The organism is Streptomyces sp. NPDC029164 (assembly GCF_055563995.1).
Genome location: NZ_JBVHWW010000029.1, coordinates 56,581 through 112,205, shown reverse-complemented (window position 1 = coordinate 112,205; position 55,625 = coordinate 56,581). Strand labels below are relative to the sequence as shown.

Annotated in this window: 51 protein-coding genes, 1 tRNA gene and 1 pseudogene (2 of these 53 only partly in view); 24 read left to right on the top strand and 29 right to left on the bottom strand. The window is 73.1% G+C overall.

What is annotated here, in order from left to right; genetic code table 11:
- Both ACZ4VT_RS26490 and ACZ4VT_RS26485 read left to right on the top strand, forming a co-directional pair.
- Positions 1-1,001 carry the 3' portion of a glycerol-3-phosphate dehydrogenase/oxidase gene (locus ACZ4VT_RS26490; protein WP_467953244.1) on the top strand. The gene continues 607 nt to the left of window position 1, outside the view, so 1,001 of the gene's 1,608 nt are visible here — the last part of the coding sequence; its start codon lies off the left edge, out of view; the stop codon is at positions 999-1,001.
- A 127-nt stretch (positions 1,002-1,128) separates the two neighbouring features.
- A complete protein-coding gene (locus tag ACZ4VT_RS26485; protein WP_052876318.1) occupies positions 1,129-2,124 on the top strand; it encodes a PAC2 family protein in 996 nt (331 codons plus the stop codon).
- 231 nt (positions 2,125-2,355) lie between these two features.
- Here the strand turns inward: ACZ4VT_RS26485 and mshC are convergent, their stop codons facing one another.
- The 4 genes from mshC to ACZ4VT_RS26465 all read right to left on the bottom strand — a co-directional run bounded on the left by mshC (position 2,356) and on the right by ACZ4VT_RS26465 (position 5,891).
- Entirely contained in the window at positions 2,356-3,585 is a 1,230-nt protein-coding gene (mshC, locus tag ACZ4VT_RS26480; RefSeq protein ID WP_467953242.1) for a cysteine--1-D-myo-inosityl 2-amino-2-deoxy-alpha-D-glucopyranoside ligase, read from the bottom strand.
- A gap of 110 nt (positions 3,586-3,695) precedes the next feature.
- Positions 3,696-4,544: an SCO1664 family protein gene (locus ACZ4VT_RS26475; protein ID WP_467953241.1), complete on the bottom strand. Its 849-nt coding sequence runs from the start codon at positions 4,542-4,544 to the stop codon at positions 3,696-3,698.
- Positions 4,508-5,098: a DUF3090 domain-containing protein gene (locus ACZ4VT_RS26470; protein ID WP_030720371.1), complete on the bottom strand. Its 591-nt coding sequence runs from the start codon at positions 5,096-5,098 to the stop codon at positions 4,508-4,510. The genes ACZ4VT_RS26475 and ACZ4VT_RS26470 overlap by 37 nt, the downstream gene beginning before the upstream one ends.
- A 73-nt stretch (positions 5,099-5,171) precedes the next feature.
- Entirely contained in the window at positions 5,172-5,891 is a 720-nt protein-coding gene (locus ACZ4VT_RS26465; protein WP_362806454.1) for a histidine phosphatase family protein, read from the bottom strand.
- A gap of 62 nt (positions 5,892-5,953) precedes the next feature.
- Here ACZ4VT_RS26465 and corA point away from each other — a divergent pair, with 62 nt between their 5' ends.
- The gene (corA, locus tag ACZ4VT_RS26460; RefSeq protein WP_467953239.1) at positions 5,954-6,937 is read left to right on the top strand and encodes a magnesium/cobalt transporter CorA; all 984 of its coding nucleotides are present in this window, start codon (positions 5,954-5,956) and stop codon (positions 6,935-6,937) included.
- A 27-nt stretch (positions 6,938-6,964) separates the two neighbouring features.
- On the opposite strand, the gene ACZ4VT_RS26455 is transcribed toward corA, so the two are convergent.
- Together ACZ4VT_RS26455 and ACZ4VT_RS26450 are read right to left on the bottom strand one after the other, a co-directional pair.
- Positions 6,965-7,753 carry a ferritin-like domain-containing protein gene (locus tag ACZ4VT_RS26455; RefSeq protein ID WP_467953238.1) on the bottom strand — a complete coding sequence of 263 codons (789 nt, stop codon included), beginning with the start codon at positions 7,751-7,753 and terminating at the stop codon, positions 6,965-6,967.
- Between the two features lie 198 nt (positions 7,754-7,951).
- The gene (locus ACZ4VT_RS26450; protein WP_467953236.1) at positions 7,952-9,001 is read right to left on the bottom strand and encodes an LLM class F420-dependent oxidoreductase; all 1,050 of its coding nucleotides are present in this window, start codon (positions 8,999-9,001) and stop codon (positions 7,952-7,954) included.
- A gap of 98 nt (positions 9,002-9,099) precedes the next feature.
- Here ACZ4VT_RS26450 and ACZ4VT_RS26445 point away from each other — a divergent pair, with 98 nt between their 5' ends.
- Positions 9,100-10,083 carry an aldo/keto reductase gene (locus ACZ4VT_RS26445; RefSeq protein WP_467953234.1) on the top strand — a complete coding sequence of 328 codons (984 nt, stop codon included), beginning with the start codon at positions 9,100-9,102 and terminating at the stop codon, positions 10,081-10,083.
- The gene (locus tag ACZ4VT_RS26440) at positions 10,068-12,194 is read left to right on the top strand and encodes an ATP-dependent DNA helicase (protein WP_467953261.1); all 2,127 of its coding nucleotides are present in this window, start codon (positions 10,068-10,070) and stop codon (positions 12,192-12,194) included. Before ACZ4VT_RS26445 ends, ACZ4VT_RS26440 begins: the two co-directional genes overlap by 16 nt.
- A gap of 64 nt (positions 12,195-12,258) precedes the next feature.
- Here the strand turns inward: ACZ4VT_RS26440 and ACZ4VT_RS26435 are convergent, their stop codons facing one another.
- Entirely contained in the window at positions 12,259-12,924 is a 666-nt protein-coding gene (locus tag ACZ4VT_RS26435; protein ID WP_467953233.1) for a hypothetical protein, read from the bottom strand.
- 47 nt (positions 12,925-12,971) lie between these two features.
- Between ACZ4VT_RS26435 and ACZ4VT_RS26430 the strand changes: the two genes are divergently transcribed.
- Positions 12,972-13,160, top strand: coding sequence for a DUF5703 family protein (locus ACZ4VT_RS26430; RefSeq protein ID WP_030388705.1), 189 nt, complete (start codon positions 12,972-12,974; stop codon positions 13,158-13,160).
- Positions 13,161-13,199: 39 nt separating this feature from the next.
- On the opposite strand, the gene ACZ4VT_RS26425 is transcribed toward ACZ4VT_RS26430, so the two are convergent.
- From ACZ4VT_RS26425 to ACZ4VT_RS26415, 3 genes are all read right to left on the bottom strand, one after another.
- Positions 13,200-14,072: a chaplin gene (locus ACZ4VT_RS26425; protein ID WP_467953231.1), complete on the bottom strand. Its 873-nt coding sequence runs from the start codon at positions 14,070-14,072 to the stop codon at positions 13,200-13,202.
- Positions 14,073-14,228: 156 nt separating this feature from the next.
- Complete coding sequence (gene chpH / locus ACZ4VT_RS26420; protein ID WP_030720343.1) at positions 14,229-14,462, bottom strand: chaplin ChpH; 234 nt, start codon at positions 14,460-14,462, stop codon at positions 14,229-14,231.
- Between the two features lie 129 nt (positions 14,463-14,591).
- Entirely contained in the window at positions 14,592-15,917 is a 1,326-nt protein-coding gene (locus ACZ4VT_RS26415; protein ID WP_030720340.1) for a M20/M25/M40 family metallo-hydrolase, read from the bottom strand.
- Between the two features lie 167 nt (positions 15,918-16,084).
- On the opposite strand from ACZ4VT_RS26415, the gene ACZ4VT_RS26410 reads away from it, so the two are divergent.
- Positions 16,085-16,172, top strand: a tRNA-Leu gene (locus tag ACZ4VT_RS26410).
- A 113-nt stretch (positions 16,173-16,285) separates the two neighbouring features.
- Here ACZ4VT_RS26410 and ACZ4VT_RS26405 read toward each other — a convergent pair.
- From ACZ4VT_RS26405 to ACZ4VT_RS26395, 3 genes are all read right to left on the bottom strand, one after another.
- Positions 16,286-17,725, bottom strand: a complete 1,440-nt coding sequence (locus ACZ4VT_RS26405) for an amino acid permease (RefSeq protein ID WP_467953259.1) — start codon at positions 17,723-17,725, stop codon at positions 16,286-16,288.
- A 220-nt stretch (positions 17,726-17,945) separates the two neighbouring features.
- The gene (locus tag ACZ4VT_RS26400; RefSeq protein WP_467953229.1) at positions 17,946-19,490 is read right to left on the bottom strand and encodes an APC family permease; all 1,545 of its coding nucleotides are present in this window, start codon (positions 19,488-19,490) and stop codon (positions 17,946-17,948) included.
- A gap of 115 nt (positions 19,491-19,605) precedes the next feature.
- Complete coding sequence (locus tag ACZ4VT_RS26395; protein WP_467953227.1) at positions 19,606-20,553, bottom strand: hypothetical protein; 948 nt, start codon at positions 20,551-20,553, stop codon at positions 19,606-19,608.
- A gap of 265 nt (positions 20,554-20,818) precedes the next feature.
- Between ACZ4VT_RS26395 and ACZ4VT_RS26390 the strand changes: the two genes are divergently transcribed.
- Positions 20,819-21,244, top strand: a complete 426-nt coding sequence (locus ACZ4VT_RS26390; protein WP_467953225.1) for an ASCH domain-containing protein — start codon at positions 20,819-20,821, stop codon at positions 21,242-21,244.
- A 49-nt stretch (positions 21,245-21,293) separates the two neighbouring features.
- On the opposite strand, the gene ACZ4VT_RS26385 is transcribed toward ACZ4VT_RS26390, so the two are convergent.
- Positions 21,294-22,949: an FAD-binding dehydrogenase gene (locus ACZ4VT_RS26385; protein WP_467953223.1), complete on the bottom strand. Its 1,656-nt coding sequence runs from the start codon at positions 22,947-22,949 to the stop codon at positions 21,294-21,296.
- 85 nt (positions 22,950-23,034) lie between these two features.
- Here ACZ4VT_RS26385 and ACZ4VT_RS26380 point away from each other — a divergent pair, with 85 nt between their 5' ends.
- The 7 genes from ACZ4VT_RS26380 to ACZ4VT_RS26350 all read left to right on the top strand — a co-directional run bounded on the left by ACZ4VT_RS26380 (position 23,035) and on the right by ACZ4VT_RS26350 (position 28,292).
- Complete coding sequence (locus tag ACZ4VT_RS26380; protein WP_467953221.1) at positions 23,035-23,556, top strand: NUDIX hydrolase; 522 nt, start codon at positions 23,035-23,037, stop codon at positions 23,554-23,556.
- A gap of 89 nt (positions 23,557-23,645) precedes the next feature.
- Positions 23,646-24,044, top strand: a complete 399-nt coding sequence (locus tag ACZ4VT_RS26375; RefSeq protein WP_467953219.1) for a YidH family protein — start codon at positions 23,646-23,648, stop codon at positions 24,042-24,044.
- Positions 24,041-24,358: a DUF202 domain-containing protein gene (locus tag ACZ4VT_RS26370; protein WP_467953217.1), complete on the top strand. Its 318-nt coding sequence runs from the start codon at positions 24,041-24,043 to the stop codon at positions 24,356-24,358. Before ACZ4VT_RS26375 ends, ACZ4VT_RS26370 begins: the two co-directional genes overlap by 4 nt.
- Positions 24,359-24,568: 210 nt before the next feature.
- Positions 24,569-24,865 (top strand): hypothetical protein, encoded by a 297-nt coding sequence (locus ACZ4VT_RS26365; RefSeq protein ID WP_362806491.1) that lies wholly within the window; start codon positions 24,569-24,571, stop codon positions 24,863-24,865.
- Between the two features lie 119 nt (positions 24,866-24,984).
- Positions 24,985-25,896, top strand: coding sequence for an MBL fold metallo-hydrolase (locus ACZ4VT_RS26360; protein ID WP_467953215.1), 912 nt, complete (start codon positions 24,985-24,987; stop codon positions 25,894-25,896).
- Positions 25,897-26,007: 111 nt separating this feature from the next.
- Complete coding sequence (locus ACZ4VT_RS26355; RefSeq protein WP_467953213.1) at positions 26,008-27,048, top strand: phosphotransferase family protein; 1,041 nt, start codon at positions 26,008-26,010, stop codon at positions 27,046-27,048.
- An 11-nt stretch (positions 27,049-27,059) separates the two neighbouring features.
- On the top strand, positions 27,060-28,292 hold the full coding sequence (locus tag ACZ4VT_RS26350) for an acyl-CoA dehydrogenase family protein (RefSeq protein WP_467953211.1): 1,233 nt from the start codon (positions 27,060-27,062) through the stop codon (positions 28,290-28,292).
- A gap of 315 nt (positions 28,293-28,607) precedes the next feature.
- On the opposite strand, the gene ACZ4VT_RS26345 is transcribed toward ACZ4VT_RS26350, so the two are convergent.
- From ACZ4VT_RS26345 to ACZ4VT_RS26335, 3 genes and pseudogenes are all read right to left on the bottom strand, one after another.
- A complete protein-coding gene (locus ACZ4VT_RS26345; protein WP_189973680.1) occupies positions 28,608-29,213 on the bottom strand; it encodes a TetR/AcrR family transcriptional regulator in 606 nt (201 codons plus the stop codon).
- A gap of 68 nt (positions 29,214-29,281) precedes the next feature.
- Positions 29,282-30,990 (bottom strand): annotated as a pseudogene (locus ACZ4VT_RS26340) (class I adenylate-forming enzyme family protein).
- Entirely contained in the window at positions 30,975-31,748 is a 774-nt protein-coding gene (locus tag ACZ4VT_RS26335; protein ID WP_467953209.1) for an SDR family oxidoreductase, read from the bottom strand. The pseudogene ACZ4VT_RS26340 and the gene ACZ4VT_RS26335 overlap by 16 nt, the downstream one beginning before the upstream one ends.
- A gap of 119 nt (positions 31,749-31,867) precedes the next feature.
- Here ACZ4VT_RS26335 and ACZ4VT_RS26330 point away from each other — a divergent pair, with 119 nt between their 5' ends.
- From ACZ4VT_RS26330 to ACZ4VT_RS26315, 4 genes are all read left to right on the top strand, one after another.
- Positions 31,868-33,169 carry an exo-beta-N-acetylmuramidase NamZ family protein gene (locus tag ACZ4VT_RS26330; RefSeq protein ID WP_467953208.1) on the top strand — a complete coding sequence of 434 codons (1,302 nt, stop codon included), beginning with the start codon at positions 31,868-31,870 and terminating at the stop codon, positions 33,167-33,169.
- An 83-nt stretch (positions 33,170-33,252) separates the two neighbouring features.
- Positions 33,253-34,620, top strand: coding sequence for a serine-threonine protein kinase (locus ACZ4VT_RS26325; RefSeq protein WP_467953206.1), 1,368 nt, complete (start codon positions 33,253-33,255; stop codon positions 34,618-34,620).
- A gap of 95 nt (positions 34,621-34,715) precedes the next feature.
- Complete coding sequence (locus tag ACZ4VT_RS26320; RefSeq protein ID WP_467953204.1) at positions 34,716-35,297, top strand: hypothetical protein; 582 nt, start codon at positions 34,716-34,718, stop codon at positions 35,295-35,297.
- The gene (locus ACZ4VT_RS26315) at positions 35,297-36,046 is read left to right on the top strand and encodes a 3-keto-5-aminohexanoate cleavage protein (protein WP_467953202.1); all 750 of its coding nucleotides are present in this window, start codon (positions 35,297-35,299) and stop codon (positions 36,044-36,046) included. Before ACZ4VT_RS26320 ends, ACZ4VT_RS26315 begins: the two co-directional genes overlap by 1 nt.
- Here the strand turns inward: ACZ4VT_RS26315 and soxR are convergent.
- Positions 36,027-36,470, bottom strand: a complete 444-nt coding sequence (gene soxR / locus ACZ4VT_RS26310) for a redox-sensitive transcriptional activator SoxR (protein ID WP_351296635.1) — start codon at positions 36,468-36,470, stop codon at positions 36,027-36,029. The two genes, ACZ4VT_RS26315 and soxR, sit on opposite strands and share 20 nt — an antisense overlap.
- A gap of 170 nt (positions 36,471-36,640) precedes the next feature.
- Here soxR and ACZ4VT_RS26305 point away from each other — a divergent pair, with 170 nt between their 5' ends.
- Entirely contained in the window at positions 36,641-37,102 is a 462-nt protein-coding gene (locus ACZ4VT_RS26305; RefSeq protein WP_467953200.1) for a MaoC family dehydratase, read from the top strand.
- Positions 37,103-37,145: 43 nt separating this feature from the next.
- On the opposite strand, the gene ACZ4VT_RS26300 is transcribed toward ACZ4VT_RS26305, so the two are convergent.
- From ACZ4VT_RS26300 to ACZ4VT_RS26290, 3 genes are all read right to left on the bottom strand, one after another.
- Complete coding sequence (locus ACZ4VT_RS26300; protein ID WP_467953198.1) at positions 37,146-37,781, bottom strand: TetR/AcrR family transcriptional regulator; 636 nt, start codon at positions 37,779-37,781, stop codon at positions 37,146-37,148.
- An 87-nt stretch (positions 37,782-37,868) separates the two neighbouring features.
- Positions 37,869-38,156: a YiaA/YiaB family inner membrane protein gene (locus ACZ4VT_RS26295; protein WP_362806521.1), complete on the bottom strand. Its 288-nt coding sequence runs from the start codon at positions 38,154-38,156 to the stop codon at positions 37,869-37,871.
- 92 nt (positions 38,157-38,248) lie between these two features.
- On the bottom strand, positions 38,249-39,400 hold the full coding sequence (locus ACZ4VT_RS26290; protein WP_467953196.1) for an acyl-CoA dehydrogenase family protein: 1,152 nt from the start codon (positions 39,398-39,400) through the stop codon (positions 38,249-38,251).
- Positions 39,401-39,479: 79 nt separating this feature from the next.
- Between ACZ4VT_RS26290 and ACZ4VT_RS26285 the strand changes: the two genes are divergently transcribed.
- Together ACZ4VT_RS26285 and ACZ4VT_RS26280 are read left to right on the top strand one after the other, a co-directional pair.
- Positions 39,480-40,121, top strand: a complete 642-nt coding sequence (locus tag ACZ4VT_RS26285; protein WP_467953194.1) for a TetR/AcrR family transcriptional regulator — start codon at positions 39,480-39,482, stop codon at positions 40,119-40,121.
- Positions 40,118-41,434 carry a HEAT repeat domain-containing protein gene (locus tag ACZ4VT_RS26280; protein ID WP_467953193.1) on the top strand — a complete coding sequence of 439 codons (1,317 nt, stop codon included), beginning with the start codon at positions 40,118-40,120 and terminating at the stop codon, positions 41,432-41,434. The genes ACZ4VT_RS26285 and ACZ4VT_RS26280 overlap by 4 nt, the downstream gene beginning before the upstream one ends.
- 63 nt (positions 41,435-41,497) lie before the next feature.
- Here the strand turns inward: ACZ4VT_RS26280 and ACZ4VT_RS26275 are convergent, their stop codons facing one another.
- The 8 genes from ACZ4VT_RS26275 to ACZ4VT_RS26240 all read right to left on the bottom strand — a co-directional run bounded on the left by ACZ4VT_RS26275 (position 41,498) and on the right by ACZ4VT_RS26240 (position 53,423).
- Positions 41,498-42,577: a Zn-dependent alcohol dehydrogenase gene (locus ACZ4VT_RS26275; protein ID WP_467953191.1), complete on the bottom strand. Its 1,080-nt coding sequence runs from the start codon at positions 42,575-42,577 to the stop codon at positions 41,498-41,500.
- A 67-nt stretch (positions 42,578-42,644) separates the two neighbouring features.
- Positions 42,645-44,057, bottom strand: a complete 1,413-nt coding sequence (locus ACZ4VT_RS26270) for an aldehyde dehydrogenase family protein (protein WP_467953189.1) — start codon at positions 44,055-44,057, stop codon at positions 42,645-42,647.
- A 102-nt stretch (positions 44,058-44,159) separates the two neighbouring features.
- The gene (locus ACZ4VT_RS26265; protein ID WP_467953188.1) at positions 44,160-45,668 is read right to left on the bottom strand and encodes a CitMHS family transporter; all 1,509 of its coding nucleotides are present in this window, start codon (positions 45,666-45,668) and stop codon (positions 44,160-44,162) included.
- Between the two features lie 73 nt (positions 45,669-45,741).
- Entirely contained in the window at positions 45,742-47,973 is a 2,232-nt protein-coding gene (locus ACZ4VT_RS26260) for a molybdopterin-dependent oxidoreductase (RefSeq protein WP_467953186.1), read from the bottom strand.
- 160 nt (positions 47,974-48,133) lie between these two features.
- Entirely contained in the window at positions 48,134-48,754 is a 621-nt protein-coding gene (locus ACZ4VT_RS26255) for a TetR/AcrR family transcriptional regulator (protein ID WP_351589176.1), read from the bottom strand.
- Positions 48,755-48,789: 35 nt separating this feature from the next.
- Positions 48,790-50,091, bottom strand: a complete 1,302-nt coding sequence (locus tag ACZ4VT_RS26250) for a hypothetical protein (RefSeq protein WP_467953258.1) — start codon at positions 50,089-50,091, stop codon at positions 48,790-48,792.
- Between the two features lie 166 nt (positions 50,092-50,257).
- Entirely contained in the window at positions 50,258-51,073 is an 816-nt protein-coding gene (locus ACZ4VT_RS26245) for a cupredoxin domain-containing protein (protein ID WP_467953257.1), read from the bottom strand.
- A gap of 142 nt (positions 51,074-51,215) precedes the next feature.
- Entirely contained in the window at positions 51,216-53,423 is a 2,208-nt protein-coding gene (locus ACZ4VT_RS26240) for a right-handed parallel beta-helix repeat-containing protein (protein ID WP_467953184.1), read from the bottom strand.
- A gap of 181 nt (positions 53,424-53,604) precedes the next feature.
- Between ACZ4VT_RS26240 and hmgA the strand changes: the two genes are divergently transcribed.
- Positions 53,605-54,933, top strand: coding sequence for a homogentisate 1,2-dioxygenase (hmgA, locus tag ACZ4VT_RS26235; protein WP_467953182.1), 1,329 nt, complete (start codon positions 53,605-53,607; stop codon positions 54,931-54,933).
- A gap of 79 nt (positions 54,934-55,012) precedes the next feature.
- Positions 55,013-55,625 carry the 5' portion of a GntR family transcriptional regulator gene (locus tag ACZ4VT_RS26230; protein ID WP_467953255.1) on the top strand. Its footprint extends 137 nt past the window's final position, so the window shows 613 of its 750 coding nt (coding positions 1-613); the start codon lies at positions 55,013-55,015; its stop codon lies off the right edge, out of view.

Here is a 55,625-nt window from a genome sequence, read left to right as displayed (position 1 = left end):
TGAACCACGCCGAGGTCACCGGGCTCCGCAAGACGCGGGGCCGGGTCACCGGCGCCGAGCTGAAGGACCGTCTCGACGGCACCGAGTTCGGGGTCGACGCGCGCGTCGTGCTCAACGCCACCGGCCCGTGGGTGGACCACCTGCGGCGCATGGAAGACAAGCACTCGATGCCGTCGATCCGCCTCTCCAAGGGCGCTCACATCGTCATGAAGCGGAAGTCGCCGTGGAAGGCCGCCATGGCCACCCCGATCGACAAGTACCGCATCACCTTCGCCCTCCCCTGGGAGGACCAGCTGCTGCTCGGCACCACCGACGAGGTGTACGAGGGCGACCCGGCGGACGTGCGCGCCACCGAGTCCGACATCGCGCAGATCCTGGACGAGGCGGCCTTCTCGGTGAAGGACGCGGACCTCGACCGCTCGCTGATGACGTACGCCTTCGCGGGCCTGCGGGTGCTGCCCGGCGGTCCCGGCGGCGTGGAGAAGGCCAAGCGTGAGACGGTCGTCTCCGAGGGCGCCGGCGGCATGCTGTCGGTGGCCGGCGGCAAGTGGACGACGTACCGCCACATCGGCCGCGTGGTCATGGACAAGCTGTCGAAGCTCCCGGGCAGCCCGCTGACCGAGGACATGGAGCCGGTGAAGTCGCTGGTGCGCCGGATCGCGCTGCCCGGTGTCGCCAACCCGAACGCGGTCGCGCACCGGCTGCTGGTGGACCGTGAGCCGGGCACCCGGATGGACCCGCTCACCGCCCGCCACCTGGCCTCGCACTACGGCTCGCTGGCCTTCGACATCGCGCGCCTCGCGAACGAGGACCCGGCGCTGGCCGAGCGCATCCACCCGGACGGTCCGGAGATCTGGGCGCAGGTCGCCTACGCCCGTGACAACGAGTGGGCCGAGACGGTCGACGACGTGCTGCGCCGCCGTACGACGGTGACGATCCGCGGCCTGGACGACGAGGCCGTTCGGGCCCGCGTCGAGGAGATGCTGGGCCACAAGGCATAGCTCTCACGCAGGTGGGGAAGAGGGGCGGTTCCGAGGGGAACCGCCCCTCTGTCGTGGGCTGTGGCCGGTGCCTCATCAAGGCTTAGGCTGACCCACGTACGCAAGGGAACTTCGGAAGGAGACCTGGGTGATCGAGCTTGAGGGCGTGCCCGAGCTGATCGACCCGGTCATGGTGGCCGCGTTCGAGGGCTGGAACGACGCGGGTGACGCGGCCTCCGGTGCGGTCGCACACCTGGACCGGGAGTGGAAGGGCGAGGTCTTCGCGGCTCTGGACGCCGAGGACTACTACGACTTCCAGGTCAACCGGCCGACGGTGTGGCTGGACAACGGGGTACGGAAGATCACGTGGCCGACGACTCGGCTGTCGGTGGTCCGGATCGGCGGGGCGAAGCCGCGCGACCTGGTGCTGGTCCGGGGGATCGAACCGTCCATGCGGTGGCGGTCGTTCTGCAACGAGATCCTGGGCTTCGCCCACGAGCTGGGCGTGGAGATGGTGGTCATCCTGGGGGCGCTGCTCGGGGACACGCCGCACACCCGGCCGGTGCCGGTGAGCGGGGTCACCTCGGACGCGGACCTGGCGCGGACGATGGACCTGGAGGAGACGAAGTACGAGGGCCCGACGGGCATCGTGGGCATCCTGCAGGAGGCCTGTACGCACGCGGGTGTGCCGGCGGTGTCGCTGTGGGCGGCGGTGCCGCACTACGTGTCGCAGCCGCCGAACCCGAAGGCGACGCTGGCGCTGCTGAACCGGCTGGAGGACCTGATCGACATCCGGATCCCGCTGGGCGAACTGCCGGAGGACGCGCGGGCGTGGCAGCTGGGCGTGGACCAACTGGCCGCGGAGGACAGCGAGGTGGCGGAGTACGTCCAGACGCTGGAGGAGGCGCGGGACACGGCGGACCTGCCGGAGGCCTCGGGCGACGCGATCGCCCGGGAGTTCGAGCGGTACCTGCGCCGGCGCGACCCTGCGGCCCCCTCGGCCGAGCCGGGCGACGGCTCGTACCTCCGCGACACCTCGGGGGGCCTCCCCCGCCCCCCGAAACGCAAGCCGGACCCCTCCGGGGAGGATCCGGAACCGCCGACCGCCCCGTCCCCCGGCGAGGACGACACCCCGGGCGCGTAGCCGCAGGCGGGCGGGTGGGGGGTGGGGGGGCGCCGCTGCGCGGTGCCGTCCCCATCCCGCCCTCTCGCCGTCTCCCGGGCTTCCGCCCCGGCCCCCGCGCCACAAACGCGGACGAGGCCGAACTTGCAGCCCGTCCGGTTTGAGGACCGGGTCCGGGCAGCGCCCGGTGCCCACGGAAAGCGCGATGCCCCCGGGCCGGGTGGCCAGGGGGCATCGGCAGGACTGCGCAGGCTAGAGGGCCACGCCCAGCAGGGCGTCCACCGTGCGGGAGACCAGGCCGGGGGCCGACTCGTCGTCGCCGTCGGAGGCGTTCTGGGCGTCGGCCCAGCGGTCCACCGCGGCGAGCGCCGCGGGGGCGTCGAGGTCGTTCGCCAGGGCCTCGCGGACCTCCTCGACCAGCGCGTCCGCCGGCAGCCCGTCCGGCCGGGACACGGCCGCGCGCCAGCGCTCCAGCCGGGCCACCGCCTCGGCGAGGACGTCGTCGGTCCACTCCCAGTCGGCCCGGTAGTGGTGCGACAGCAGTGCGAGGCGGATGGCCGCCGGGTCCACCCCGGCGCGCCGCAGGGCGGAGACGAAGACGAGGTTGCCCTTCGACTTCGACATCTTCTGGCCGTGCAGGGCGACCATGCCCGCGTGCACGTACGCCTTGGCCATCGGGAACTCGCCCGTCAGCACCTGGGCGTGCGAGGCGCCCATCTCGTGGTGCGGGAAGGCCAGGTCGGAGCCGCCGCCCTGGATGTCGAAGCCCATGCCCAGGTGGTCCAGGGCGATGGCGACGCACTCGATGTGCCAGCCCGGCCGGCCGCGGCCCAGCGAGCCGCCGTCCCAGCTCGGCTCGCCCGGACGCGCGGCCATCCACAGCATCGGGTCCAGCGGGTTCTTCTTCCCGGGCCGGTCGGGGTCGCCGCCCCGCTCCGCCGAGAGCAGCCGCATCGCCTCGACGTCGAGGTTCGAGACCCCGCCGAAGTGCGTGTCGGACTCGACCGAGAAGTAGACGTCCCCGTCGAGCTCGTACGCCGCGCCCGCGTCCCGCAGCCGCTCGACCAGCGGCACGATGCCGGGTATGGCCTCGACGGCTCCGATGTAGTGCTGCGGCGGCAGCATCCGCAGGGCGGTCATGTCCTCGCGGAAGAGCGCGGTCTCGCGCTCGGCCAGCTCGGTCCAGTCGTGGCCGTCGCGCAGCGCCCGCTCCAGGAGCGGGTCGTCGACGTCGGTGACGTTCTGGACGTAGTGGACCTGCCGCTTGGTGTCGAGCCACACGCGCTGCACGAGGTCGAACGCGTTGTAGGTCGCCGCGTGACCGATGTGGGTCGCGTCGTACGGGGTGATGCCGCAGACGTAGATACGGGCGACGGGACCGGGGGCGAGGGTGATCGTCCCCTGGGTCGCGGTGTCGTGGATCTGGAGGTCGCGGCCCTTGCCAGGAAGGGCGGGGACCTCAGAAGCGGGCCAGGCATGCATGTCTCGAGCCTAACCGGACGCATGTTCCGGAAACGAACCGGACCTGCACTGTTGTCTTGATCGACACTCTTGCGGTCTGGCCGAATCTGTGCGTACGGCGGACGGCCGGTTCAGACCGGTGGCCAGGGGATCGACGGCCACTGTCCGGACGGCTGCGGGTGGGTTCCGGTGCGCAGCAGGTGCGCCACCCGGGCCCGTACGGCGGCCAGCTCGACGTCGGTGATCAGTTCGGCCAGGCGGGTGGCGAGCGGGGCTCCCTCGGCCAGCTCGGCGGCCAGCCCGGTCAGCACCTCGCGCGCCTCGTCGGTCAGCGGCTCCCCCGCCCAGCCCCACAGCAGGGTGCGCAGTTTGTCCTCGGCGTGGAAGGTCACGCCGTGGTCGATGCCGTAGAGGCGGCCGTCGGGTGCGGGCAGCAGGTGGCCGCCCTTGCGGTCGCCGTTGTTGATCACGGCGTCGAGTACGGAGAGCCGGCGCAGCCGCGGGTCGTCGGCGTGGACGAGGAGCGCGGTGCGGCCCTCCCCGACCTCGGCCAGGGCGACGGGCTTCCAGCCCTCCCCCGCCTCCTCGCCGTCGACGAGCGCGAGGAGCCCGCCGGTCGCGGATTCCCCTTCCGGTTCCGTGGATTCGATCCACCGCTGGACCATGCCCTCGCCGTACGGTCCGTCGCGCAGCACGGTGGCGGGCACCAGGCCCCATCCGGTGGCTTCGGAGACCAGGTAGGCGGCGACCTCGCGCTGGGCGAGGCTTCCGTCGGGGAAGTCCCAGAGCGGCCGCTCGCCCTTGACGGGCTTGTACACGCAGTCGGCGCTGGCGCCCTCGTGCGTGACGGTGCACAGCAGGACGGCGTTGGACGCCTCGCGGATCCGGCCGATGACGGTCAGCTCGCCCTTGGCGAGCAGTTCCTCGATCTCCCCCGTGTCGGTCACGCCTGGCGCCGGTAGCCGTTCTGGCGCGGGCACACGTGCCCCTCCGGGTCCAGCGGCAGACTGCACAGCGGGCACGGCGGGCGGCCGGCGTTGACCACGTCCAGGGCCCGTTTGGCGAACGCCCGGGCCTGGGCGCCGGTGAGGCGGACCCGCAGCATGGGCGGCCCGTTCTCCTCGTCCTGGAGCAGCCGCTCCTCCGCCTCGGCGAGGTCCTCGTCGGAGTCGGCGTCGAGTTCCACCAGGGCCTGGGCCTCGACGATCATCCGCTGCTCCTCGCCGTCCCAGGCCAGGGCCATGGTGCCGACGCGGAACTCCTCCTCGACGGGAACGTCGAGGGGTGCGGTGTCGGCGGCCTCGGCGGGGGCGACGGCCGGCACCGGGGCGTTGCCGCCGGTGCGCCGCACGACCTCGTCCAGCAGCTCGTCCATCCGCTCGGCGAGCGCCGCGACCTGTGTCTTCTCCAGGGAGACGCTGGTGACGCGGGGGCCGGAGGAGGCCTGCAGGAAGAACGTACGGCGTCCCGGCAGACCGACCGTGCCGGCCACGAAGCGGTCCGGGGGGTCGTAGAGGAACACCTGACGGGGCACGTCCAGTCTCCAAGTCTCAGCGGCAGGGGCAGGTCTGCGCCCTGTGGCCCGTCCACCCTACTGCGCCGTCCGATCACGCCGCGCCCGCGCCGCCTCCCACGACCGCGTTCCCCGTGTCTTCGGCGTCTTTGTCCGAAGCGACCGCTTCCGGTGCGGCCGGACGCTTCACGAGCGGGCCGAAGTCCCCCGTGTCGCCCAGCCGGAACACGAACGGCCGGGTCGGCGTGTACCGGACGGCGGTCACCGAGCAGGGGTCGACGTGGATGCGCTGGAAGAGGTCCAGGTGCATCCCGAGGGCGTCCGCGACAAGGGACTTGATGATGTCGCCGTGGGAGCACATCAGGAAGACGGCGTCGCTCCCGTGCTCGTCCTCGACCCGCGCGTTCCACTCCCGTACGGCGTCCACGGCGCGCGCCTGCATGGCGCGCATGGACTCGCCGCCGGGGAAGGCGGCGGCCGAGGGGTGCTGCTGGACGATCTTCATCAGCGGTTCGTCGGCGAGCTCGGAGAGCTTGCGGCCGGACCAGTCGCCGTAGTGGCACTCGCCGATCCGCTCGTCGGTGTGCACTTCCAGCTCGGGCCTTGCGGCCAGCAGGGGTGCGAGGGTCTCCCGGCAGCGTTGCAGCGGGCTGGTGACGACCGCGGCGAGCGGCACGCCCGCCAGCCGTCCGGGAAGCGCGGCGGCCTGCTCGGCGCCGCGCTCGTCGAGGCCGACTCCCGGGGTCCATCCGGCGAGCAGCCCTGCGGTGTTGGCGGTGGACCGCCCGTGTCGTACGAGGATCAGCGTGGCCATGGGGGCAGCCTATGTGGTGGGGCCGTAGTGCGGGCCGGCGGTGGTCGAGGGACAATGCCCGCGTGATTGTGGACTGCGCGATCTATCAGAACGGCTGCCGCACCGAGGGACCCGAGGACCTCTCGGACGCACTCGACGCGGCGCGGGCGAGCGGGGACGCCTTCCTGTGGATCGGCGTGTACGAGCCGACGGAGCAGGAGTTCGAGCACGTCAGCCGCGAGTTCGGCCTGCACAAGCTGGCGGTGGAGGACGCGCTGACCGCGCACCAGCGCCCGAAGCTGGAGGTGTACGACGACTCGCTGTTCGTCGTCCTCAAGCCGGTGATGTACGACGAGGCGTCCGACACGGTGACCACGGGCGAGTTGATGCTGTTCATCGGCGACTCCTTCGTGGTCACGGTCCGGCACGGCGAGGGCGCCGCGCTGGCCGCCGTGCGCCGTCGGCTGGAGCACGAGCCGGAGGTCCTCAAACACGGTCCGACGGCCGTGCTGTACGCGGTGTCCGACGCGGTGGTGGACCACTACATCGAGGTGGCGGCCGAGCTCCAGGCGGATCTGGAGGAGCTGGAGGCCGAGGTCTTCTCCCCGAACCCCTCGGACTCGAAGAACACCGCCGCCCGGATCTACGGCTTCAAGCGGCAGGTGCTGGAGTTCCGGCGGGCGACGAACCCGCTGCTCCAGCCGATGGAGCGGCTCGCCTTCGGCGAGGTCCCCTTCGTCCACGAGCACGCCCAGCCCTTCTTCCGCGACGTCGCCGACCACCTGACCAAGGCGAGCGAGTACATCGACGGGCTCGACCGGCTGCTGTCGGACGCGCTGGCCGCGCATCTGGCCCAGATGGGGGTGCGCCAGAACGACGACGTGCGCAAGATCTCGGCCTGGGCGGCGATGGCGGCCGTCCCCACGATGGTGGCCGGGATCTACGGGATGAACTTCGAGCACATGCCGGAGCTCAAGCAGGTCTGGGGCTATCCGGTGGTGGTGGCGGTCATGGTGGGCGTCTGTCTGGGCCTGCACCGCATGTTCAAGCGCCGGGGCTGGCTGTAGCCGGGGGCGGCGTGGCGCACGGCAGCGCTAGGCGAACTCGGGGGCGGTGACCGGTGCGCCGCCCAGTGCGTCGCGGCGCTGGGGCATCCGCAGGCTGACCATCCGGTGCCAGCCGCTGAACCGCTCGTACGCGTACGTGGCGCGGATGCCGGCGGCGAGCACGGCCGCCTTCGGGGCGGACCAGTGCAGCAGCCGTCCCATGTGGTCCATGACGGCGAGGCTGACGTCCCGGTAGACGCCGATCTCCACGAGCGCGCTCTCGCGGAGCACCCGCTGGATGGTACGGCCGTGCCCCGCGCGGGCGAGGCGCAGCAGTTCCTCGTGGCAGTAGGCGAGGTGGTTGGCCTCGTCGTTGCTGATCATGTGGATGGCCTTGCCGACCTCGGGGTGGTCGCCGAAGTACCTGACGAGCATGTCCATCTGGTCGGCGGCGCGCTGTTCCGTGACGCGGCTGTGGGCGAGATAGACGACGATGTCCTCCTCGCCCAGCGCCTTCTCGCGGCGCAGCTTGTCGTGGGCGAGGCCGATGCCGCGGCGCTCCAGCAGCATCGTGTAGTCGGTCTCGGGCGGGACGGGGACCGGCGGGAGGCCGCGCTTGCGCAGCAGCGCGTTGAAGATCCGGCCGTGCTTGTCCTCGTCGGCGCCGTGCCGGGTGATCTTGGGCGCGAGGTCGCGCATGGCGTCGGGCACCAGGGCCGCGATGCGGGCGTTCTCCCAGCCGCCCTGGGTCTCCCCGCTGGCGGCGATGGAGCAGAACAGCTGGAAGGTGTCGTCGTTGTCGACGATCTCCTGGAACAGGCTGCGGGCAGAGAGCATGAACCGAGTCAAACGCCGGGCGTGGGGACCGGCAACCGATAGGTCGCACTACTCGTCCGAATGAACGAAACGCGGGGATGGACCGCCGCGCGTAACCCCGCGGGCGTCCGGGGCGTTGTTGGCTGTGTCGGCCGTGGCGGGGAAGACCCCCCGAGCCCCCACCACGGCCGCAGACTTCTCCTCTCCGACGCCGCGAGGTCAGGCGAGGCCGGCGAGCTCCATGGCCTCGGTGCCGGCCCGCAGGGCGGCGATCCGCTCGTCCAGGGTGAATCCGGCCGGCGCCAGCGTGAGGGTGGTGACCCCGGCCTCCGCGTAGGCCCGCATCCCGTCCGCGATGCGGGCGACGGGGCCGAGCAGCGTGGTCGAGTCGATCAGCGAGTGCGGGACGGCCTCGGCCGCGCCGGTCTTGTCGCCCGCCAGGTACTTGTCCTGGATCTCGGCGGCTTCCTTCTCGTAGCCCATGCGCTGGGCCAGCTGGTTGTAGAAGTTCTGCTTCCGGCTGCCCATGCCGCCGACGTACAGGGCGGTGTACGGGCGGAACATGTCCGCGAGCGCGGTCACGTCCTCGCCGAGGGCCAGCGGCACGGTCGGGCAGACGTCGAAGCCGTCCATGGTCAGCCCGGCCTTCTCGCGGCCCGCCCGGATGTGGGTGAGCGCGGTGGCCTCCAGGTGCTCGGCGGCCGGGAAGATCAGCAGGGCGCCGTCGGCGATCTCGCCGGTCTGCTCCAGGTTCTTCGGACCGATGGCGGCGATGTACAGCGGGATGTGCTCGCGCTCGGGGTGCACGGTCAGCTTGATCGGCTTGCCCGGGCCGCCCGGCAGCGGCAGGGTCCAGTGCTCGCCCGCGTAGGTGAGGCGCTCGCGGCTCATGGCCTTGCGGACGATCTCCACGTACTCCCGGGTCCGCGCGAGCGGCTTGTCGAACGTGACGCCGTACCAGCCCTCGGAGACCTGCGGGCCGGAGACGCCGAGGCCGAGCCGGAAGCGGCCCTTGGTGAGCGAGTCGAGGGTGGCCGCCGTCATGGCGGTCATCGCGGGCTGCCGGGCCGGGATCTGCATGATCGCCGAGCCGACGTCGATGCGCTCGGTCTGGGCGGCGACCCAGGCGAGCACGGTCGGGGCGTCGGACCCGTAGGCCTCGGCGGCCCAGCAGACGTCGTAGCCCAGGCGGTCGGCCTCCTGGGCGACGGCGAGGTTGTCGGCGTCCATGCCCGCACCCCAGTAACCGAGATTGATGCCGAGCCGCATGTGTCGTCCCCTTACCGGTTTACCGATCAGTAACGTTGGTGCGGGGACTGTAGCGCGCCAGGGCGCTGCGCGTCAGCGCCCCAGTAGTCTCAGCGCTCATGGAGCAGAGGCATCTCGGCCGCACCGGACTGCGCGTTTCCCGGATCGGCCTCGGCACCCTCACCTGGGGCCGCGACACCGGCGAGGAAGCCGCCGCCGAGCAGGTGAAGACCTTCTGGGAGGCGGGCGGCACGCTCGTCGACACGGCCGACGTGTACGGGGGCGGTGAGGCGGAGTACCTCCTCGGGCGGCTGGTGGGCGGACTCGTACCGCGCCGGGACCTGGTGATCGCCACCAAGGCGGGCAGCGTGCCGGACCCGGACCGGCGGTTCGACGGCTCGCGCGGGCACCTGCTCGACGCGCTGGACGCCTCGCTGGACCGGCTCGGCACCGACTACGTCGACCTCTGGCAGGTGCACGCCTTCGATCCGGCGACGCCGCTGGAGGAGACCCTCCAGGCGCTGGACCTGGCGGTGAGCAGCGGCCGCGCCCGGTACGCAGGGGTGTCCAACTACTGCGGCTGGCAGCTGGCGAAGGCGGCGACCTGGCAGCTCGCGGCGCCCGGGGTGCGGACCCGGCTCGCCTCGACGCAGATGGAGTACTCGCTGCTGCAGCGCGGCGTGGAACGGGAGGTGCTGCCGGCCGCGCTGGACCTCGGGGTCGGCCTGCTGCCCTCGTCCCCGCTGGGGCGCGGGGTGCTGACGGGCAAGTACCGGGACGGCGTGCCGGCGGACTCCCGGGGTGCCTCGGACTCCATGGCCGCCTTCGTGGACCCGTACCTCGACGAGGCGGCGGGCCGGATCGTGGACGCGGTGGCGACGGCGGCCCGGGGGCTGGCCGTGACCCCGCTCGAGGTGGCCCTGGCGTGGGTCCGGGACCGGCCGGGGGTGGTCGCGCCGATCGTGGGCGCACGGACGTCGGCGCAGCTCGCGGCGGCACTGTCGGTGGAGGCCCTTAGTCTTCCCGAGGAGATCTGCCGGGCGCTGGACGATGTTTCGGCCCCGGTGCACCGCTACCCCGATCAGGACTGGAGCACGCTGTGAGTACGGACCCTCAGGCCGATACCGCTGCCGCGGAGGACCCGGCCGCCCCGGAGGCCGAGCCGTCCGCAGCGGCGGAAGGCGCGCACGAACCCGGGTCGGGCGAAGCCGAAGCCGAAGCCGACGCGGCGCAATCCGCCGAGCCGGCCGCCGAGGCCCCGGCGGCGCCCGAGCTCAGCGAGGCGCAGGCCGAGTTGGCCGCGCAGAAGGTCGAGCGGGAGCGGATCGCCCGGCGCAAGGCGGAGCGGGAGGCGCCCGTCGAGGCCGGGGCCAAGCTCAGCGGGAAGGCCGCCGATCTGCTGGCCGCCGTACGGGCCGTGGAGAGCGGGGAGAACCCGGCCGTGTACTTCGACGAGGCCCCGGCCGCGCCCCGCAGGCCGGCCCCCGCACCCGCCGAGCCGCGCCCGGCCGCCCCGGCACCGGTGACCGCGGCGGCGCCCTCCGCCGACGCCGTCGAGGGCGTACGGGCCGTCCTGGCCCGCGGTGGCGCCCCCGAGGCCCTGGCCGGGCCCGCCGCGGCGGCCCTCGGCGAGGGAGCCGCCGAGCAGCTCGCCGGGAACCCCTGGCGGCTGCTGTCGGTCGCCTCCGTGCGCCCGACCCAGGCGGACGGCTTCGCCCGGTCCCTGCTGGGCTCCGGGGCCGGTCCCGGGGACGAGCGCCGCACCACCGTCCTGGTGGGCTGGCTGCTGGCCCAGGCCGGGCTGAAGGGGCACACCGCGCTGGAGGCGCCGGTGCTGGAGAAGGCCCTGGCCCAGTACGGCGTACCGGATCCGGCCGAAGCGCTGGAACAGGCCATCGCGGACGGCTCGGTGCTGGTCTTCCACGAGCCCCTCGGGCCGCCGGTCGAGGAGGGCGAGGAGCAGCCCGTACGGCTCCTCGTGGGCCTGGAGGGTGCCGCCATGGCCGAGGAGAGCCTGGCCGACGGCCTGGCCCGGCTGGCCGGCACCTTCGCCGGCACGGCGGACTGGGAGCAGGCCGCCGCGGCCGCGCCGGGCCCGTCCGCCGCCGAACTGATCCGTACGGTCGCGGGTCACGGCCTGGTCGCCCACACCGGCGGCGAGGCCGCACGTGCCGAGGTGTTCGCCCTGGTCGCGGCGGCCCGGGAGCTGGGGCTGCGGGCCTGCCCGGCCACGCACTCGCCCGCCGGCCCGGACTCGGTGACCGTGGCGGGGCTGCTGTCCGGTGCGGAGGGGCCCGGGCGGGACGCGGACGGGCAGTTCGCGCTGGACCTCCTCGTGGTGCTGGACGCGCCGCAGCTGGACGTGGAGACCGCGGCCGCCCTGGTGGAGTCCGTACCGGACGGGGCCCGGCTGGTGCTCTCCGGGGACCCCGGGGTCCTCGGGTCCGCCGGGGCCGGACGGGTGTTCGCCGATGTGCTGACGGCCCGTACGTGCCCCCAGGTGGTCTCCCGCACCCCGGATCCGGGCCCCCTCGGCGAGCTCGTCTCCGGGGTCGGGATCGGCGAGCTGAACCAGGTCGACGCCCCCGGCAAGGAGGTCGTCATCGTCCCCGTGACGGACGCCGGGGAGGCCGTGCACCGGGCCGTGCAGCTGGTGGCCGAGTCGGTGCCGCGGGCCTTCGGGATCCCGGCCGACAGCGTGCAGGTGATCACCCCGGGCCACGGCGGCTCCGCGGGGACGCGGGCGCTGAACGCCGCCCTCAAGGAACGGCTGAACCCCGGTCCCGGCCGGTTCGGCGGCTTCGACCCCGGCGACCGGGTGGTCCACGTGCCGTCCGCCGGGCGGGCGCTCGCGGCCCGGGTGGTGTCGGCCGACGCGGAGGGGCTGCACCTGGACCGGACGGGCGTACGGATCGTCGTACCGAAGGAGCTCGTCGAGTCGCAGGTGCGGCACGGCTGGGCGGTGACGGCGCATCAGGCCGTCGGCACGCGCTGGCCGGCGGTGGTCGTCGTACTGCCGGGTGACGCGGCGCAGGCGCTGTCGCGGGACTGGGTGTACACGGCGTTCGGGCGGGCCGAACGTCACCTGTCGGTGGTGCACGGCGTCGACCAGGCGCTGCCGCACGCGGTGGCCGAGGTGCTGCCGAAGCCGCGTACGACACGGCTGGCGGGCCTGCTGAAGGCGCTCGCGACGGCGGGCGAGCAGGCGCAGTGACTCCCGGCCGTGGCCCCCGCCCTGCGGGGCGGGGGCCACGGATGCCGGGGGGACGGGACGGGGATCAGGCCGGGGTCAGCCCCGGCTCCGCGGTCTCGTCCTCGTCCTCATCCTCGTCTTCGTCCTCGCCGTCTTCCTCGTCGAAGACGGAGCTGACGTCGAACCGGTGCAGCACGTCCTGCGGATCGATGTTCCCGAAGGGCGAGCCCAGCCACTCCCCCGGTTCCGCCATCTCCTCCGAGGCGGCGATCCAGAGCGTGGAGTCACCCTCCTCCAGCCCGAAGTCCTTGAAGCGGGAGGCGATCTCGTCGGGTTCGTACTCCCCGAAGAGGACGCCCAGCGCCTCGGCGGTGCCGCCGTCCTGGACGAACTCGGCGTCCCGGTCGTGCGCGGCGATCCGCTCGGCCTGGGCGATCAGCCGCGGCGGCTCGACGACGGAGTAGTCGCGGCGGATGAGCACGCTGAAGGCGGCGGGCTCGGCGGGGCCGGTGTACGGCACGCCGTCCTCGGGCGTGGGGATCTCGAAGGGGGTGACCTCGTCGTAGCGGTCGTAGAGGAGTTCGTCGTACACCTCGGCCGCGGCGGCGAGTTCGTTGAACGCGGCGTAGACGTCGGGGTCCTCGTCCCCGATCCTGCGCTCGACCGCGGCGAGGTGACGGTCGAGCGCGGCCTTGACCGCCTCGGCGGCGGCGCGTACCTCGGCAACAGTGGGAAGAGCGGCATCAGACATAGAGCAGACGCTATCCGTAGCAGGCCTCTGCCCGCACAATAGATGCGATGCCGGAATACGAATTTGTCGACGTGTACGTGCCCCGCGGTGTCCCTCGCAGCGAGGCGACCCGCCTGTTGACCGACCATGCCGAGTACGGGAACTGGGAACTCGACCGCCTGAGCCTGTACCGGGACGGCAGTCGCCGTGTGCGGCTGCGCCGCCGGATCATCCGCCAGGTCCGCGCGACCTGGTGACGCGGGCCCCGGGGGCGGGGCCCGCGTCGTGAACAGCCGTCAGGCGGCGTTGCGGGCGCGGCGGTAGAGCACGCTGCCGGCCAGCAGCAGGCCGCCCGCGAGCGGGAGACCCGCGGTGAGGACGTCACCGGAGCCGGTGGCGGCGAGACCGTCCGACTGCCCGGCGCCGCCCCCGGTTTGCGTGCCGGTCCCCGGGCCGGGGTGCGTGATCGGGGTGACGGATCCCGTGCCGGGGCTGGCCGGCGTGCCCGGGGTCCCCGTGCCCGGCGTACCGGGGTTGCCCGGATGGCCCGGGGTCTCGCCACCGGGCGTACCGGGAGTGCCCGGGTTTCCGGGAAGCTCACCGCCCGGGGTGCCGGGGTTGCCCGGGTTTCCGGGAGTCCCGCCGCCCGGGTTTCCGGGGTTGCCCGGGTTCCCAGGGGTCTCGCCGCCCGGCGTGCCCGGGTTTCCGGGGTTGCCGGGGGTTCCGCCGCCCGGGTTTCCGGGGTTGCCCGGGTTCCCAGGGGTCTCGCCGCCCGGCGTACCGGGGTGGCCGGGGTTCCCCGGGTGGTCGTCGCACGGTTCGTCGCCGCCGCCCGGGTGTCCGGGGGTTCCGGGGTGACCGGGGTTGCCCGGGTGACCGGGGTTGCCGGGGTGACCGGGGTGGTGCGGCTTGCCGTGGCCGCCGTTGGCGCAGTGGTTCCCGAAGGCCGGATTGAGGCCTCCCACCACCGTGACCGTGTTCCCGCAGGCGTTCACCGGTGCGTCCACGGGCGCCTGCACGTTGTTTCCGGACAGCAGTCCGGGAGAGTTCGCGGCGTGCCCCGTGGCGTGTGAGTCCGCGTGTGCGTAGCCCCCGCCGAGCGCGAGGACACCCCCCGCGGCAGCCATGGTGATCAGGGTCTTCCTGGTGACCTGTGCCGGTCGTCGCATCTGTACTCGTCCCCTGGTGAGTGCGTTTCGGCCGCTCTCGGCGGCCAGGCCGTCCAGGCTCCCCCGCCTGGTACGCCGAAGATGGGAATCCGGGCCGGAAAGCCCGGTGGCCCCGGAGCGCTGGATTGCGCTCCGGGGCCCAAGACCTCAAACGTGTCAGGCGTTGACGCAGGTGTTGCCGAAGGCCGGGTTCAGCAGACCGATCACGGAGACCGAGTTGCCGCAGACGTTCACCGGAATGTGAACCGGAACCTGGACGACGTTGCCGGACAGAACACCGGGGGAGCCGATGGCCGCACCCTGGGCACCCGCGTCGGCGACAGCCAGACCCGCACCCGCGAGAACCAGGCCACCAGTGGCAGCCGCAGCGGCGACAACCTTCTTGATCATTGTTCCTCCTAGTAGGCAATGCGGTCCCAGCCGCGGACCGCACCACCTGTAACGAGGAGGGATCACCAGGGCTACGAGCGTATGAGTGCATTCACTCTTCTCAGTGGAATGCGCACACCTTGCCGAATCTCAGGCGTTGTCGAGGAATCGGTCGAGCACCCGCACGCCGAACTTCAGTCCGTCCACGGGCACGCGCTCGTCCACGCCGTGGAACATCCCGGCGAAGTCCAGCTCCGGCGGCAGCTGGAGCGGCGCGAAGCCGAAGCAGCGGATGCCGAGGTCGTCGAAGGACTTGGCGTCCGTACCGCCCGAGAGCATGTACGGCACCGCGCGCGCGATCGGGTCCTCGGCCTTCAGGGCGCCCTGCATGGCGTCCACCAGGCGGCCGTCGAAGTCGGTCTCCAGCGCCTTGTCGCCGTGCACGTCCTCCCGCTTCACGCGCGGACCGAGGATGCGGTCCAGGTCGGCGAAGAACTCGTCCTCGTAGCCCGGCAGGAAGCGGCCGTCGACGTGGGCCGTCGCCTGCCCGGGGATGACGTTGACCTTGTAGCCGGCGCCGAGCATCGTCGGGGCGGCCGAGTTGCGCAGCGTCGCGCCGACCATCTTGGCGATGCCGCCGAGCTTGGCGAGGGTCTCGTCCATGTTGTCCGGGTCCAGCGGGGTGCCCAGCGCGTCCGAGAGTTCGTCCAGGAAGCTCCGTACGGTCTTGGTCACCCGCACCGGCCACTGGTGGCGGCCGAGCCGCCCCACGGCCTCGCACAGCTCCGTGATGGCGTTGTCGTTGTTGGTCATGGAGCCGTGGCCCGCGGTGCCCTCCACCGTGAGCCGCATCCAGTGCATGCCCTTCTGGGCCGTCTCCACGAGGTAGAGCCGCAGGTTCTCGTTCACCGTGAAGGAGAAGCCGCCGACCTCGCCGATCGCCTCGGTGACGCCCTCGAACAGGCCGGGGTGCTTGTCGACCAGGTGCCGGGCCCCGTAGATGCCGCCCGCCTCCTCGTCCGCGAGGAAGGCCAGCACGATGTCCCGCGGGGGCTTGCGGCCGCTGCGCATCCGGTCGCGGACGACGGCCAGCGTCATCGCGTCCATGTCCTTCATGTCGACGGCGCCGCGGCCCCACAGGCAGCCGTCGGCGATCTCGCCCGCGAACGGGTCGTACGTCCAGTCGGCGGCGTTGGCCGGAACCACGTCGGTGTGCCCGTGGATCAGCAGCGCCGGCCGCGAGGGGTCCTCCCCCTCGATCCGCGCCACGGTCGAGGCGCGCCCCTTGTGCGATTCGAAGATCTGCGGCTCCAGCCCGACCTCGGCGAGCTTCTCGGCGACCCACTCCGCCGCCTTGCGCTCCCCGGGGCCCGAGTGGTCTCCATAGTTGCTGGTGTCGATCCGGATGAGATCCCGGCAGAGGTCGACAACCTCGTCCTCGCCGGAGACGGTCCTGCCCGCGCTCGACTCGCTCACGCTGCTTCCTCCCACTGATCAGTACCGAACACCTCCATCCTCGCGCCCCGGGCCGCTCTCCCCAAGGGCGATCCCCGGCCGTCGGGGGGTGTGATCGAGGACCCCGGAATGTTTGGTAATGTTTTCCACGTCGGAACGGCCCGCGAGGGACGCGAGACAGACACCTTGTCCGGGTGGCGGAATGGCAGACGCGCTAGCTTGAGGTGCTAGTGCCCTTTATCGGGCGTGGGGGTTCAAGTCCCCCCTCGGACACCAGTTGAGAGAACCCCACTTCGTGTGGGGTTCTCTGCGTTTCCCGGACGTTTTCGGGCGCGACATGACGAAGGACCCCGCCGGTGGCGGGGTCCTTCGTCGTACCGGCCCGGGGGTCAGTCGCGACGGGCGGCGATCTCGGCCACCCGGCCGCGGACCAGGAACCAGCCGCCGACCAGGGCGGCCGCGATGGCCGGGAGGAACATGACGGTGGTGCGGCCGACGCCGCCGTCGCACCACATCAGGACCAGGACCGTGACGAGGAAGACCAGGGTCACGATCTGCGTGTACGGGGCCCAGGGCAGGCGGTACGACGGGCGCTCGACCAGCCCGCTCTTCGCGCGGTGCCAGAAGAACAGCGAGCAGATCATGACCATCGCCCAGGTGCCGAGGATGCCGATGGAGGCGAGGTTGAGGACGATCTCGAAGGCCTCGCCCGGCATCCAGGCGTTCAGGCCGACGCCCGCGACGCCGAAGGCGGCGGTGAAGAGGACGCCGCCGTAGGGGACCTTGCCCTTGTTCATGAGGCCGGTGAACTTCGGCGCGGAGCCGGAGACGGCCATCGAGCGCAGGATGCGGCCCGTGGAGTAGAGGCCGGAGTTGAGGCTGGAGAGGGCCGCGGTGAGCACGACCAGGTTCATGACGCCGGCGGCGCCGGGGACGCCCAGCTTGTCGAAGACGGTGACGAAGGGGCTCTGGTCCGAGCTGTACTCCGTGTAGGGCAGGAGGAGCGCGAGGAGGACGACCGAGCCGACGTAGAAGAGGCCCACGCGCCACATGATCGAGTTGATCGCCTTCGGCATGATCTTCTCGGGGTTCTCGGTCTCGCCGGCGGCGACGCCGCAGAGTTCGACGGAGGCGTACGCGAAGACCACGCCCTGCACCACCAGGAGCATCGGGAGCACCCCCGAGGGGAAGATCCCGCCGTTGTCGGTGATGGAGGAGAGGCCCGGGGTGTGGCCGCCGATCTCGTGGCTGGTGGCGACGAGCCAGATGCCGACGATCAGGAAGATCACCAGGGCGGCGACCTTGACCAGCGAGAACCAGAACTCCATCTCACCGAAGTACTTCACCGAGATCAGGTTGGCGGTGAGGACGACGGCGAGGGCGATGAACGCGAGGACCCACTGGGGGACGTCGGTGAACATCGACCAGAAGTGGGCGTAGGTCGCGGCGGCCGTGATGTCGGCCACCGTCGTGGTCGACCAGTTCAGGAAGTACAGCCAGCCGGCCGTGTAGGCGCCCTTCTCCCCCATGAACTCGCGGGCGTAGGAGACGAAGGCACCGGAGGACGGGCGGTACAGGACGAGCTCGCCGAGCGCCCTGACGACGAAGAAGGCGAAGACTCCGCAGACCGCGTAGGCGATCGCGAGGGAGGGTCCCGCACCGGCGAGGCGGCCGCCGGCGCCGAGGAACAGTCCGGTGCCTATCGCTCCGCCGATCGCGATCATGTTGATGTGGCGGGACTTGAGGTCCTTGCTGTAGCCCTCGTCACCGGCGTCGACATGGCGGGAGGACGCCGGGGCCGGAGCCTCGGTCAAGGTGCGGTCACTCAGGTCACTCATGTATGACTTCGCCTTCGTGGGGGTCGGACGGCAGGTCCGTGCCACGGCGCAGGGGAGCTGGGTGGTGTCCCCTGTGTCGCGGTCCGGTGAATTTGTCGCCCCAGGAGACCATGAGGGTCCGCCACCCGCCAAAATCGGCCCCTCGTACGCCGAAGCCCCCGACGACCTTGGAAAGGGGCGTCAGGGGCTTCGTAGGGGCTCGAAAGCGAGGTCAGTCGGCGGTGCTGGCCCCTGCCGCCTGGTCGAGGCGGAAGGCCTCGTTGCCCAGGCCGATACGGGCGTGCACCTCGGGGCGGCGGCGGCGCAGGAGCGCTCCGTAGAGCAGGCCGGCCACGACGGCGGCGCCGATGATGCCGGGCAGGACCCAGCTGAGCGCGGAGCCCTTCCCGGCGCCGACGAGGACGCCGAAGTCCTTGACGGTGTAGGCGGCGATGGCGAGCAGCGCGAGACCGGCGGCGCCGGCCGCGACGAGGCGCCAGACCTGGGCGCCGGCGGTGCCGCGGCGGACGAAGAAGGCGATGACGGCGAAGGAGGCGGCGGCCATGAGGAGGGTCACACCGAGGGCGCCGACGCTGCCCATCCAGGTGAAAAGGTGCAGGACGGGGGCGGTGGGGTCGCCGGCGGGCAGGTCGTCGGTGACGGCGAAGGCGATCACGACGAGGGCGGCGATGCCGGTCTGCAGGAGGGAGCCGGTGCCGGGGGCGCCGGTGCCGGCGTTGGTCCGGCCGAAGGCGGCGGGGAGCAGTCCCTCGCGGCCCATGGCGAAGGCGTAGCGGGCGACCACGTTGTGGAAGCTGAGCATGGCCGCGAACATGCCGGTCACGAAGAGGACGTGCAGGACGTCGGTGAAGGTGGTGCCGAGGCGGCTCTCGGTGAGCTGGAAGAGCAGTCCGGGGCCGGCTTCGGCGGAGGTCTTCACGACCTCGGCGGGGCCGGTGGCGACGGTGAGGGCCCAGGCGCTGAGGGCGAAGAAGAGGGCGACGAAGCCGACGGCGAGGAACATCACCCGGGAGACGACGATGTGCGGCTTGCTGGTCTCCTCGGCGTAGACCGGGGACTGCTCGAAGCCGACGAAGGCGGCGATGCAGAAGCAGAGCGCCGTGCCGAGGCCGGCTCCGCTGAGGGTCTCGGGGTTGAAGGCGTGCAGCGAGAGGCCTTCGGCGCCGGGTTCGGCGAGGGCGGCGAGGTCGAAGGCGACGACGAGGGCGCACTCGATGAGGAGGAGGACCCCGAGGACCTTGGCGTTGAGGTCGATCTTGAGCCAGCCGAGCGCGCCGGTGAGGGCGACGGCCAGCAGGGCCGGTATCCACCAGGAGACCTCGATCTCCAGGTAGGTGGCGAAGAGGCCGGAGATCTCGAAGCCGAGGATGCCGTAGACCCCGCACTGCATGGCGCTGTACGCGACGAGGGCGACGAAGGAGGCACCGGCGCCGGCGGTGGGGCCGAGGCCGCGGGCTATGTACGCGTAGAAGGCGCCGGCGTTGTGGACGTGCCGGCTCATCTCGGCGTAGCCGATGCTGAAGAGCGCGAGGACGGCGCCGAGGATGACGAAGAGCAGCGGCTGGCCGACGATGCCCATGACCCCGAAGGTCGTGGGCATGACACCGGCGACGACCATCAGGGGCGCGCTGGCGGCGAGTACGGACAGGAGCAGGCCGGCGGTGCCGAGGCGGTCGGCGCGCAGGGCGCGGTCCTGGCCCTTGTACGTACGGATCTCTGCCGGGTCCTGGAGCGTGGTGGATCTGCCCGTCGGCATGGCGGCGTCCTTTCGGGGGCGCGGTTCTCTCGGGGGGTCTCTCGGGGGGCGGTTCTCTCGGAGCGCGGTACTTGGGGGCGCGGTTCTTGGGAGGGGCGCTGATCTTCGTTCGGTGTCAGGCGGTGCCGAGCGCGACGCTGCGCGCGGCGAGGAAGGCCTTCTGCGGGTCCCGGTCCGGATAGGACCAGGGCGCGCGGGTGGCGTGGCTGCCGATCCGGTGGAAGAGGGCGGCGGCCTCGGCGGGGCGGCCCTCGCAGAGTTTCGCGTGGGCGAGGAAGTTCAGGTCGACGCGGTTGCGGGGGTGGTCGTCGCGCTCCCACTCCAGCCACCAGTCGAAGGCGGAGCGCAGGACCTGGCGGGCGCGGCGGCCGGCCCAGTGGGCGGCGGCCGTCTCGGGGGTGTGGCCGTGGGTGGCGGCGAGGACCCGGTAGCGCTCGGCGTGCGCGACGACGGGGAGCACGGCGAGCGGGGAGTCGGCCGGGGACTCCTCGGCGGCCCAGGCCGCGAAGTCGTAGACCTCGTGGAGCGGGTCCTGGCCGGAGGCGAGGGCGCGTTCGGCCAGCCGGGCGACCATCAGGTGGTGGGCGTGGTGGTGCTCGCGGTGGCGGGCCCGGACCTGGTCGAAGTGGCGGCTGAACTCCTCCTCGCTGCCGAAGGCGCGGGAGAGGAGGAGCAGCCCGAGCCAGGGGGTGGGGTCGGCGGGGTGCAGGGTGGCGGCCCGGCGGCAGGCTTCCTCGGCGGCGGCGGGGGTGCCCTTGTGGCGCAGGGCGGTGAAGACGGTGGCGCAGGCGAGGAGGGTGGCGGCGTCGGCGCTCTCCGGCTCGGCGAGCAGCCATTCGCGGGCCCAGGCGGTGGCCGCCGGGGTCTGGGCGAGGACGACGACGCGGTGGGCCCGGCGGTCCCAGTCGTCGCCGGTTCCGACGAGGAGGGCGCGGGCCCTGGCCCAGCGGCCCTGGGTGAACTGGGAGCGGACGTCGACGAGTTCGGCGTCGCAGAGGGCCGGGTCGAAGAGCTGGGCTTCCCGCTTGCGGGCGCGGCCGAGGGGCGGCGGAGGCGGGGACATCCGCGGGTTTCCCTCCAGGACGCGGGCGGACGAAGGTCGGCGGCGGCCGGAAACGGGCGCAGGGCGCACGCGAGCGGTTCGGCCTGGTGGTCGGGGGATCGTGCCGGTGAGCGCACCGGTGATCACGCACAGCAAAGCGGTACGCACGCCTCCGAGTCAAGGTCCAGTCCACTGCGTGGCGGGTTTCAACTGCACCGGTGGTCATGCGAGTTGGGCTGGTTGTGCGGGTTCGGGAGTCGCGGGGGCTGCGTCGTAGGGTGACCTCATGACCACCTGCGACGATCTTCCTCCCTACCTGCTGGGATTTCCCGGCCCGCTGCGCGACCAGTTGGTCGCGGCCGTGCTGAGCGGGGCCAAGACCAGCACCACCGGCCTGCTCGCGGAGTACGAGGCCGAGGGCGAGCCGCTGCCGGAGCCGGGCGCCCGCTCCCTGCTCGTCGATTCCGCGGAGCGGGGGGTGGCGGTGGTGGAGGTGACGGCCGTGGAGGTGCTGCGGCTCGGGGACGTCGGGCCGGCGCACGCGCTCGACGAGGGCGAGGGGTTCGCGTCCGTGGCCGAATGGCGTACGGCACACGAGGAGTTCTGGCACAGCGCGCCGGTGCGCGCGGCCGTCGGTGACCCGGGGTTCACGGTCGACGACGACACCCTCGTCATCGCGGAGCGGTTCCGGGTCACCGAGCGGCTGGTCTGACGGAACGGTTCGGCTCCCGCGCGGCGGGCGCCGGCGGGAGCCGGGGTGGTCAGGCGGTCGCCAGGGCCGCGGCGCGGCCCGCCGCGCGCCCCGAGAAGATGCACCCGCCGAGGAACGTCCCCTCCAGGGCCCGGTAGCCGTGGACCCCGCCGCCGCCGAAGCCGGCCGCCTCGCCCGCCGCGTAGAGACCGGGCAGCGGCTCGCCCGCCCCGGTCAGGATGCGCGAGGAGAGGTCGGTCTCCAGGCCGCCCAGCGACTTGCGGGTCAGGATCGAGAGCCGCACCGCGATCAGCGGCCCGGCGGCGGGGTCCAGGATCCGGTGCGGGGCGGCCGTGCGGATCAGCTTGTCGCCGAGGTACCTGCGGGCGCCGTGGATGGCCGTGACCTGGAGGTCCTTGGTGAAGGGGTTGGCGATCTCGCGGTCGCGGGCCACGATCTCGCCCCGGACCGCGGCCTCGTCGAGGAGGTCCTCCTTGGTCACCGCGTTCATCCCGCGGACCAGGGCGGACAGGTCGCGCTCGACGACGAAGTCGGCCCCGTTGTCCATGAAGGCCTTGACCGGGCCGGGGACCGCCTGGCGGGCGCGGGTGATCACGTCGCGGATCGACTTGCCGGTGAGGTCGGGGTTCTGCTCGGAGCCGGAGAGCGCGAACTCCTTGCCGATGATCCGCTGGTTGAGCACGAACCAGGTGTGGTCGTGCCCGGTCTTCATGATGTGGTCGAGGGTTCCGAGGGTGTCGAAGCCGGGGAACAGCGGCACGGGCAGCCGCTTGCCCGTGGCGTCGAGCCACAGCGGGGACGGGCCGGGCAGGATGCGGATGCCGTGCCGGGCCCAGATCGGGTTCCAGTTCTCGATGCCCTCGGTGTAGTGCCACATCCGGTCCTTGTTGATGTGGCTGGCGCCGGCCGCCTCCGCGATGCCCAGCATCAGGCCGTCCACGTGCGCCGGGACCCCGGAGAGCATCCGCCGCGGCGGGGTGCCGAGCCGGGCGGGCCACTGCGCGCGCACCAGGTCGTGGTTGCCGCCGATGCCGCCGCTGGTGACGATCACGGCCTGGGCCCGCAGGGAGAAGGTCCCGGTGGCCTCGCGGCTGCTCGCCGTGCCCCGTTCGGCGCCGGACGGGGCCAGGATCTCGCCCGTGACGGTGTCCACCGCGCCGGCGGTGGCGGAGAGCCCGGTGACCCGGTGGCGGAACCCGAGCCGGACCAGGCCGCGGGCCACGCCGGCCCGGACGCGCCGCTCGAAGGGTGCGACCAGGCCGGGGCCGGTGCCCCAGGTGATGTGGAAGCGGGGGACGGAGTTCCCGTGGCCGTTGGCGTCGTAGCCGCCGCGCTCCGCCCAGCCGACGACGGGGAAGAAGCGGACGCCCTGGGCGTGCAGCCAGGAGCGCTTCTCACCGGCCGCGAAGTCGACGTAGGCCTCGGCCCAGCGGCGCGGCCAGGCGTCCTCCTCGCGGTCGAAGCCGGCGGTGCCCAGCCAGTCCTGGAGCGCGAGCGCGTGACTGTCCTTGATCCGCATCCGGCGCTGCTCGGGCGAGTCCACGAAGAACAGGCCGCCGAAGGACCAGTGCGCCTGGCCGCCGATGGACTGTTCCGGCTCCTGGTCGAGCAGGATGACCTTGCGGCCCGCGTCGACGAGCTCGGCGGTGGCCACGAGGCCCGCGAGCCCGGCTCCGATCACGATCACGTCTGCGTCGTACGTCATGCGGCTACCCGTCCTCCGTCGGTGGTGGGGCAGATCCTTGGCTACGGACCGGTAACCAGTCAACAGGGGTGGTTGGATGAACCGCGTGAGTGCCGCTGATGAAGTACTGGACGTGGTGGACCGGGACGACCGGGTGACCGGGCGGGCCCCGCGGGGCGAGGTGTACGCCCGAGGGCTGATCCACCGCTGCGTGTTCGTGCAGGCGAGGGACGCGCAGGGGCGGATCTTCGTCCACCGGCGCACCGCCTCGAAGCTGGTCTTCCCCTCCCACTACGACATGTTCGTGGGCGGGGTGCTGGGCGCCGGCGAGACCTACGCGCAGGCCGCGCTGCGGGAGGCCGAGGAGGAGCTGGGCGTACGGGGGCTGCCGCAGCCGACGCCGCTGTTCAAGTTCCTGTACGAGGGCCCGGGCGGGGCCTGGTGGTCGTACGTGCACGAGGTGCGGTGCGAGCCGGCCGTGCGGCCGCAGGAGTCCGAGGTCGCGTGGCACGCCTTCCTGACGGCGGACGAGCTGGCCCAGCGGATCACCGGGGGCGAGTGGCCCTGGGTCCCGGACGGGCTGGAGGCACACCGGAGGCTGGAGGAACACCGGCGGCAGGGGGCGTAGCCGCGGCCGGGCGGCGTGGCGGCAGGGTGCGGCCGTGGCGTCCCCGGCCGGTCCCGGGCTCGTGTGCGAGCACCCCGTAGATTGGCCGGGTGATCGACTTCGTCAAGGACGTGCGCCTCTGGTTCGCACCCGCGCTGCTGAAGGACGAGGGCGAGACCCCCGACTACCGCTTCACGCTGGCCAACGAGCGGACCTTCCTGGCCTGGGTCCGGACCGCGCTGGCCCTGGTGGGCGCCGGTTTCGCCGTGGACCAGTTCCTGCCGGACCTGCGCTGGGGGGTGCGGGTCTCGATGGCCGTCGCGCTGCTCGCGGTGGGCGCGGCCTGTGCGCTGCGGGCGGTGAACCACTGGGTGCGGTGCGAGCGGGCGATCCGCCGGGGCGAGGACCTGCCGCTGTCGCGGTTCCCCGTGGTGCTGAGCCTGGGGGTGGGGCTGGTCGCGGTGGCGATGGTGGTGGTCGTGCTGCTGGGCTGGACGCGGAGCCGGTGACCGCCTACGGGGAGACGCGCGACGCCGGGCTCCAGCCGGAGCGGACCCGGCTCGCGTGGCGGCGTACGACGCTGACCTGCTCGGTGGTGGCCGTCCTGGGGATACGGCAGGCCCTGCACGGATCCGGTACGCCGGTGACGGCCGCGGGGGCCGCCGTGATCGCCCTGCTCTGGCTGGCGTTCACGGGGGTGGCGCAGCGGCGGATCCGGGCACTGGCGACGGACCGGCCGCGGGGGCTCGCGCCGCGGGCGGCGCTGGCGGCGGCGGGGTGCACGGTGGCGCTGGCGGCGCTCGCGATGGCGATGGTCCTCTGAGCCCCGGCTCCGGCTCCGGCTCCGGCTCCGGACCAGGTTCCGGCTCCGGCTCCGGACCAGGTTCCGGCTCCGGCCTCTTCTCCGGCCACTGTCCCGCGCTCCCGGCTCCCGGCTCCCGTGTTCGCGGCCGCTCCGGTCGGATGATAGCGGTATCGCGCGCCACTCGGACACAACGGGCGATACCCGGCGATCCGCACTAATCTCGGCCGCATGACGACCCTGCACCACGAACACCCCACGCACCAGCACACGCACGGCTCGGACTGCGGGCACCAGGCGGTTCGGCACGGCGATCACGTCGACTACGCGCACGACGGCCATCTGCACCGGGAGCACTCGGGGCACTGGGACGAGTGCGAGCCCACCGGGCACACCGCGCACGAGGGGCACGACCACGCGCACGGCTCGGACTGCGGGCACGAGGCGGTCCAGCACGGCGATCACGTCGACTACGTGCACGACGGGCACCGGCACGCCGCGCACGACGGGCACTACGACGACCACTGACCGGCGCCCCTGAGGGGCGCCCCTGACCCCTGAAGGGCGCCGCGGACCCGCTCTCCCCCGGCGCGACGACGGCTGGCAGGATGCTGACCGCCCGTCAAAGCGACCCGGGGAGAGCCCAGATGCCCGTCGAAGAGCCGTACCTCGTCCAGCCCGCGCCGGGGGTGTACGCCTACGTCCAGCCGGACGGCGGCTGGTGCCTCAACAACGCCGGCTTCGTGAGCGACGGCGGCCGGACCCTGCTCGTGGACACCGCCGCCACCGAGCGGCGGGCCCTGGCGCTGCGCGACGCGGTCGTGGCGGCCGGCGTGCCGCTCCCCCGCACCGTGGTCAACACCCACCACCACGGCGACCACACCTACGGCAACGGCGTCTTCGCCCCCGAGGCGCTGATCCTCGGGCACGACAGCGCGCGCGCCGAGCAGCTCGCCGCGGGGCACCAGCTGGAGCTGATCTGGCCCGCCACCGACTTCGGCGCGATCGACATCACCGCGCCCGATCTCACGTACAGCGACCGCGCGACCGTGCACGTGGGCGGGACGGAGGTGCAGGTCATCCACCCGGGTGTCGCGCACACCACCGGGGACTCGGTCGTGTGGCTGCCCCGGCAGCGGGTGGTCTTCACCGGGGACCTGGTGTTCGCCGAGGGGACCCCGTTCCTGGCGATGGGCTCCCTCGCCGGCTCCCTGCGGGCGCTGGAGCTGCTGCGCTCACTGGGCGCGGAGACGGTCGTACCGGGCCACGGGCCGCTGACCGACGCCTCGGCCTACGAGGCCACCGAGCGCTACCTGCGGTTCGTGGCCGAACTTGCCCGGGAGGGGCGGGCGAAGGGGCTGTCCCCGCTGGAGGTGGCCCAGCAGGCCGATCTCGGGGAGTTCGGCGCGTGGCGGGAGAGCGAGCGGCTGGTGGCGAACGTGCACCGGGCGTACGCGGAACTGGCCGGCGAGCCGGAGGGCGTGCCGCTGGACATCCTGGCGGTCCTGAGGGACATGACGGTGATGAACGGCGGGACGCCGATCCTGTGTCACGCGTGAGGTGACATCGGCGGGCGGAAGGTCTTCTTTCACCCCGCGCTCTGGACGGCATACCGACTGGTCGGCATGATGGCATTCCGCTGTTCTCACTCCGCACGGAGGTGCGCACCCATGACCTCAGCCCCGGCCGACCCGCGCGGCCTGGATCCGGAGCGGCTGCGCGGTCATCTCGACCGCGTGCGGCCGGGCCTCGTGGCCGGGCCGCTGCGCGGCCGGCTGATCGAAGGCGGCCGCTCGAACCTCACGTACGAGGTCACCGACGGGACCGCCCGCTGGGTGGTGCGCCGGCCGCCGCTGGGCCACGTACTGGCCACCGCGCACGACATGCGGCGCGAGCACCGGGTCATCGAGGCGCTGCACGGCACGGCCGTGCCGGTGCCCGAGCCTGTGCTGCTGTGCGAGGACGAGGCCGTGCTCGGGGCGCCGTTCTACGTCATGGAGTACGTGGACGGGGTGCCGTACCGGACGGCCGGCGAGCTCGCCGCGCTCGGCCCGGAGCGCACCCGGCGGGCGGTGCTGGGCCTGGTGGACACGCTGGTCGAGCTGCACGCGGTGGATCCGGAGGCGGTGGGTCTGGGCGACTTCGGCCGGCCCGAGGGGTTCCTCGACCGGCAGCTGCGCCGCTGGGGCAAGCAGCTCGCGGCCTCCCGGGGGCGCGAGCTCGCCGGGATCGACGCGCTGCACGGCACCCTCGGCCGCACCCTGCCCGTCTCCCCCGCCCCGACGGTCGTGCACGGGGACTTCCGGCTCGACAACGTCCTGATCGGCGGCCCGGACGACACGATCCGGGCGGTGCTGGACTGGGAGATGTCCACGCTCGGGGATCCGCTGACCGACCTCGGGCTGCTCGTGATGTACAGCTCGGACCTGGGCCTGACCGCCTCTCCGGTCAGTACGACGAGCGGCGCTCCCGGTCATCCGTCCCCCGCCGAGCTGGTCGAGCGGTACGCCGCCCGCTCCGGCCGGGACACCGGCGGCATCGCCTGGTACACGGCCTTCGCCTGGTTCAAGCTCGCGGTGATCCTCGAAGGCATCCACTACCGCTACACGCTCGGGCAGACCGTCGGTGGGGGCTTCGACCAGATCGGCGAGCTGGTGCCGGTCTTCATCGAGCACGGACTGACCACCCTCCAGGAACTCCACGAAGGCTGAGGCACGCACCCATGGATTTCGCATTCGACGCCCGGACCGAGGAACTCCGCGAGCAGCTGCTCGCGTTCATGGAGGAGTACGTCTACCCGGCGGAACCCGTCGCCGCCGGGCAGCGCGCACGGCTGGCCTCGCCCTGGGACACCCCGGCCGTCTTCGGTGAACTGAAGGCCGAGGCGCGCCGCCAGGGCCTGTGGAACCTCTTCTTCGTGGACCAGCACGGCCTGCCGGGCGCCGGGCACGGCGCGGGGCTGACGAACCTCCAGTACGCCCCGCTCGCCGAGATCACCGGTCGCAGCCCGCACCTGGCGCCGATGGCGACGAACTGCGCGGCCCCGGACACCGGGAACATGGAGCTGCTCGCGCAGTTCGGCGACGAGGCGCAGAAGAAGCAGTGGCTGGAGCCGCTGCTGGCCGGGGAGATCCGCTCGGCCTTCGCGATGACCGAGCCCGACGTGGCCTCCTCGGACGCCACGAACGTCGAGACGCGGATCGAGCGCGACGGCGACGCGTACGTGGTCACCGGGCGCAAGTGGTTCATCTCCGGGGCCATGAACCCGGACTGCAAGATCTTCATCGTGATGGGCAAGACCGACCCGGACGGCGCCAATCCGCGCCGTCAGCAGTCGATGATCCTGGTCCCGCGCGACACCCCCGGGGTCGAGGTGCGGCGCGCCATGACGGTCTACGGGTACGAGGACCACGACCACGGCGGCCACGCCGAGGTGGTCTTCGACGGGGCGCGGGTCCCGGCGGCGAACCTGATCGGCGAGGAGGGCAGCGGCTTCGCCATCGCCCAGGCCCGGCTCGGGCCGGGCCGCATCCACCACTGCATGCGGCTGATCGGCATGGCGGAGCGGGCGATCGAGCTGATGTGCCGGCGCGCGGTGGACCGTACCGCCTTCGGCAAGCCGCTGGCCGCCCAGGGCGTCGTACAGAACTGGATCGCCGACGCCCGGGTCACGGTGGAGCAGTTGCGGCTGCTGGTGCTGAAGACGGCCTGGCTGATGGACACGGTCGGGAACCGGGGCGCGCACACCGAGATCCAGGCGATCAAGATCGCGACCCCGCGGGCGGTCGTACGGATCCTGGACGACGCGGTGCAGTTGCACGGCGCGGGCGGGGTGAGCCAGGACTTCCCGCTGGCCGAACTGTGGGCGGCGGCGCGGACGCTGCGGCTGGCCGACGGGCCGGACGAGGTCCACCAGCGGTCGCTGGCGCGGCGGGAGCTGAAGCGCCACATGTAGGGACCCGGCGCAGAGCTCCTGGATGCGGATGACCTCACGGCGATCCGCCGTGCCTGGCCCGGCACGCTGATCGCCGACCCAGCGCTCTCCCGTGAGGAGGTCGTGGCCGACGGCGGGGGGCGGCGCGGCGAACTGCTGCCGGCCGCGGGCGCCGATCTGGTCTGGTCGCTCTGGGCCGGGGCTTCCTCGCCCACCCCGACCTCATGGAGCGGCTGCGCACGGGCGAGCCGCTCAACGAGCTCCGCCCGGAGATCCTGATGTACGTACAGGGGGCGGAGGGCTACACCGACGATCCCGTCCTGGAGCGGTGACCCGTCAGGGGCGCAGCGCGCGCAGCAGCAGGTCGGCGAGGTGATCGGCGACCTGCTGCGGGGTGAGGGGGCCGTCCGCCCGGTACCAGGTGGACAGGTGGTGCACGGAGCCGAAGTGGTAGTCGACGACCAGGTCGGCGGGGGTGGCGCTGGAGAACACGCCCGTGCGCTGACCCTCCTCGACCAGTGCGCGGAAGCGTTCGTGGTAGCGCCGGCGCTCCGCCCGGACCTGCTTGAACTTCTCGGGGCTGAGCTGGTGCATCGACCGGAAGAAGATCATCGCGTCGTCGAGGTTCTCGATGGTCGTGACGACCACGTCGGCGGCGGCCGCCCGCAGCCGTTCCTCGACGGGCGCGTCGGAATCCGCCACCGCGTCGAGCCGCTGCTGCTGCAGGCGCAGCATCCGCGCGTACACCTCGTGCAGCAGGTCGTCCTTGGACCCGAAGTAATGGTAGAGCGCGCCCTTGGTGACGCCGGCCGCCTCGACGATCTCCTGGACGGAGGTGCGGTCGTAGCCGCGCTCGGCGAACAGCCGGGTGGCGACGGCCAGCAGCCGCTGCGGTACCGGGGCTTCGTGCGTGCCTGCGGGCTCCGTGGTCCTGGCCGCCATGGCGCTGACCTTCCCTTCCTGATTCCTGCCTGGTCACTGCGACCAGCTGTACGACCGTCCGACTGTTTTCAGCCGCGATCGCGCAGTTCCCGTCGCAGGATCTTGCCACTGGTCGTCTTCGGAAGGACAGGCAGGATCTCCACCCGGCGCGGGTATTTGTACGCGGCGATGCGCGCGGCGCAGTAGGCGGACAGTTCCTCGGGCTCGGCCGAGGCCCCGGGGCGCAGGCTCACATAGGCCTTGACGCTCTCCCCGCGGTAGGGATCGGGGACGCCGACCACGGCGGCTTCGCGTACGGCGGGGTGGGTGTACAGCACGTCCTCGACCTCCCGCGGCCAGACCTTGAAACCGGACGCGTTGATCATGTCCTTCTTGCGGTCGACGACGTAGAGCCAGCCGTCGGGGTCCATGAACCCGACGTCCCCCGTGCGCAGTTCACCGCCGGGGAAGGCCTGGGCCGATTCGGCGGGCAGCCCCCAGTAGCCGGGCACGACCTGGGGGCCGCGGACGGCTATCTCACCGGTCTCGCCGAAGGGGACCTCGCCGCCCTGCTCGTCGAGGATGCGGACGACGGTGTCGGCGCCGGGCAGGCCCACGGAGAGGGTGCCGGAGGCCTGGTCGACGGGGGCTTCGAGGTGGACGGGCACGCTGGCGCAGGGGGCGGTGCACTCGGTCAGGCCGTAGCCGTTGCGGAGGTAGAAGCCGAAGGCGGTGCGCAGGCGTTCGACGAGGGCGGGCGGGAGCGGGGCGCCGCCGGAGGAGATCACCTGGAAGGAGGCGAAGTGGTCGGGGGTGACCGCGGGGTGGGCGGCGAGGGCCATGAAGGCGGTGGCCGGGCCGACGGTGTAGGCGGGGCGGTGTTCGAGGAAGGCGTCGAGGACGGTTCCCGCCTCGAAGCGGTGGGCGAGGACCAGGGTGCCGGCGTTGGTGAAGCAGGCGGCGAGCTCGCAGACCATGCCGGTGATGTGGAAGAGGGGCGCGAGGGCGAAGTAGGTGGCGCCCTCGGGCAGGGGGTGGGAGGTGACCTGCCGTACGGCGTTGTACGTGAGCGCGCCGTGCGGGTTCATGGCGCCCTTGGGGGTGCCGCTGGTGCCGGAGGTGTAGCTGATGAGGGCGGTGTCGGCGGCGGTGAGCCGCGGGTCCTCCGGTGCGGGGCGCCTGCCGCGGGCCACGGTGAGGAGGTCGGCGGTGTGCCCTCCGGGCAGGGGGGCGGGTACGGGGGCGGGTACGGCGGGGCGGACGCGTCCGGGTCGGGCCGCGGGCCGAAGACGCGCGGGTCGTTGCGCGTCTGGAAGTCCAGGTCCGAGGCGGTCAGGACGGTCCGTACGGCGCTGTCCCGCGCGGCCTCGGCCAGGTACGCCGGCCACGCGCGGCCGTCGCAGACCAGCGCGGCGGCCCCCGAGTCGCGCAGGACGTGCCGGACCTCGCCCGACTTGTACATCGGGTTGAGCGGGACGACGACGGCCCCGGCCTTCCAGGCGGCGAGGACGGCCAGCACGAAGTGCGGGGTGTTCTGCAGCATGACCGCGACCCGGTCCCCGCGGCGCACGCCGCGCGCCGCGAGGTGACCGGCGACGGAGTCGGAGAGCGCGTCGGCCTCCGCGTAGCCGATCCGGCCGTCGAAGTAGGCGAGCGCGGTGCGCTCCGGGGCCCGGGCGGCGGCCGCGCGGAAGGCGTGCAGCACGGTGGGCGGCGGCGCGACGGGCTCCCGCTGGGCCGGTGCGAGCAGCCCGAGCCAGGGCCTGGCGGCGTGCGAGGAGGTCACCGGATCTCCCATTTCTGCTGGAGGTGGTTCATGCCGCTCAGCCAGCGGTCCGGCTCGGTGGCGCGGGCGGCGTAGAAGTCGGCGACCTCGGGGTGCGGGAGGATCAAGAACCGGCCCTTCTCCATGCCGTCGAACAGTGCGTCCGCGACCGCTTCCGGCTCGATCGCGGTCGGCGCCAGGACGAGTTCGCCCGCCGAGCCCGCGGCGGTCAGCATGTCGGTGCGCACCCCTTGTGGGCAGATCGCGTGGACCTGGACACCGCGGTGGCGGTAGGTCAGCGAGAGCCATTCGGCGAAGGCGAGCGCACCGTGCTTGGTGACACTGTACGGGGCCGCTCCGATCATGGTCAGCAGTCCGGCGGCGGAGACGGTGGACACGAAGCGGCCGGTGCTCCGCTCCAGCCAGTCCGGCAGCAGCAGCCTGGCGGCGCGGACGTGGGCCATGACATTGGTGTCCCAGGCCGCTTCCCAGACGGCCTCGTCGGCGAACGCGTCGCCGCCCGAGGCGAGTCCGGCGTTGGCGCAGTAGACGTCGACCGTCCCGCCGAGGGCCTCGCGGGCCTCGGACACGATCTCCGAGGCATCGCCCGGCACGGGGATCGCCCGGGCCCCGATCGTGCCCGCCACCGCGGCGGCCTTGGCCGGGTCGAGGTCGTTGACCACCACCGTTGCGCCCTCGGCCGCGAAGCGGTGCGCGAGGGCGGCGCCGATGCCGCCGCCCGCGCCGGTGACGACGACTCGCTGGTCCTGGTACGCGTTCACGGGGATCACCTTTCGTGCGGCCGGGGGCCGGAGGCCGGAGGCCGAGTGCCGAATGTCCGATGCGGACGGCGGCAGACTAACCAGTCGGTATGTGCGGGTGGAAGGGGCCGGACTCGTAGCGTGGCCGGATGACGCTGTCGCGACGCGGGGTGCTGGGACTGGCGGGGGCCTTGGGATCGGTGGGAACGGCGGGAGCCGTGGGAGCCGTGGGGGCCGTGGGGGCGGCGGGCGCCGCCGGGGCGGCACCGGCGGGCCGGGGCTCCGCGCCACGGGCGGCGGACCGGGTGCGGACCGGCTTCGAGCGGCTCGCCGCGGACGGGTACGCCCTGCTGGCCGGGCAGAGGGTCGGGGTGGTCACCAACCCCACCGGGATCACCGCCGACGCCCGCCACCTGGTCGACGTCCTGCACGCGGACGCACGGGTGGATTTGGTCGCCGTGTTCGGGCCCGAGCACGGGTTCCGCGGCACGGCGCAGGCCGGCGACTCGGAGGGGGCCTCCCGGGATGCGGCGACCGGGCTGCCTGTGTACGACACGTACGACAAGAGCGGGCAGCGGCTCGCGGACGTGTTCACGGCGGCCGCGATCGACACCGTCGTCTTCGACATCCAGGACGTCGGGGCTCGCTTCTACACCTACATCTGGACCCTCTACGACTGCATGCGCGCGGCCTCGCTCGCCGGCAAGGCGGTGGTGGTGCTGGACCGGCCGAATCCGGTGGGCGGCCGCCGGGCGGCGGGGCCCGTACTGGAGCGGCCGTACGCGAGCTTCGTGGGCCGGGAGCCGATCGCGCTCGCGCACGGGATGACGGCGGCCGAACTGGCCCTGCTCTTCAACGGCGAGTTCCTGGCCGACCGTCCGGTGCGGCTGCGGACGGTGGCGATGTCCGGGTGGCGGCGGCAGTCGTTCTTCGGGGAGACCGGGCTGCCCTGGGTGCCGCCGAGCCCGAACATGCCGACCCCGGACACGGCCCTCGCGTACGCCGGCACCTGCCTGTTCGAGGGGACGAACCTGTCCGAGGGGCGCGGGACGACCACGCCCTTCGAAGTGGTGGGCGCGGAGGGGATCGACCGGCGGTGGGCGGAGGCGGCGAACGCGCTGGGTCTGCCCGGAGTGTGGTTCCGGGAGGCGTACTTCACGCCGGCCTTCTCCAAGCACGTGGGGAAGGTGTGCGGCGGGGTCCGGCTGATCGTCCACGACCGGGAGGCCTTCGACCCGGTACGGGCCGGGATCGGGCTGCTGGTCACCGCCCGGCGGTCGTGGAGCGGCTTCGGCTGGCGGACGGACCACTGGATCGACCGGCTGACCGGCTCGGACCGGGTGCGGACCATGGTGGACGCGGGGGCCGGGGTGGAGGAGATCGTGGGCGACTGGGCGGCGGGACTGGCGCGGTTCACGGCGACGCGCGGGGAATACCTCCTCTACGAGTGAGCCGAGCGCGCCGGGGGGCTGGCCGGGCGGGCGTGTCAGCAGGATGCTGACAGCACCGGAGGCACGGCGTGGAGGGGGACGTCATGGCGGACATCGGTGGCGGGTTCGGAATCGGGGCCGGAGCGGTGGCCGGGACCGCGGCCGCGATCTCGGCGGGGAACCGGCCCGGGGTCACGGTCGGGATCGGCGTCGGGCCGTACGCGGAGCTGACCTTCGACTCCGAAGGGGACGTGGACCGGGCCACGCAGGGCGCGGTGGCCCGGATGGAGGCCACGGACGTGCTGGTCTTCGCCCACGGCTGGAACAGTGACCGGTCCACCGCGACCCGGCTCTACGACCGGTTCTTCGCCCCCTTCCCGGGGCTGGTGGGGTCGGGGGTACGGCTGGGGTACGTGGGCGTCGTATGGCCCTCGATGCGGTTCTCCGACGAGCCGATCCCCGACTTCGACACACCCGGCGCCCTCGCGGAACCCGGCTTCGGCACGGCACTGGACCCCCTCACCCGCCGGGCGCTCGGGGAGTTCTGGCCGGGACGGGAGGCGGAGCTGGACCGGGTGGCGGAGCTGCTGGAGGAGCGGCCGGAGTCGGCGGCCGCGTTCATCGAGTTCGGTGCGCTCGTACGGGAGCTGGCGGGGGTGGACGCGGTGCCCGCGGCGGCGGCTCCGGCGGTTCCCGCCCTCTTCACGGACGACGTACTGGAGGTGTGCCGGGCCCTCTCCCGCGCCCTGGCCGCGGCGGGCGCGCCGGCCGACGGCGCCGGTGACCCGAGCCTCGCGGTCGGCGGCGCCCTGCGCGGTCTGTGGGGCGGGGCGAAGGAGCTGCTTCGACAGGCGACGTACTACAAGATGAAGAAGCGGGCGGGCGTGGTCGGCGAGCGCGGTCTCGGCCCGGTGCTGGCACAACTGGCGGGCGACCGCCCGGCCCTGCGGTTCCACCTGATCGGACACAGCTTCGGGGCGCGGGTGGTGTCCTTCGCGCTGCGCGCGGTCCCGGACGGCGCCCGGTACGTGAAGTCCGTGACCCTGCTCCAGGGGGCCTTCTCCCACTACGCGTTCGCCGACCGGCTGCCGCACGACAGGAGCACCGGTGGCGCCCTGCGCGGCCTCCAGCGCAGGGTCGACGGGCCGGTGGTGGCCTGCCACTCCCCGCACGACTCGGCCCTCGGGCTCTTCTATCCGCTGGCCTCCCGGATGGCAGGGGATTCGGCCGGAGTGCTGGGCTTCGACGAACGGTGGGGCGCCATCGGGCACGACGGGGTGCAGGCGGTGCCGGGCGCGCCGCGGCTGAGCCTCGCCGGCGCCCTGCGCGAGGGGGTGCCGGCGGCCGGTTGCGTCAGTGTGGACGCGGGCTCCGTGGTCCGCCGCGGCGGTGCCCCCTCGGGGGCGCACAGCGACATCTGCCACGAGGAACTGGCCCGGGTGGTGGTGACCGCGGGGCGCATGGGGCGCTGAGTTCCGGCCATGTGCCACCCGCACGCCTCGACCGCCCCCGCATGCGCCCGGCCCGGGCAGGGCATGTTGGGCACATCGGCGGAGGTGATGGTGTGATGGCGGGATTCCGGAGTCTGGCCTACCAGGTGCGCGACGCGCGCAATGACCGGGCTTTGCGGCGCCATTCGCTGCGCCGTTGCCTGGAGCGGTTCGCCCCGTACGGGCACCGGGCCACGTGGTGGCACCTGTGCGACCGCCACGGAATCGCCCCCGAGGACCGGGGGGCGGATCCGCTGCGGCTGGTCGCCGCACTGGAGGAGCTGGAGGACGCGCGGGCGGTCTGGCTGGAGTACGAGCGCCAGTTCGCGGAGCGGCGCCGGCGGGAGAAGCACGACGGGCTGCGCCGGCCGGAGTGGGCGTGGGGCGGGAGCGGGGACGCGGTGGTGCGGTGCGCGGATCCGGGCGTGCGGCCGGAGGGGGCGCTGGGCGAGGTGCTGCGGCGGCTGGTCCGGGCACTGGAGTCGGAGCCCGGGACGGCGTGCCCGGTCTGCGGGGACACCGAACTGCGGTGGCCGGCGGTGGCACCGATGGGGCCGTGGGAGGGCGCCTGGGCCTGGGACGGGCCGGTGTGCGCGGGCTGCGGGATCGTGGTGCCCAGACCGGCGCTGGCGGAGACGCCCCATGCGGGGGCGGCCTGATGCCGTTGCTGCTGGCTTCGGTGAACGGCGCGCGGAACGCCGCGGACGGGCCGGCCGTGCCGATGTCGCCCGCGGATCTGGCGGAGTCGGCGCTGGCGGCGGTCGCCGCCGGGGCCGGGGAGGTGCTGGTGCACCCACGGACGCCGTGCGGGCGGGAGAACCTCTCGCCGCGGGTGGTGGGGCCGGTGCTGGCGGCGATGCGGGGCGCGGGGGTCCCCGTACCGCTGTCGGTGCCGGCGGGCATCGGGGCCGAGCCCGATCCGGCGGGGCGGCTGGAGCGGGTGCGTTCGTGGACGGTGCTGCCGGACCGGGCGGTGGTGCGCTTCGGGGAGCCGGGGGCCGGGGAACTGGCACGGACGCTGCTGGCGCGGGGGATTTCGGTGGACGCCGTGGTCCCGGTGGGCGGACCGGCCGGCCCGGAGCCGATGGCACGGTTCCTGGCCTGGCCGGTGCGCGAGCCGGGGCGGGTCCGACTCGCGGTCGAGCTCGCGGCGGCCGATCCGGCGCTGGTGGCCGGGCTGCGCGGGCTGCCTCCGGTGGCGGTGCTGGTGTACGGACGGGAGGCGGCCGCGTGGCCGGTGCTGCGGCTGGCCGCGCGGTGCGGAACGGGGGCGCGCACCGGCGTGGGCGACGTACTGCACCTGCCGGACGGGCGTCCGGCAGGGTCGAATGCCGAACTGGTGGCGGCGGCCCGGGAACTGATACCGCGGAGCCCGGCCGCCGCGGGGACTACAGCCGCGAACCGGTGAGGCGTTCACCGAAGACGTCGTCGGGGTTGGACAGGGCGCAGGTCTTCATCGAGAGACAGCCGCAGCCGATGCAGTCCGTGAGGTGGTCGCGCAGCCGGCCGAGCCGCATGATCCGCTCGTCGAGCTCGGTGCGCCAGGCCTCGGAGAGGCGGGCCCAGTCCTCGCGGGTGGGGGTGCGTTCCTCGGGGAGCTGGGCCAGGGCGTCGCGGATGCTGGCCAGCGGGATGCCCACGCGCTGCGCGGCGCGCACGAAGGCGACGCGGCGCAGCGCGTCACGGGTGTAGCGGCGCTGGTTGCCGGAGGTGCGACGGCTGCTGATCAGGCCCTTGGCCTCGTAGAAGTGGAGTGCGGAGACGGCCGCGCCGCTACGGGCGGACAGCTGGCCGACGGTGAGCTCGTGGACTTTCTCGGGAATCTGCGGCACCCGGCCGAGGGTAGTCGGAGCTCCGTTGACATACACATGCGGTCCCAGCATGCTGAGCAAGCGCTTATTCGTCAGGGGCCGGTCCGTCACTCGTCCGCCGGCCGGCCGCCAGTCGTCCGTGAGTTTCCGCGCATTGTCCGCGAGTTGTCCGCGAAAGGCAGGAACAGGGCATGTCCGAGCCGAGGGTCTTCACGTCCGCCGAGGAACTGCGCGCCGGGATCGGCGCGCCACTCGGTCCCAGCGAGTGGCTGGAGGTGGACCAGAAGCGGATCGACCTCTTCGCGGACGCCACGGGCGATCACCAGTGGATCCACGTGGACCCGGAGCGGGCAGCGGGCGGACCCTTCGGTTCCACCATCGCGCACGGCTATCTGACGCTGTCCCTGCTGCCCGTCCTCGTGCCGCGGATCATGCGGGTCGAGGGCATGAAGATGGGTCTCAACTACGGGACGAACAAGGTGCGTTTCCCCGCGCCGGTGCCGGTCGGCTCGCGGCTGCGCGCCACGGCCGCGATCACGGAGGTCACGGAGGCGGGCGGGGGCGTGCAGGTCACGGCCACGGTGACGGTCGAACGCGAGGGCGGCGACAAGCCGGTGTGCGTGGCGGAGTCGGTGTCCCGCTACTACTTCTGACGGGCTGCCTCTGACCTGCTTCGGGCGGACCGCTTCGGACGGACTACGTCCGAGGGCGCGGCCGTGCGGCCACCATGCGCAGCACGAGGTCGGCGTAGAGCCCGCCGACCTCGTCGGGCGTGCGCTGCCCGGCCACGTTGAACCAGCGGGCCACGTCGATGCACAGCGAGAGCACCGCGAGGGTGGTGCCCGGCACGTCCGGGACGTCGAACTCCCCTGCCGCGACCCCGTCGGCGAGGATCCGGCGGACGGCGGCGTCGCTCTCCCGGCGCAGTGCCACGATTTCGGAGCGGTGCTCCGGAGCGAGAGCGTCGAGCTCGTACTGGACCACGCGTGCGGTGGTGTGGTGCGCCGCGTGCCACCGTACGAAGGACCGGACGGCGGCGTCGAGCCGCTCGGCGGCGCAGCCGGGACCCTCGGCCGCGGTGGTCAGGATCTCCAGCGCCTTGTCGTGGCCGATCCGGCTGATCCGGTGGAGCAGCTCTTCCTTGGTCTTGTAGTGGATGTAGAGCGCGGCCGGGCTCATGCCGGCCCGGCCGGCGATGTCACGTGTGGTGGTGGCGTGGTACCCGCGCTCGGCGAAGGCCTCGACGGCGGCGACGAGCAGCCGCCGTGCGGCGTCGGGGGTGACCTCGGACCACGGCCGGTAACCGCCGACCGTCTCCTCCGCGCTGTCCATCGCTCGCTCACCTCTTCACCGTGTGGAAGTGAACACCCTACCGGAGGGTGAGCAAGCGCTTAGTGCGGGCGGGCGCTCGGTGGCCGACTACTTCGGCGCGAAGGGGTCGTACTCGGCCATGATCTTCTCCATCCTGGCCTGATCCACCCTGCTGACGATCTGCGTGACCTCCTGGCGGTCGCGGATCACCTTGGCGAGGGTGAAGGCCGAGGTGGTGAGGTACAGGACCGCGATGCCGAGGAAGGCGCGGACCCAGCCGTTCGCGTCCAGGTTGTAGATCCCCACGGACACGGCGCCGATGGCGATACCGAAGGAGGCGACGGCCTGGCCGTAGTACGCCCCCGTGCTCTGCTGCTTGACCGGTGTCTCGTTCATGGCTCGAGCATCGGGCCCGGCGGGAGCGGGCACATCCGCACGCGTACTCATGCCGGTACTCAGCCGGCTCGGCCGGCTCGGCCGGCCGGGGCTCAGAAGGCGGAAACCCCGGTGCGGGCACGGCCGATGAGCAGCTTCTGGATCTGGCTGGTGCCCTCGTAGAGGGTCATGACGCGGGCGTCGCGCAGCAGCTTGCCCGCCGGGTACTCGTCGATGTAGCCGTAGCCTCCGTGCACTTGGAGGGCGTTGCTCGCGGCGCGCACGGCGGCCTCGGAGGCGAAGAGCTTGGCGGTGGAGGACTCGGTGGCGAAGGGCTGCCCGCGGTCGATGAGGTCGGCGACCCGCCAGGTCAGCAGCCGGGCCGCGTCCACGTCGACCGAGATGTCGGCGATCAGCTCCTGCACCAGCTGGTGGTGGGCGATCGGCTTGCCGAACTGCTCGCGCTCGGCGGCGTACGAGACGGCCGCGTCCAGCGCCGCCTGCGCGATGCCGACGCAGCCGGCGGCGACCGACATCCGGCCCTTGGCGAGGGCGGACATGGCGACCGAGAAGCCCTTGCCCTCGGGGCCGAGCATCGCGGAGGCGGGGACGCGGACGCCGTCGAGGGCGAGTTCGGCGGTGGCCTGTCCGCGCAGGCCCAGCTTGCCGTGGATCTCGCGGCGGGTCAGGCCCGGGGTGTCGGTGGGGACGAGGAAGGCGGATATCCCCCGGTGGCCGGGCTCGTCTCCGGTGCGGGCGAAGAGGAGGACCACGTCGGCCCAGGTTCCGTTGGTGATGAACATCTTGCTGCCGCTGATGACGTACGCGTCCGCCTCGCGCACGGCGCGGGTGGTGAGGGCGCCCGCGTCGGAGCCGGTGCCGGGCTCGGTCAGACCGAAGCAGCCGAGCGCGTCGCCGGAGCAGAGGCGGGGCAGCCACTCCTGCTTCTGCTCCCCGGTCCCCCAGGCGGCGATCGTCTTGGCGACCAGGCCGAGGGAGACGGAGACGATCCCGCGCACGGCGGAGTCGCCGCGTCCGAGCTCCTCGGTGACGAGGACGTAGGCGAGGTGGTCGCCGCCGGAGCCGCCGTACTCCTCGGGGACGGTCAGGCCGAGGAAGCCGAGCGCGCCGAGCTTCTTCACGATGGCCCGGTCCACGCTCTCGGCGCGGTCCCACGCGGCGGCGTACGGGACGACCTCGCGCTCGGTGAACTCGCGGGCGAGCCGGCGTACGGCGCTCTGCTCCTCGCTCAGCTCCAGGTTCACCGGGCACCTCCGGGCGTCTCGTCCGGGGCATTTAACTAGCACCGGTAGTTTATGGCGGCCGGGCCCTACTATGTGGCGCATGGCCAGACCGCGCAAGCCCCTCCTCAGCCGCGACCGCATCGTCGAGGCGGCCGGCGCGCTGGTGGACACGGAGGGGCTGGAGGCGGTGTCCACGCGGCGGCTGGCGGCCGCGCTCGGCGTCAGCGGGCCCTCGCTCTACAACCACTTCCGCACCAAGGACGAGATCCTGGACGCGGTGGCGGACTCGGTGAGCGCGCGGGTCGACTTGTCGATGTTCGACGGCGGCCGGGACTGGCGGGCCTCCCTGCACGCGTGGGCGCACTCGTATCGCGACGCCCTGGCCGACCATCCGAACATCGTGCCGGTGCTGGCCCGCGGGCCGGGCCGCCGCCCGGCCGGACTGCGGCTGGCGGACGCGGTGTTCGGCGCGATGACGGCGGCCGGCTGGCCGCCGGCGCAGGCGACCCGGATCGGCGCGCTGATGCGGTACTTCATCCTGGGCTCGGCCGTGGGCTCCTTCGCCCGGGGTTTCGTGGACGACCGCGCCGCGTACGACCCTGCGGACTACCCCCACCTGGGCCAGGCCCACCTGCTGGCCGAGCGGCAGCGCGAGGTGGACGAGGGCGCCTTCGAGACGGGCCTGGCGGCGCTGCTGGACGGCCTGGCCCTCCAGTACGAGGCGTTGAAGGAGACCGCGTGACGCACGGGGACACCGACTTGATCACCGCGGCGCGGGCCGGCGACGCGGCGCGCGTACGGGCCCTGCTGCGGGAGGGTCCCGACCTGGAGGCCCTCGGCACGGACGGCCTGACGGCGCTGGACATCGCCGCGGCCCGTGGCACGTACCCGGTGGTCGATGTCCTGCGCAGCCACGGGGCACGGCTCGACCGCCAGGGCCCCGACGGTCGGACCCCGCTGCTGCGCGCGGTCGATGCCGGGGCCTGCGCGGTCGTCTCACTGCTCCTTTCCTCCTCGGTGCCGACCTGGCCGACGGGCCCCGATGGGCGCACCGCCCTGGAACTGGCCCGGCACTGGCACGAGACGGGCGCCGAGAACGAACTGCGCCGCCGGACGGGGGCCACGGGACCGGCGGAGCTCAGCCGCGTCCCGGACGACGAGTACTCCTTCACCGGCGTGCTGCGGCTGGCCGGCACCGACGCGCGGGTGCGCACCGGGCACACGGCGATCCTGTGCGCGCTGGAGGCGGCCCACGGGATACGGACCCCCTTCGCGGAACTCCTCGCACGCGCCGAGGCGGAGGCCGACCTCGACGGCGTGACGCGCTGGGCGGCCGTGTACGCGCTGTACCGCCGGGCCGACCGCGAGACCTGGCGGGAGGCGGCGGCCCTGCGCGGCCATCCGCACTCCTCCGTACGGCACTTCGGAGCCGAGGTGGCGCGCTGCATGGCCCTCTTCGACGAGTGCGACGAGGCCGGTCCCTGTGTGGACGGGCCCGCCTGCCTGCGGGACTTGACGTGGGACCTCTTCCTCCCGTGGGCGGCCGACGAACCGTCGCCCGAGGTGCTCGCCGTGCTGCTCGTCGGTCTCTCGGACTGCCACCCCCCAGGGTCGGGCGCAGCCGTCGCCGACGCCCTGCTCCCCCACGCACGCCATCCGTCCGCTGCGGTCCGGCGGGCGGTCGCCGGGGCGTTCATCGGCTGCGCGGGCGAGGAGCGGGTACGCCCGGCGCTGCTCGACTTCCTCCGGGACGCCGACGCCGTGGTGCGCGGCCAGGGGTGCCGCGCGGTGGCGGAGCGCGGGGACCGTTCCGCCGACCTCCGCAAGGCGCTGCTGCCGCTGCTGGGCGATCCGTCGGCCGAGATCCAGGCCGAGGCGGTACGGGCGCTCGTGCTGCTCGACGATCCGCGCGGCGAGGAGGTGCTGGACTGGGTCAGCTCCGGGTACCAGGAGGACTGGCCCGGGTACTGGTCGCTGGACGAGGCGCACCGGTACCTGCGGCGGCGGCGAGAGGCGGCGTCCGGCGCGGCCCCGCCGGGCGGCGCGGCCGACTGAGATCGGCCGCACCGGTTGGGCGCGGGGCCGGCGGGGCCGGCGGCGGCGGGGCCGGCGGCGGGGCTAGAAGACGACCAGGGAGCGGCCGCCCTTGCCCGCCAGCATGGCGTCGAAGGCGGCCGGGATGCCGTCGAGGGTGATGCGGTCGGTGACCAGGGCGCCGAGGTCGAGGCGGCCGGCGCGGACGTGTTCGGCGATCACCGGGAGGTCGCGGGCGGGGTCGCTGTTGCCGTAGACGCAGCCCGTGAGGGTGCGGGCGAAGTGGAAGATCTCCAGCGCGTGGAAGGTGACCTGCTGCTCCTTGCCGCCGATGCCGACGACCGTGGTGCGGCCGCCGCGGCGGGTGGACTCCCAGGCTCCGCGGATGGTCTCGGCCCGGCCGACGCACTCGACGGCGACGTCCGCGCCCTGCCCGCCGGTGAGCGCGCGGATTTCCTTGGCGGTGGTGTCCGAGGCGAGCACGAACGCGGTGGCCCCGGCCGCGCGGGCCAGTTCCTCCTTGGCCGGCGACACGTCGACGGCGATGACCGGGCCCGCCTGCGCGATCCGGGCGGCCTGGAGGGCGGCCAGGCCGACCCCGCCGACACCGAAGACGGCCACCGACTCGCCCGGCCGGACCTGGGCACTGTGGTGGACGGCCCCGTAGCCGGTGAGGACGGCACAGCCGAGCAGGGCGGCCTCGGCCAGCGGGATCCCGGCGGGCGCGGGCAGCACGCAGTTGGCCGCGACGACGGTCTCCTCGGCGAAGGCGGCCACGTTCAGCCCGGGGTGCAGCTCGGTGCCTTGCGCGTCGTGCGCGTGGACGGCCCCGACCCCGCTGAGCGCCTTGGCGCAGAGCCAGACCTCACCGATGGTGCAGTGGTGGCACTCCCCGCAGGACGGGGCCCAGTTGAGCACCACGCCGTCGCCGGGCGCGACGTGCGTGACGCCCTCGCCTACGGCGAGGACCGTGCCCGCGCCCTCGTGACCGAGGACGGCGGGCACGGGGACCCGCATGGTGCCGTTGGTGAGGGAGAGGTCGGAGTGGCAGACCCCGGCTGCGGCGAGCCGTACGCGGACCTGCCCGGGACCGGGATCGGGCAGCACGATCTCCCGTATCTCCAGCGGGGCTCCGACGGCGGGCAGGATGGCGGCGCGGACCATGGTCGTCGTCTCGTCTTTCCGGTGCTGGGGAGGGTGGAGGGGCTGGGAACTCCGCGGCGTCGCGGGATCAGAACTGCAGGGACTTCGTCTGGAGGTACTCCGCCAGGCCGTGCGGGCCCAACTCCCGGCCGACGCCCGACTGCTTGTAGCCGCCGAAGGGCGCGAGGATGTTGTAGCGGCCGCCGTTGATGTCCACCTGCCCGGTGTCCATGCGGCGGGCGAAGGCCGCGGCCGTCTCCTCGTCCGCGGCCCAGACGGCGCCGCCGAGGCCGTAGACGGTGCCGTTGGCGATGCGCAGGGCCTCCTCCTCGTCCTCGTAGGCGAGGATCGACAGCACGGGGCCGAAGATCTCCTCCTGGGCGATGGTCATGTCGGGCGTGACATCGGCGAACACGGTGGGGGCCACGAAGTATCCCTGCTCATGGGGCGCGTCGGGCCCGCCCGCGACGAGGCGCGCGCCTTCCTCCACGCCCTTGGCGATGAAGCCGCGGACGCGTTCGTGCTGCTTCGCGTTGACGACGGGGCCGATGCGGGTGCCGGCCTCGCGGGGGTCGCCGGTGGGGTATTCGGCGACGGCGGCGGCCGCGAGCGAGACCGCCTCCTCGTACTGGTCCCGGTGGACGAGCATCCGGGTGAGCGCGTTGCAGCTCTGGCCGGTGTTGTTCATGACGTGGCCGACGCCTGCCGCGACGGCCGTGGCCAGGTCGGCCCCGGGCAGGATGACATTGGCCGATTTGCCGCCGAGTTCGAGGGCGACGCGCTTGACGGCGGCGCCGGCCGTGGCGCCGATCTTCCTGCCGACGGCGGTCGAGCCGGTGAAGGAGACGAAGTCGACTCCCTCGTGCGCGGCCAGCGCCTGCCCGGCGACCGGACCGGTACCGGTCACCAGGTTGAAGACTCCGGCCGGGATCCCCGCGTCGTGCACGGCCTCGGCGAAGAGCTGTGCGGTCAGCGGGGTGTCCTCGGCCGGCTTGAGGACGAGGGTGCAGCCGGCGGCGAGAGCGGGCGCCACCTTTGCAACGACTTGGTACAGGGGATAGTTCCAGGGCGTGATGGCCCCGACCACACCGACCGGCTCCAGCAGGACGGTGGAGTTCCCGATGCGCTCCTCGAAGGCGTACGAGGCGGCCATCTCGGCGAAGGAGGAGGTGACGGCGATGGACCCGCCGACGTGGACCGCCTTCGCGAAGGGGAGCGGGGCGCCGAGTTCGGCGGTGACGGTCTCGGTCAACTCGCCCTTGCGGGCCTGCAGTGCGTCGCGGAGCGCCCCGATCAGGGCGGCGCGCTCGGCCGGAGGCGTGGCCGCCCAGCCGGGCAGGGCCGCGCGGGCCGCGCGTACGGCCGTGTCCACGTCCTCGGCGGTACCGGCCGGGACCTCGGCGATGACCTGCCCGTCGGCCGGATTGACGACCTCGATCCGGTCGGCTCCGGCGGCGGGCCGCCACGCGCCGTCGATGTACATCCCGTCCTGGGCCTTCATGGCGTTCCTCCCGAGTACGTACGCGTCTGCGCGTGGATCCGACCTCCCCGACACCCTACAAACTAGCGTCGGTAGTTTTTCTCGGCCAGGGGTGGCCCGGGGTCAGATGATGCCGAAAAGCATCCCTGCCGCGAGGACGACGAGAGAGGTCAGAGCCGCCCATTTCACGGTGAAACGGGTGTGATCGCCGAACTCGACCTTGGCCATGCCGACGAGGACGTAGACGGCCGGAACCAGCGGGCTGGACATGTGCAGCGCCTGGCCGACCAGGGAGGCGCGGGCGATCTCCAGCGGGGAGACCCCGTGGGCGGCGCCGGCCTCGGCGAGCACGGGCAGGACGCCGAAGTAGAAGCCGTCATTGGACATGAAGTAGGTGAGCGGCAGGCTGAGCACCCCGGTGACGAGCGCCATGTGCGGGCCCATGCCCTCCGGGATGGCGCCGACGAGCCAGTCGGCCATGTGCTTGACCATGCCGGTGCCCGTGAGGACCCCGGTGAAGACGGCCGCGGCGAAGACCATGCCGGCGACGTTCAGGACGTTGTCGGCGTGGGCGGCGATCCGCGCCTTCTGGTCGGGCATGTGCGGGAAGTTGACGGTGAGCGCGAGGGCGGCGCCGAGCAGGAACAGCACCGGAATGGGCAGCAGCTCCGTGATCATCGCGGTGAGGAGGACGACGGTGAGACCGGCGTTGAACCAGTAGAGGCGCGGGCGCAGGGTGGCGCGGTTCGGGTCGAGGCCCTGGAAGCCGTCGCCCTCGCCGGGCGCGGCGGGGGACGCCGGAGCCTCCACGGACTCGGCACCGGCTCCGGATCCGGCACCGGCACCGGCACCGGAGTCCGAACCTGAGCCGGCCGCGGGGGCAGGGGCGGGGGTGCCGCCGGTGGTACGGAGGCCCGAGCCGGCCGCGACGAGGGCAGCGGACTCGTGCTCCTGCCCCTGCTCCTGCTCCTGCTCCTGCTGTGGCTTCGGCTCCACAGCCTCGCCGGGGAGGACCAGGCGGCCGACCCGGCGGCGTTCCTTCAGGCCGAGGACGTACGCCAGGACGAACACGAAGAGCAGGCCCGTCGCGAGGGCCGGGATCATCGGGACGAAGATGTCGGCGGCGTCGAGCTTGAGTGCGGTGGCGGCGCGGGCCGTGGGACCGCCCCAGGGCAGGGTGTTCATGACGCCGTTGGCCGTGGCCGCGACACCCGTCATGACCACCAGGCTCAGCCCGAGCCTCTTGTACAGCGGGTACATGGCCGAGACGGTGATCATGAAGGTGGTCGATCCGTCGCCGTCGAGCGAGACGATCGCGGCGAGGACGGCCGTACCGACCACCACCCGCATCGGGTCCGCCTTGCAGAAGCGCAGGATGCCGCGCACGATCGGGTCGAAGAGGCCGACGTCGATCATCACGCCGAAGTAGACGATGGCGAACATCAGCATGGCGGCGGTCGGCGCGAGCTTGCCGACGCCGTCGATGACGTAGTCGCCGAGGTGGGCGGCCTCGCCTGCGAACACGCAGAAGAGCGCGGGGATGAGGACGAGGGCCGCGATGGGCGACATTTTCTTCATCATGATCAGGACCAGGAAGGTCGCGATCATGGCGAAGCCGAGGAAGGTCAGCATGGGGGGAAGGTAGGTGCCGCCTCCTAGGGCCAACAAGACGTCTGCGCGTGAGCAATACGAGCAAAACCCCAGCTCAGGGCAGGGGTATGAGCTCGACGGGGAAGCCGTTGAGCACGGCCGTGCCGGACAGCCTGTCGAGCCGGGTGCCGTTGAGCAGCTGGTTGACGTTGGCTCCGGGCGCCGCGGAGGCCACCGCGAGGCGGGCGCCCGCGCGGTCGTGGCCCCAGCCGTGCGGAAGGCTCACCACGCCGGTGCGGACGGCGTCGGTGACCTCCACCGGCACCTCCAGGCTCCCGCCCTCGGCGGCGATCCGGGCCCGGCCGCCGTCGGTGAGGCCCAGCCGGCCGGCGTCCTGCGGGTGGATCTGGAGGGTGCAGCGGTTGGAACCTCCGGTGAGGGCCGGGACGTTGTGCAACCAGCTGTTGTTGGACCGCAGGTGGCGGCGGCCCACGAGCACCAGGGCGGCGGGGCGGTCGGCGAGCGCCGCGCGCAGCCTGGGGAGCTCGGCCGCGATCGGGTCCGGGAGCAGCTCGATCCTGCCGCTGCGGGTCCTCAGCACGCCCGGGAGCCGGGGCCGCAGCGGGCCCAGGTCGATGCCGTGCGGGTGCGAGAGCAGCCGCTCCAGGCTGAGCTCGCCCTCGGCCGCCGCGCCGAACCGGTCTCCGTACGGCCCGAGTCGGAGCATCAGGTCGAGCCGGCGCTCGGGGCCGCTCTCGCCGGTGAGGAGGCCGGCGAGGCGCGCCGGGTCCTGCCCGTGGAGGGGTGAGCCCGGGTCGGCGGTCTCCTTGGCCAGGGTGCTTTGGACGGCCAGTTCGTCGACGGCCTCCGGTCCGGCCGAGCCGTGCATGCCGGAGACGGCCAGGACGAGGCGCGCGTGGATCTCGCACTCGTCGAGGCGGCCGGCTTCGAGCGGGACGGCGGCGCGCGTGTAGCGCACCTGGTTGCGGACGGCGAAGCCGTTGAAGGCGAAATCGTGGTGTGCGCTCTGCGAGGGCGGCGGCGGGGGCAGGACGACGTGGGCGTGGCGTGAGGTCTCGTTCAGGTACGGGTCGACCGAGACCATGAAGTCGAGGCCGGCCAGTGCCCTGTCGAGCCGGTCACCGTCGGGTGCGGACAGGACCGGATTCGCGGCGATGGCGATCAGGGCGCGTATCTGCCCCTCCCCCGGGGTCTCGATCTCCTCGGCCAGGGCGGCGGTGGGCAGTTCGCTCTTGACCTCGGGGTGACCGCTGACCCGGCTGTGCCAGCGGCCGGTGGCGAACCCCTTGCCGGGCCCGGCGGGGCGGGGCCGCGGGCCGGCGGCCGGGAGCGGGAAGAGGGCTCCGCCCGGCCTGTCGAGGTTGCCGGTGAGGATGTTCAGCACGTCGACCAGCCAGCTGGCCGGTGTGCCGTACTCGACGGTGCAGCTGCCGATGCGCCCGTAGACGGCGGCGGTGGGCGCGGCCGCGAGCTCGCGGGCGAGGGTGCGGATCTCGTCGGCCGGGAGGTCGCAGGCGGGGGCCACGGCCTCAGGAGTGAAACTCCCGAGGGCGGCCTCGAGTTCCCCGAGCCCTTCGGTCCGTTCCCCGAGCGCGCCGGGGGCGGCGAGCTTCTCGGCGAGCAGGGTGTGCGCGAGGGCGGCGAGCAGCAGGGCGTCACTGCCGGGGCGCGGCGCGAGGTGGCGGTCGGCGAGCGCGGCGGTACGGGTACGGCGCGGGTCGACGACGACCAGGGTGCCGCCGCGGGCGCGCAGCGCCTTGAGCTTGCCGGGGAAGTCGGGGGCGGTGCACAGGGAGCCGTTGGACTCGATGGGGTTGGCGCCCAGGAGCAGCAGGAAGTCGGTCCGGTCGAGGTCGGGGACCGGGATCGCGAAGGGGTCGCCGAAGAGCAGCCCGCTGGAGACGTGCTTGGGCATCTGGTCGAGCGTGCTGGCGGTGAACAGCTTGCGGGTGCCGAGGGCCTTGAGGAGCAGCGGCGGGTAGAGGGCGCCGGCCATGGTGTGGACGTTCGGGTTGCCGAGGATGACGCCGACCGACTGGGGACCGTACTCCCGCACGAGTGCGGGGACGGCGCCGGCGATGGCGTCGTAGGCCTCCTCCCAGGTGGCTTCCCGCAGTCGGCCGTCGCGCCGGACGAGCGGGGTGCGGAGCCTGTCGGGGTCGGCGTCGAGCTGTCCGAAGGCGGCGCCCTTGGGACAGATGAAGCCCTTGCTGAACACGTCGTCGCGGTCACCGCGGGCGCCGGTGACGGAGGCGCCTTCGATGGTCAGGGTGAGGCCGCAGGTGGCTTCGCAGAGGGGGCAGATGCGCAGGGCGGTGCGGGGCATGGGCCCTCCATGGGCGGCAGGCTGCGGCACGGGCACGCGGGAACACCGAGCATACCGACCGGTAGGGAGGGAGGGGAGGGGCGTGCGGGACCCAGTGCGGGGGTTCGCGGGGTGGGTGCGGGCCAGGGGCCAGGGGCCCCGGGGCGGCGCAGGGCGGGGATCAGTCCAGTACGCGGGCGAGGTACGCCTGCATCATCGCGCGGGTCTCGGCGACGATCTCGGGATCACCGGCCGGGTCGGTCCGGAAGGCCAGTTGGATGAGGGCGTCGGTGGCCTCGACGGCGACGAGGACCGCACGCTGCAGTGCGGCGTCGGGGGTCAGGCCGAGGTGCGTGGACAGCAGTTCGGTCAGGCGGGCTGCGACCTGGTGATTGGGGTCGGCCTCCGGGCCCTCGGACGGCGGCGCGGGGACGCCGAAGTCGACGAGCGCGAATCCGGGGACGCTGCGCTTCATCGCCAGGTACTCGTCGAGTACGGCGTCCACGACGGGCCGCCAGTCGGTGGCGGGGAGGCCGGCGAGACGGTCCGCGATGCCGTCGGCGTAGCGGTCCAGGTTGCGGTGGGCGAGGGCGATCGCCATGGCCCGCTTGTTGCCGAAGAAGCGGTAGACGGAGCCGATCGGCACTCCGGCGCGCAGGGCGACGGCGCGGGTACTGAGGTTCTCGTACCCGGTCTCGTCCAGCAGCTCGGCGCAGGCGTCGAGGATCCGGGCGAGCCGGTCGGCGCTGCGCTGCTGGACGGGCGTACGGCGCAGTGAGTGGGCGGGAGGCACGGGGTCCATCATGCCGCTCCTCGCTTCCGGGGTCGGCAGGGGCCTCAGTTCAGCAGGAGGCTGAGACCTCCGACGGTATACGTGATCATCAGCGCCAGCAGTGGCAGTTGGCCGGCCACCGCCTTCGCGGGCGGGAAGAGGCGTACCGAGCGGTCGTGGGCGGCGACAACGCCGAGCACGTGGCCGGTGACGACCGCGATGACCTGGAGGGCGGCGAGGGCGCCGGGACCCAGTGGTGGGGCGGGTTCGGGGGCGTTGTCAGTGCCCCATGCCATGCTTACTGTGCGTGGTCCTTCGACTACCAGGAGGGAGAAGTAGTGGGCGATGAGATAGCCGAGTGCGATCGGTACGAGTGAGTGCGCGAAGGCGGTGAGCGGACCGGGGTGCGGGCCGCTGACGAGGCGGGTGGCGGCCGCGCACAGGCAGTACAGGGCGGCGACGAGGGCGATGGAGGCGAGCAGTCCGAGCGTGGCCGCGGGGGTGCGGCCGAGGGGGGAGGTCTGGAGGGCGTTGATCCAGGAGGGGTTGTCGGAGAAGCCGTCGTAGGCGGTGGAGCCGAGCAGGACGCAGACGGTGGCGACGAGTCCGGGCCGCTCGGGCGTCGCGTCGAGTCCGTGGAAGGGGTTACGGAGGACCAGGCGGCCGTCGCTGCGACGGCCGAGGGGGGAGAGCCGGGCGAGGAGGGCGGAGTACGCCTCGAAGGCGTCTCCGTCGTCGAACCAGCGCTCGCCGAAGCGGGCGGCGAGCAGCAGCTGGACGGTGGCGTAGGTGGTGAGGGCGATGAGGAGGGTGGTGGTGGATGCGGGGTCGGGAGCGACGAGTTCGAGCCAGGTGAAGCCGAACAGCCCGGCGGCGGCGGGCCATTGGCCCAGCCGGGCGGGGAGGGGGCGGTCGGGTCCGCGGCGGCGCAGGGCCCGGGAGAGCAGGCGGTGCAGGGTGCGGAGCGGGTTGAGCAGGCGCCAGACGGGGCCGAGGAGGAGGGAGGCGGGGACGAGTCCGACCCAGAGGAGGACGTAGACGGCGCCGGGAGCGGGGTTGTGCGCGGGGTCGTCGGGACCGAGGAGGAGGTGGAGCAGGACGGCGAGTGCGGCGGCGAGCCCCAGTCCGCGCAGGGCGGTTCGGGTGGCCGGCGCGTCGGCCACCCGCTGGAGGCCGGTGGGCAGGGCGAGCCCGGAGCGCTCGCCGCGGAAGCGGGAGGTGGACCAGAGGAGGCCGAGCGCGAGGAAGGAGACGAACAGCGCGGCGAAGGCACCGGCGAAGGCGTAGAAGGGAGAGATCGGCAGATCGTGCTGGGAGCCGATCCCGTGCGCGAGCACGGCGAACGGTTCGGTCGGGTGAAGGATCACGCCCTGACCGACGCCGCCACCGCCGAGGCCCGACGCGGCGGCGCCCGCACCGCCGAAGCCGGATGCGTCGAAGCTCCATGCGCCGAAGCCCGACGCGCCGAAGCCCGACGCGCCGAGGCTCACCGCAGCCCCGCCGGGGGCTGTGTCCCACCGCCGCCCGGTGGGGTCATCGGACGAGGAGTTGGGTCAGGACGAGGCGGGACTCGTGGGTCTCGACCTCGAAGAGGCCCGTGCGGTCGGCCGTCAGGATCAGGGTGGCCTCCTGGCCTGCCGGCAGGGCGAGCTCCTTGTCGTAGCCGTGGACGTGCAGGGTGTCCGCGCGGTCGCTCGTGACACGCAGGGCGACGCGCTCCCCGCGCCGCAGCTCGGTGCGGGCGGGGGCTGGGCTGACCTTGCCGTCTCGGACGGTGAGGGTGACGGTCCGGTCGGCGTGCTGCGCGTCCGGTGACTTCGGCGCGGCCTCGGTCTCCCCGTGGCCGTGGCCCGCGGCGGCGCCCGGGGCGGCGGCGGTGAGCGGGGTCGTGGCCTCCACCGGCTTGCCGGACACCGCCCAGGCGGTGTGGTCGTCCGCGTAGAGGCGGACGGTAAGGGTGTGCGCGCCCTCGGGGACCTGCGCGGCGGGCAGGTGGAACCACGGGCCGTACAGCCGGGCGACCTTGCGTCCGTCGAGCTCCAGGTGGGCGTGGCCGGCTCCCGGGAGGGCGGCGCCGCCGGTGCTGTCGGGGGTGAAGCGGTAGTTCTTCACCGCGAGTTGGAGGTTCCAGCCGTCCTCGGAGTCCGGGCGGACGGTCAGCTGGACCTCCGGCGCGCCCTGAGCCGGGACCTCGCGCAGGCGGTGGCCGGCGCCGTCGTCCGCGGTGAGCAGGGTGCCGACGTCGCCGGAGGCCTGCTCGTGGCTGGTGCCGGGCTTGTGGTGGGTGGTGGCCCGCCCGCCGCAGCCCGTCGCCGCGCCGCACGCCAGGAGCAGGGCGAGGGCGAGCAGGGCCGCGCTGCGGGCGGCTCGGCGGGTCCTGCGGGCCGCGCGGGGCGGCGTAGGGCAGACGACGCACCGGATCTCGTCGTCGGGGTGGCCGGTCACGGCTGGCCTCCTGTGGTCGGGGCGCTCGGGAGGGGTGCGGCGGCGGTCACGGCGCCGGGTCCGGGGCGGTCGGGGTTTCGGCGGACGCCGCGGGGCCGGCCGGGGTGGGGTCGCTGGTGCCTGCGGGGGCCGCGGGGACGGTCGGGGCGGGGCCGCCGGGAACGGCGGGGACCGCGGTGGGGTCGCCTGCAGGGGCGGCGTCCGGGGCGGAGGGGCGGGCCGGGGTGCCGGGGCGGGCCGGGGTGCCGGGGCGGGCCGAGGCCACGACGGCCCACAGGATCCAGACGACGGCCACCAGGGCGCGGGCCCAGGCGGGGCTGAGGGGGGTCCAGGGGATCATCAGGACGGCCTTGTCGAAGGCGTCCAGCAGGGTGAGGGCGCCCAGCAGCAGGGTCAGGCGGGCCGGCCAGGGGCGGGTGGGCCGCAGGGCGAGGCCCACGCCCGTCCACCACAGGCCGAGCAGGAGGAGGGCGAGTGCGGGGACGAAGGTGGCGGTCATCGGCAGGGTGGAGCCGGCGACGTCCAGGACGAGGCCGGCCAGGCCCAGGAGTGTGGCCGCCGTGCCCAGCCGGGAACCGCGCAGGCGGCGCCACCACAGGACCCCGCCGACCAGCAGCAGCACCCCGGCCACGGCGAGCGCGAGCTGGGTCTCCACCCGCTCCAGGCCGCGTGCGCCGTACCAGTCGCAGCCGGCCGGGAGTTTGCGCGCCTGGACGTTGTAGTCGGCGCAGACGAGGAGCTGGACCAGCTTGACCGGTTCGCCCACCAGGCGGGCCGAGGCGCCCGAGACCTCGCCGCGCGCGGCGCCGCACTGGGGGACCGTGCCGGGGGTGGAGCCGTCGGGGCCGTCCTGCCAGCAGTTGCCGCGGCCCTGCCCGTCCCACCACACGTCCATGCCGTTGGGGCGGGAGGCGCCGGACTTGTCCTTGCCCATGACGTTCCCTGCGTACCGGTTGTGGTGGGAGGTGTCGGTCTGCTTCGACCACTTCTCCTCGCCCCGGATGAAGGCGGGGACCGCGCTGAGGAAGAAGCCCGCGCGCCGGTGCCCGTACACCCAGTTGTCCTCGTACAGGTTCCAGTTGCCGCCCGCGGTGATGATGCCGGTGCCGGGGGGCATGGAGATCTGCGGGCAGACGACGCCGCGTTCGTAGCCGCGTTCGATCGGCGGTTTGGCGCAGGTGCCGTCGGCGACGTGGTGGTAGTAGTCCTGGTTGTTGTCGTGGATCAGGTTCCGTTCGAACTTGGCGTGGTTCTGCGGCAGTCCGGGGTGGCCGGGGAAGGCGCTGTCCATCGAGGCGCCGCCCATGTTCTGGTCGAACTCGTTGTCGTGCACCCAGACCGAGTCCCCCGCGGTGCCGGAGTAACCGACCATGTTGTGGTGGCTGCGGCAGCCGGTGATCTCGATGGAGTAGCGGGGGACGTCGTAGCCGCGGCCGTCGTTGATGTTCGAGGCACTGCCGGGGTAGATGCCGGAGTCTCCGTTGCCGTACGACTCGCAGTTCTTGTAGAGCCCGTGGTCGCTGGCGAAGGTCAGGAAGCCGTACTCGTCGTTCCAGCGGGTCAGCACGTCGTCGATGACGAAGCCGTCGCCCGCGAGCACGTACAGCGAGTTGAAGGTGGTGCGCTGGGCGGTGAAGTTGCGGAAGTAGATGCCGTTGGACTTGTCGGCGCGGATGGCGTTCAGCTTCTGGTACTTGGCGTCGACGACCACGTCCAGCCGTGACGCGCCGGTGCCCTCGATCTGCAGGTTCGTCTTGCCGAGGATCGCGACGAGGTTCTGGTTGTGCCGGCACTGCGCCTGCTGCTCGTACGACAGGATCTGGTAGCCGAGCGAGGACTCGGGGGCCTTGAGTGCGGCGCACTCCCCCGTCGGCTTCGGGAGCGAGGGCTCCTCCTCGTACAGGCCGGGGAGGATCGCGATGTTCATCCCGGGCCGGTCGACGGCGTCGACGGCCTCCTGGAGGTGGCGGTAGCCGCTCTGCTCGCACCGCTCGTACAGGGCGAGGTTGCGCCGGCGGAGGTCTTCCGGGAAGGCGGAAATCCGGCGCTCGAAGGCGGGCCGGTCGGTCTTGCAGACGACCAGGTCGGGTTCCCTGTCGCGGTACTCCGGTACGGATCCGGAGCCGTCGGGGAGGGTGACCGGGCGTTCCTCGTGCGCGCGCGCGGCGGGCGCGGCGGCGAAGAGGGTCAGGAGGGCAAGGAGGGCGGCGAGGAGCGCCGCCGGCACGGCAGGGAACCTGCGGGTCCACGACATGCGCGTGAGAGTAGAGCAATGTTCATCTTTTGGGAGCCCCCTCTGCGCGAATCCGTTCCCGGCCCCCTGGATCCGATTCCCACGGCCACCCGGAACACGACTCTCCGGGACCCCGTTGACGCACGGGCCGCGGAATCCTACTGTCAGCCATAGGATTCCTTCGACGGAGCGGGAGCAGCACATGAGCGAGCAGGCCGGCAGCGAGCAGGCCAGGAAGACGGCGGAGGCACTGGAGTACCTCACCGGCTTCGGCAACGAGCACAGCTCGGAGGCCGTCCCCGGCGCCCTGCCGCTCGGCCGGAACTCGCCCCAGCGCGCCCCCCTCGGCCTCTACGCCGAGCAGCTCAGCGGCAGCGCCTTCACCGAGCCCCGCACCCACAACCGCCGCTCGTGGCTCTACCGGATCCGCCCCTCGGCCGCGCACCCGCCCTTCACCCGGATCGAGAACGGGGCCCTGCGCACCGCCCCCTTCACCGAGGCCCCGGCGGACCCGAACCGGCTGCGCTGGAACCCGCTGCCCGACCCGGCCCCCGGCACCGACTTCCTGTCCGGCCTGTGGACCCTCGGCGGCAACGGCGACGCGGCCCAGCGCGCCGGCATGGCCATCCACCTCTACGCCGCCAACGCGTCGATGACGGACCGGGTGTTCAGCGACTCCGACGGCGAGCTGCTGATCGTCCCCGAGCGCGGCGGCCTGCTCCTGCGCACCGAACTCGGCCTGCTCGCCGCCCGGCCTGGCGACATGGCCCTCATCCCGCGCGGGGTCCGCTTCCGCGTCGAGCTGCTGGACGCCGACGCCCGCGGCTACGTCTGCGAGAACTACGGCCAGCCCTTCGAGCTGCCGAACCTGGGCCCGATCGGCGCCAACGGCCTCGCCGCCGCACGCGACTTCCAGGCCCCGGTGGCCGCGTACGAGGACGTGGAGCGCCCGACCGAGGTGATCAACAAGTTCTGCGGCAACCTCTGGTCGGCCACCTACGACCACTCCCCGCTCGACGTGGTCGCCTGGCACGGCAGCCACGTCCCGTACGTCTACGACCTGCACCGTTTCAACGTCCTGGGCTCGATCAGCTACGACCACCCCGACCCGTCGATCTTCACGGTCCTGACCTCGCCCTCCGACACCCCGGGCCTGGCGGGCGTGGACTTCGTGGTCTTCGCCCCGCGCTGGCTGGTCGGCGAGGACACCTTCCGCCCGCCCTACTTCCACCGCAACGTGATGAGCGAGTACATGGGCCTCATCGAGGGCGCCTACGACGCCAAGGCCGAGGGCTTCGTCCCCGGCGGCGGCTCGCTCCACAACATGATGTCCGCGCACGGCCCGGACCGGGAGACCTTCGACCGGGCCAGCGCCGCCGAGCTGAAGCCGCAGAAGATCGACGACGGCCTGGCCTTCATGTTCGAGACCCGCTGGCCGATCACCGCCACCGCCCAGGCGGCCGGCGCCGATCACCTCCAGCGCGGCTACGACGACGTGTGGCAGGGTCTGCAGCGCCACTTCCGCGCCTGACCTGCACTGCATACCCTGCATGCGCTGCACGTCACGTCACCCCTGTCCAGCCCCGTTCGGAGATCCACCCGTGACCCCCGTGACCGCCTTCGCCCCCGACTCGCTGGTACTGAACCGGAAGCTGCCGCTCTGGTATCAGGTGTCGCAGTCACTGCGCGCCTCGATACTCGGGCGCACTCCGGACGCCTCGCTGCGCCTGCCCACCGAGGAGCAGCTCGCCGAGCACTACGGGGTGAGCGTGCTGACCATGCGGCAGGCGCTCAAGGAGCTGGAGGGCGAGGGGCTGATCAGCAGGCACCGGCGGCGCGGCACCTTCATCGAGCCGGGCGCGCTGCGCAGCACCCCGGTCCGGCTGCTGGGCTCGGTAGACGCGATCGTGGCCCAGCAGTCGGGTGATCGTACGACGATCCTCGGCCACGGGCGGACGCCCGTGGCCGGGGAGCTGCTGGAGCACTTCCCGGCCACACCGGAGGTGGTCACCTACCGCCGGCTGCGCCACGACCGCGAGAGCGGCGAGCCGACCAACTGGGCGGAGAACGCGGTCCTGCCGGAGTTCGCCGAGGCCGTGGACCTCGCCGATCTGGAGCGCTGGCCGATGACCAAGGTGCTGCGGGACGTGGCGGGCGTCCGCATCAGCCGCATCACGGACACCGTGGAGGCCCGGCTCGCCGACCCGGAGACGGCCGAGCTGC

Excerpts from the sequence above, each read along its gene's own strand:
- mshC (WP_467953242.1), bottom strand. The coding sequence starts at position 3,585 with ATGCATGCCTGGCCCGCTTCTGAGGTCCCCGCCCTTCCTGGCAAGGGC.
- ACZ4VT_RS26465 (WP_362806454.1), bottom strand. The coding sequence starts at position 5,891 with ATGGCCACGCTGATCCTCGTACGACACGGGCGGTCCACCGCCAACACC.
- ACZ4VT_RS26455 (WP_467953238.1), bottom strand. The coding sequence starts at position 7,753 with ATGCTCTCTGCCCGCAGCCTGTTCCAGGAGATCGTCGACAACGACGAC.
- ACZ4VT_RS26450 (WP_467953236.1), bottom strand. The coding sequence starts at position 9,001 with ATGCGGCTCGGCATCAATCTCGGTTACTGGGGTGCGGGCATGGACGCC.
- ACZ4VT_RS26445 (WP_467953234.1), top strand. The coding sequence starts at position 9,100 with ATGGAGCAGAGGCATCTCGGCCGCACCGGACTGCGCGTTTCCCGGATC.
- ACZ4VT_RS26435 (WP_467953233.1), bottom strand. The coding sequence starts at position 12,924 with ATGTCTGATGCCGCTCTTCCCACTGTTGCCGAGGTACGCGCCGCCGCC.
- ACZ4VT_RS26430 (WP_030388705.1), top strand. The coding sequence starts at position 12,972 with ATGCCGGAATACGAATTTGTCGACGTGTACGTGCCCCGCGGTGTCCCT.
- ACZ4VT_RS26425 (WP_467953231.1), bottom strand. The coding sequence starts at position 14,072 with ATGCGACGACCGGCACAGGTCACCAGGAAGACCCTGATCACCATGGCT.
- chpH (WP_030720343.1), bottom strand. The coding sequence starts at position 14,462 with ATGATCAAGAAGGTTGTCGCCGCTGCGGCTGCCACTGGTGGCCTGGTT.
- ACZ4VT_RS26400 (WP_467953229.1), bottom strand. The coding sequence starts at position 19,490 with ATGCCGACGGGCAGATCCACCACGCTCCAGGACCCGGCAGAGATCCGT.
- ACZ4VT_RS26395 (WP_467953227.1), bottom strand. The coding sequence starts at position 20,553 with ATGTCCCCGCCTCCGCCGCCCCTCGGCCGCGCCCGCAAGCGGGAAGCC.
- ACZ4VT_RS26390 (WP_467953225.1), top strand. The coding sequence starts at position 20,819 with ATGACCACCTGCGACGATCTTCCTCCCTACCTGCTGGGATTTCCCGGC.
- ACZ4VT_RS26385 (WP_467953223.1), bottom strand. The coding sequence starts at position 22,949 with ATGACGTACGACGCAGACGTGATCGTGATCGGAGCCGGGCTCGCGGGC.
- ACZ4VT_RS26365 (WP_362806491.1), top strand. The coding sequence starts at position 24,569 with ATGACGACCCTGCACCACGAACACCCCACGCACCAGCACACGCACGGC.
- ACZ4VT_RS26360 (WP_467953215.1), top strand. The coding sequence starts at position 24,985 with ATGCCCGTCGAAGAGCCGTACCTCGTCCAGCCCGCGCCGGGGGTGTAC.
- ACZ4VT_RS26355 (WP_467953213.1), top strand. The coding sequence starts at position 26,008 with ATGACCTCAGCCCCGGCCGACCCGCGCGGCCTGGATCCGGAGCGGCTG.
- ACZ4VT_RS26350 (WP_467953211.1), top strand. The coding sequence starts at position 27,060 with ATGGATTTCGCATTCGACGCCCGGACCGAGGAACTCCGCGAGCAGCTG.
- ACZ4VT_RS26345 (WP_189973680.1), bottom strand. The coding sequence starts at position 29,213 with ATGGCGGCCAGGACCACGGAGCCCGCAGGCACGCACGAAGCCCCGGTA.
- ACZ4VT_RS26330 (WP_467953208.1), top strand. The coding sequence starts at position 31,868 with ATGACGCTGTCGCGACGCGGGGTGCTGGGACTGGCGGGGGCCTTGGGA.
- ACZ4VT_RS26325 (WP_467953206.1), top strand. The coding sequence starts at position 33,253 with ATGGCGGACATCGGTGGCGGGTTCGGAATCGGGGCCGGAGCGGTGGCC.
- ACZ4VT_RS26320 (WP_467953204.1), top strand. The coding sequence starts at position 34,716 with ATGGCGGGATTCCGGAGTCTGGCCTACCAGGTGCGCGACGCGCGCAAT.
- ACZ4VT_RS26315 (WP_467953202.1), top strand. The coding sequence starts at position 35,297 with ATGCCGTTGCTGCTGGCTTCGGTGAACGGCGCGCGGAACGCCGCGGAC.
- ACZ4VT_RS26305 (WP_467953200.1), top strand. The coding sequence starts at position 36,641 with ATGTCCGAGCCGAGGGTCTTCACGTCCGCCGAGGAACTGCGCGCCGGG.
- ACZ4VT_RS26300 (WP_467953198.1), bottom strand. The coding sequence starts at position 37,781 with ATGGACAGCGCGGAGGAGACGGTCGGCGGTTACCGGCCGTGGTCCGAG.
- ACZ4VT_RS26295 (WP_362806521.1), bottom strand. The coding sequence starts at position 38,156 with ATGAACGAGACACCGGTCAAGCAGCAGAGCACGGGGGCGTACTACGGC.
- ACZ4VT_RS26285 (WP_467953194.1), top strand. The coding sequence starts at position 39,480 with ATGGCCAGACCGCGCAAGCCCCTCCTCAGCCGCGACCGCATCGTCGAG.
- ACZ4VT_RS26275 (WP_467953191.1), bottom strand. The coding sequence starts at position 42,577 with ATGGTCCGCGCCGCCATCCTGCCCGCCGTCGGAGCCCCGCTGGAGATA.
- ACZ4VT_RS26270 (WP_467953189.1), bottom strand. The coding sequence starts at position 44,057 with ATGAAGGCCCAGGACGGGATGTACATCGACGGCGCGTGGCGGCCCGCC.
- ACZ4VT_RS26265 (WP_467953188.1), bottom strand. The coding sequence starts at position 45,668 with ATGCTGACCTTCCTCGGCTTCGCCATGATCGCGACCTTCCTGGTCCTG.
- ACZ4VT_RS26260 (WP_467953186.1), bottom strand. The coding sequence starts at position 47,973 with ATGCCCCGCACCGCCCTGCGCATCTGCCCCCTCTGCGAAGCCACCTGC.
- ACZ4VT_RS26255 (WP_351589176.1), bottom strand. The coding sequence starts at position 48,754 with ATGGACCCCGTGCCTCCCGCCCACTCACTGCGCCGTACGCCCGTCCAG.
- ACZ4VT_RS26240 (WP_467953184.1), bottom strand. The coding sequence starts at position 53,423 with ATGTCGTGGACCCGCAGGTTCCCTGCCGTGCCGGCGGCGCTCCTCGCC.
- hmgA (WP_467953182.1), top strand. The coding sequence starts at position 53,605 with ATGAGCGAGCAGGCCGGCAGCGAGCAGGCCAGGAAGACGGCGGAGGCA.